General features: G+C 72.0%; 55 protein-coding genes and 1 tRNA gene (1 of these 56 only partly in view). 34 read left to right on the forward strand and 22 right to left on the reverse strand.

Annotation, left to right across the window (positions count from 1 at the left end; all coding sequences use genetic code 11):
• The first annotated feature begins 249 nt into the window (after positions 1–249).
• The 18 genes from ACFXDE_RS23055 (at position 250) to ACFXDE_RS23140 (ending at position 20,238) form a co-directional block, all read left to right on the forward strand.
• Positions 250–1,461, forward strand: a complete 1,212-nt coding sequence (locus ACFXDE_RS23055) for a DNA polymerase III subunit delta' (RefSeq protein WP_380496686.1) — start codon at positions 250–252, stop codon at positions 1,459–1,461.
• Between the two features lie 223 nt (positions 1,462–1,684).
• The gene (locus ACFXDE_RS23060) at positions 1,685–2,830 is read left to right on the forward strand and encodes a hypothetical protein (RefSeq protein ID WP_380496687.1); all 1,146 of its coding nucleotides are present in this window, start codon (positions 1,685–1,687) and stop codon (positions 2,828–2,830) included.
• Positions 2,831–2,912: 82 nt separating this feature from the next.
• A complete protein-coding gene (locus ACFXDE_RS23065; protein WP_380496688.1) occupies positions 2,913–4,505 on the forward strand; it encodes an alpha/beta hydrolase in 1,593 nt (530 codons plus the stop codon).
• A 102-nt stretch (positions 4,506–4,607) separates the two neighbouring features.
• The gene (gene leuE / locus ACFXDE_RS23070) at positions 4,608–5,267 is read left to right on the forward strand and encodes a leucine efflux protein LeuE (RefSeq protein ID WP_380435570.1); all 660 of its coding nucleotides are present in this window, start codon (positions 4,608–4,610) and stop codon (positions 5,265–5,267) included.
• 80 nt (positions 5,268–5,347) lie between these two features.
• Positions 5,348–5,424, forward strand: a tRNA-Thr gene (locus ACFXDE_RS23075).
• A gap of 677 nt (positions 5,425–6,101) precedes the next feature.
• Positions 6,102–7,262 carry an acetyl-CoA carboxylase biotin carboxylase subunit family protein gene (locus ACFXDE_RS23080; RefSeq protein WP_380496690.1) on the forward strand — a complete coding sequence of 387 codons (1,161 nt, stop codon included), beginning with the start codon at positions 6,102–6,104 and terminating at the stop codon, positions 7,260–7,262.
• Positions 7,263–7,392: 130 nt separating this feature from the next.
• Positions 7,393–8,799 carry a diaminobutyrate--2-oxoglutarate transaminase family protein gene (locus ACFXDE_RS23085; protein ID WP_380496691.1) on the forward strand — a complete coding sequence of 469 codons (1,407 nt, stop codon included), beginning with the start codon at positions 7,393–7,395 and terminating at the stop codon, positions 8,797–8,799.
• Entirely contained in the window at positions 8,796–10,016 is a 1,221-nt protein-coding gene (locus ACFXDE_RS23090; protein WP_380435618.1) for a hypothetical protein, read from the forward strand. The genes ACFXDE_RS23085 and ACFXDE_RS23090 overlap by 4 nt, the downstream gene beginning before the upstream one ends.
• Positions 10,006–11,181: a hypothetical protein gene (locus tag ACFXDE_RS23095; protein ID WP_380435620.1), complete on the forward strand. Its 1,176-nt coding sequence runs from the start codon at positions 10,006–10,008 to the stop codon at positions 11,179–11,181. Before ACFXDE_RS23090 ends, ACFXDE_RS23095 begins: the two co-directional genes overlap by 11 nt.
• 11 nt (positions 11,182–11,192) lie before the next feature.
• Positions 11,193–12,263 (forward strand): LLM class flavin-dependent oxidoreductase, encoded by a 1,071-nt coding sequence (locus ACFXDE_RS23100; protein ID WP_380435622.1) that lies wholly within the window; start codon positions 11,193–11,195, stop codon positions 12,261–12,263.
• A gap of 48 nt (positions 12,264–12,311) precedes the next feature.
• Entirely contained in the window at positions 12,312–13,553 is a 1,242-nt protein-coding gene (locus tag ACFXDE_RS23105) for an acetyl-CoA carboxylase biotin carboxylase subunit family protein (RefSeq protein ID WP_380496692.1), read from the forward strand.
• Between the two features lie 13 nt (positions 13,554–13,566).
• Positions 13,567–14,817, forward strand: a complete 1,251-nt coding sequence (locus ACFXDE_RS23110) for an MFS transporter (protein WP_380496693.1) — start codon at positions 13,567–13,569, stop codon at positions 14,815–14,817.
• 135 nt (positions 14,818–14,952) lie between these two features.
• Positions 14,953–15,453: a cobalamin-dependent protein gene (locus ACFXDE_RS23115; protein WP_380496694.1), complete on the forward strand. Its 501-nt coding sequence runs from the start codon at positions 14,953–14,955 to the stop codon at positions 15,451–15,453.
• Between the two features lie 13 nt (positions 15,454–15,466).
• Positions 15,467–16,729, forward strand: a complete 1,263-nt coding sequence (locus ACFXDE_RS23120) for a methylaspartate mutase (protein ID WP_380496695.1) — start codon at positions 15,467–15,469, stop codon at positions 16,727–16,729.
• On the forward strand, positions 16,716–17,237 hold the full coding sequence (locus ACFXDE_RS23125) for a flavin reductase family protein (protein WP_380496748.1): 522 nt from the start codon (positions 16,716–16,718) through the stop codon (positions 17,235–17,237). Before ACFXDE_RS23120 ends, ACFXDE_RS23125 begins: the two co-directional genes overlap by 14 nt.
• Positions 17,234–18,451, forward strand: coding sequence for an ATP-grasp domain-containing protein (locus ACFXDE_RS23130; protein ID WP_380496696.1), 1,218 nt, complete (start codon positions 17,234–17,236; stop codon positions 18,449–18,451). The genes ACFXDE_RS23125 and ACFXDE_RS23130 overlap by 4 nt, the downstream gene beginning before the upstream one ends.
• Positions 18,452–18,616: 165 nt before the next feature.
• On the forward strand, positions 18,617–19,669 hold the full coding sequence (locus ACFXDE_RS23135) for an aspartate-semialdehyde dehydrogenase (RefSeq protein ID WP_380496697.1): 1,053 nt from the start codon (positions 18,617–18,619) through the stop codon (positions 19,667–19,669).
• A gap of 416 nt (positions 19,670–20,085) precedes the next feature.
• Entirely contained in the window at positions 20,086–20,238 is a 153-nt protein-coding gene (locus ACFXDE_RS23140; protein ID WP_380435638.1) for a hypothetical protein, read from the forward strand.
• Between the two features lie 17 nt (positions 20,239–20,255).
• On the opposite strand, the gene ACFXDE_RS23145 is transcribed toward ACFXDE_RS23140, so the two are convergent.
• Positions 20,256–23,189 carry a BTAD domain-containing putative transcriptional regulator gene (locus ACFXDE_RS23145; protein WP_380496698.1) on the reverse strand — a complete coding sequence of 978 codons (2,934 nt, stop codon included), beginning with the start codon at positions 23,187–23,189 and terminating at the stop codon, positions 20,256–20,258.
• Between the two features lie 386 nt (positions 23,190–23,575).
• Here ACFXDE_RS23145 and ACFXDE_RS23150 point away from each other — a divergent pair, with 386 nt between their 5' ends.
• Together ACFXDE_RS23150 and ACFXDE_RS23155 are read left to right on the forward strand one after the other, a co-directional pair.
• On the forward strand, positions 23,576–23,764 hold the full coding sequence (locus ACFXDE_RS23150) for a hypothetical protein (RefSeq protein WP_380496699.1): 189 nt from the start codon (positions 23,576–23,578) through the stop codon (positions 23,762–23,764).
• 394 nt (positions 23,765–24,158) lie between these two features.
• Complete coding sequence (locus ACFXDE_RS23155; protein WP_380496700.1) at positions 24,159–24,665, forward strand: hypothetical protein; 507 nt, start codon at positions 24,159–24,161, stop codon at positions 24,663–24,665.
• A 248-nt stretch (positions 24,666–24,913) separates the two neighbouring features.
• Here the strand turns inward: ACFXDE_RS23155 and ACFXDE_RS23160 are convergent, their stop codons facing one another.
• The 9 genes from ACFXDE_RS23160 to ACFXDE_RS23200 form a co-directional block, all read right to left on the reverse strand.
• Positions 24,914–25,582 carry a response regulator gene (locus ACFXDE_RS23160; RefSeq protein ID WP_380435648.1) on the reverse strand — a complete coding sequence of 223 codons (669 nt, stop codon included), beginning with the start codon at positions 25,580–25,582 and terminating at the stop codon, positions 24,914–24,916.
• The gene (locus ACFXDE_RS23165) at positions 25,534–26,823 is read right to left on the reverse strand and encodes a histidine kinase (RefSeq protein ID WP_380496701.1); all 1,290 of its coding nucleotides are present in this window, start codon (positions 26,821–26,823) and stop codon (positions 25,534–25,536) included. The genes ACFXDE_RS23160 and ACFXDE_RS23165 overlap by 49 nt, the downstream gene beginning before the upstream one ends.
• A 58-nt stretch (positions 26,824–26,881) precedes the next feature.
• Entirely contained in the window at positions 26,882–27,709 is an 828-nt protein-coding gene (locus tag ACFXDE_RS23170) for a CPBP family intramembrane glutamic endopeptidase (protein ID WP_380496702.1), read from the reverse strand.
• A gap of 165 nt (positions 27,710–27,874) precedes the next feature.
• Entirely contained in the window at positions 27,875–28,438 is a 564-nt protein-coding gene (locus ACFXDE_RS23175; protein ID WP_380496703.1) for a hypothetical protein, read from the reverse strand.
• Positions 28,439–28,568: 130 nt separating this feature from the next.
• Positions 28,569–30,197, reverse strand: coding sequence for a hypothetical protein (locus ACFXDE_RS23180; RefSeq protein WP_380496704.1), 1,629 nt, complete (start codon positions 30,195–30,197; stop codon positions 28,569–28,571).
• Positions 30,191–31,090, reverse strand: a complete 900-nt coding sequence (locus ACFXDE_RS23185) for an ABC transporter ATP-binding protein (protein WP_380496705.1) — start codon at positions 31,088–31,090, stop codon at positions 30,191–30,193. Before ACFXDE_RS23185 ends, ACFXDE_RS23180 begins: the two co-directional genes overlap by 7 nt.
• Before the next feature lie 245 nt (positions 31,091–31,335).
• Entirely contained in the window at positions 31,336–31,908 is a 573-nt protein-coding gene (locus tag ACFXDE_RS23190) for a TrmH family RNA methyltransferase (RefSeq protein WP_380435660.1), read from the reverse strand.
• The gene (locus tag ACFXDE_RS23195; protein ID WP_380435662.1) at positions 31,905–32,549 is read right to left on the reverse strand and encodes a class I SAM-dependent methyltransferase; all 645 of its coding nucleotides are present in this window, start codon (positions 32,547–32,549) and stop codon (positions 31,905–31,907) included. Before ACFXDE_RS23195 ends, ACFXDE_RS23190 begins: the two co-directional genes overlap by 4 nt.
• Before the next feature lie 163 nt (positions 32,550–32,712).
• Positions 32,713–33,180, reverse strand: coding sequence for a carboxymuconolactone decarboxylase family protein (locus tag ACFXDE_RS23200; RefSeq protein WP_380496706.1), 468 nt, complete (start codon positions 33,178–33,180; stop codon positions 32,713–32,715).
• Positions 33,181–33,402: 222 nt separating this feature from the next.
• Here ACFXDE_RS23200 and ACFXDE_RS23205 point away from each other — a divergent pair, with 222 nt between their 5' ends.
• On the forward strand, positions 33,403–33,600 hold the full coding sequence (locus tag ACFXDE_RS23205; RefSeq protein WP_363650026.1) for a hypothetical protein: 198 nt from the start codon (positions 33,403–33,405) through the stop codon (positions 33,598–33,600).
• A 28-nt stretch (positions 33,601–33,628) separates the two neighbouring features.
• On the opposite strand, the gene ACFXDE_RS23210 is transcribed toward ACFXDE_RS23205, so the two are convergent.
• Both ACFXDE_RS23210 and ACFXDE_RS23215 read right to left on the reverse strand, forming a co-directional pair.
• Positions 33,629–36,502 (reverse strand): lysylphosphatidylglycerol synthase domain-containing protein, encoded by a 2,874-nt coding sequence (locus ACFXDE_RS23210; RefSeq protein ID WP_380496707.1) that lies wholly within the window; start codon positions 36,500–36,502, stop codon positions 33,629–33,631.
• 63 nt (positions 36,503–36,565) lie between these two features.
• A complete protein-coding gene (locus ACFXDE_RS23215; protein WP_380496709.1) occupies positions 36,566–37,327 on the reverse strand; it encodes an SDR family oxidoreductase in 762 nt (253 codons plus the stop codon).
• Between the two features lie 183 nt (positions 37,328–37,510).
• On the opposite strand from ACFXDE_RS23215, the gene ACFXDE_RS23220 reads away from it, so the two are divergent.
• The 4 genes from ACFXDE_RS23220 (at position 37,511) to ACFXDE_RS23235 (ending at position 40,273) form a co-directional block, all read left to right on the forward strand.
• Complete coding sequence (locus ACFXDE_RS23220) at positions 37,511–38,359, forward strand: helix-turn-helix transcriptional regulator (protein WP_380435670.1); 849 nt, start codon at positions 37,511–37,513, stop codon at positions 38,357–38,359.
• Positions 38,360–38,431: 72 nt separating this feature from the next.
• On the forward strand, positions 38,432–38,701 hold the full coding sequence (locus tag ACFXDE_RS23225) for a UBP-type zinc finger domain-containing protein (protein ID WP_380435672.1): 270 nt from the start codon (positions 38,432–38,434) through the stop codon (positions 38,699–38,701).
• Between the two features lie 154 nt (positions 38,702–38,855).
• Positions 38,856–39,128, forward strand: a complete 273-nt coding sequence (locus ACFXDE_RS23230; RefSeq protein WP_380435674.1) for a hypothetical protein — start codon at positions 38,856–38,858, stop codon at positions 39,126–39,128.
• Positions 39,129–39,295: 167 nt separating this feature from the next.
• Entirely contained in the window at positions 39,296–40,273 is a 978-nt protein-coding gene (locus tag ACFXDE_RS23235) for a sigma-70 family RNA polymerase sigma factor (protein ID WP_380435676.1), read from the forward strand.
• Here ACFXDE_RS23235 and ACFXDE_RS23240 read toward each other — a convergent pair.
• Positions 40,181–40,489, reverse strand: a complete 309-nt coding sequence (locus tag ACFXDE_RS23240) for an STAS domain-containing protein (RefSeq protein ID WP_380496710.1) — start codon at positions 40,487–40,489, stop codon at positions 40,181–40,183. The two genes, ACFXDE_RS23235 and ACFXDE_RS23240, sit on opposite strands and share 93 nt — an antisense overlap.
• Positions 40,490–40,689: 200 nt before the next feature.
• On the opposite strand from ACFXDE_RS23240, the gene ACFXDE_RS23245 reads away from it, so the two are divergent.
• On the forward strand, positions 40,690–41,181 hold the full coding sequence (locus ACFXDE_RS23245) for an NUDIX domain-containing protein (RefSeq protein WP_380435680.1): 492 nt from the start codon (positions 40,690–40,692) through the stop codon (positions 41,179–41,181).
• Between the two features lie 63 nt (positions 41,182–41,244).
• Here ACFXDE_RS23245 and ACFXDE_RS23250 read toward each other — a convergent pair whose 3' ends face one another.
• The gene (locus ACFXDE_RS23250; RefSeq protein WP_380496711.1) at positions 41,245–42,000 is read right to left on the reverse strand and encodes a Clp protease N-terminal domain-containing protein; all 756 of its coding nucleotides are present in this window, start codon (positions 41,998–42,000) and stop codon (positions 41,245–41,247) included.
• A gap of 105 nt (positions 42,001–42,105) precedes the next feature.
• On the opposite strand from ACFXDE_RS23250, the gene ACFXDE_RS23255 reads away from it, so the two are divergent.
• Positions 42,106–42,690, forward strand: a complete 585-nt coding sequence (locus tag ACFXDE_RS23255) for a GNAT family N-acetyltransferase (protein WP_380496713.1) — start codon at positions 42,106–42,108, stop codon at positions 42,688–42,690.
• Positions 42,691–42,771: 81 nt separating this feature from the next.
• Here the strand turns inward: ACFXDE_RS23255 and ACFXDE_RS23260 are convergent, their stop codons facing one another.
• The 3 genes from ACFXDE_RS23260 to ACFXDE_RS23270 all read right to left on the reverse strand — a co-directional run bounded on the left by ACFXDE_RS23260 (position 42,772) and on the right by ACFXDE_RS23270 (position 45,320).
• Positions 42,772–43,512 carry a tyrosine-protein phosphatase gene (locus ACFXDE_RS23260; protein WP_380435686.1) on the reverse strand — a complete coding sequence of 247 codons (741 nt, stop codon included), beginning with the start codon at positions 43,510–43,512 and terminating at the stop codon, positions 42,772–42,774.
• 210 nt (positions 43,513–43,722) lie between these two features.
• Positions 43,723–44,445 (reverse strand): VC0807 family protein, encoded by a 723-nt coding sequence (locus ACFXDE_RS23265; protein ID WP_380496714.1) that lies wholly within the window; start codon positions 44,443–44,445, stop codon positions 43,723–43,725.
• A gap of 179 nt (positions 44,446–44,624) precedes the next feature.
• Positions 44,625–45,320, reverse strand: coding sequence for a hypothetical protein (locus tag ACFXDE_RS23270; protein ID WP_380496715.1), 696 nt, complete (start codon positions 45,318–45,320; stop codon positions 44,625–44,627).
• A gap of 285 nt (positions 45,321–45,605) precedes the next feature.
• Between ACFXDE_RS23270 and ACFXDE_RS23275 the strand changes: the two genes are divergently transcribed.
• The 3 genes from ACFXDE_RS23275 (at position 45,606) to ACFXDE_RS23285 (ending at position 49,630) form a co-directional block, all read left to right on the forward strand.
• On the forward strand, positions 45,606–46,445 hold the full coding sequence (locus tag ACFXDE_RS23275) for an RNA polymerase sigma factor (RefSeq protein WP_380496749.1): 840 nt from the start codon (positions 45,606–45,608) through the stop codon (positions 46,443–46,445).
• Positions 46,442–47,515 (forward strand): hypothetical protein, encoded by a 1,074-nt coding sequence (locus tag ACFXDE_RS23280; protein WP_380496717.1) that lies wholly within the window; start codon positions 46,442–46,444, stop codon positions 47,513–47,515. The genes ACFXDE_RS23275 and ACFXDE_RS23280 overlap by 4 nt, the downstream gene beginning before the upstream one ends.
• Positions 47,516–48,112: 597 nt before the next feature.
• On the forward strand, positions 48,113–49,630 hold the full coding sequence (locus tag ACFXDE_RS23285) for a protein kinase (protein WP_380435694.1): 1,518 nt from the start codon (positions 48,113–48,115) through the stop codon (positions 49,628–49,630).
• Positions 49,631–49,711: 81 nt separating this feature from the next.
• Here ACFXDE_RS23285 and ACFXDE_RS23290 read toward each other — a convergent pair whose 3' ends face one another.
• Positions 49,712–50,455 (reverse strand): MBL fold metallo-hydrolase, encoded by a 744-nt coding sequence (locus tag ACFXDE_RS23290; RefSeq protein WP_380496718.1) that lies wholly within the window; start codon positions 50,453–50,455, stop codon positions 49,712–49,714.
• A 99-nt stretch (positions 50,456–50,554) separates the two neighbouring features.
• Here ACFXDE_RS23290 and ACFXDE_RS23295 point away from each other — a divergent pair, with 99 nt between their 5' ends.
• Both ACFXDE_RS23295 and ACFXDE_RS23300 read left to right on the forward strand, forming a co-directional pair.
• The gene (locus ACFXDE_RS23295) at positions 50,555–51,160 is read left to right on the forward strand and encodes a CGNR zinc finger domain-containing protein (protein WP_380496750.1); all 606 of its coding nucleotides are present in this window, start codon (positions 50,555–50,557) and stop codon (positions 51,158–51,160) included.
• Positions 51,161–51,198: 38 nt separating this feature from the next.
• Positions 51,199–51,570: a VOC family protein gene (locus ACFXDE_RS23300; protein ID WP_380435698.1), complete on the forward strand. Its 372-nt coding sequence runs from the start codon at positions 51,199–51,201 to the stop codon at positions 51,568–51,570.
• A gap of 53 nt (positions 51,571–51,623) precedes the next feature.
• Here ACFXDE_RS23300 and ACFXDE_RS23305 read toward each other — a convergent pair whose 3' ends face one another.
• From ACFXDE_RS23305 to ACFXDE_RS23315, 3 genes are all read right to left on the reverse strand, one after another.
• A complete protein-coding gene (locus ACFXDE_RS23305; protein WP_380496720.1) occupies positions 51,624–53,366 on the reverse strand; it encodes an RICIN domain-containing protein in 1,743 nt (580 codons plus the stop codon).
• 278 nt (positions 53,367–53,644) lie between these two features.
• A complete protein-coding gene (locus ACFXDE_RS23310) occupies positions 53,645–53,830 on the reverse strand; it encodes a DUF397 domain-containing protein (protein ID WP_380496721.1) in 186 nt (61 codons plus the stop codon).
• Positions 53,823–54,686: a helix-turn-helix domain-containing protein gene (locus ACFXDE_RS23315; RefSeq protein ID WP_380496722.1), complete on the reverse strand. Its 864-nt coding sequence runs from the start codon at positions 54,684–54,686 to the stop codon at positions 53,823–53,825. The genes ACFXDE_RS23310 and ACFXDE_RS23315 overlap by 8 nt, the downstream gene beginning before the upstream one ends.
• 246 nt (positions 54,687–54,932) lie before the next feature.
• Between ACFXDE_RS23315 and ACFXDE_RS23320 the strand changes: the two genes are divergently transcribed.
• Together ACFXDE_RS23320 and ACFXDE_RS23325 are read left to right on the forward strand one after the other, a co-directional pair.
• Entirely contained in the window at positions 54,933–55,298 is a 366-nt protein-coding gene (locus tag ACFXDE_RS23320; RefSeq protein WP_380496723.1) for an ATP-binding protein, read from the forward strand.
• Positions 55,298–55,561, forward strand: coding sequence for a hypothetical protein (locus ACFXDE_RS23325; protein ID WP_380496724.1), 264 nt, complete (start codon positions 55,298–55,300; stop codon positions 55,559–55,561). The genes ACFXDE_RS23320 and ACFXDE_RS23325 overlap by 1 nt, the downstream gene beginning before the upstream one ends.
• Positions 55,562–55,728: 167 nt before the next feature.
• Here ACFXDE_RS23325 and ACFXDE_RS23330 read toward each other — a convergent pair whose 3' ends face one another.
• Positions 55,729–55,812, reverse strand: partial view of a potassium channel family protein gene (locus ACFXDE_RS23330; protein ID WP_380496725.1) — the 3' end only. 438 nt of this gene lie beyond the right edge of the window; the window shows 84 of its 522 coding nt (coding positions 439–522); its start codon lies beyond the right edge, outside the window — the gene reads right to left on this strand; it ends in the stop codon at positions 55,729–55,731.

Below are 55,812 nucleotides of genomic sequence, written 5' to 3' on the forward strand. Positions count from 1 at the left end.
ACTCTGTGGGTGGGGTGTTCTCGCCGTTGGCAGTCTGAAAATCACCCGTCACGCCCCTCTCCGCGGCCACCCCCTCCGCCACCCCCTCCCGCAGCTCGACCCTCTCGCCTTGGGTGGGGTCGGGGGGAGAGGGGGGTTAGGTGGGTGCGGTGGTGCTGGGTGGGGTGTCGCTCGGACGGCGCAGTGGGTGTCCGGGCGGGCACGTATGCTCGACGGCGGAGCGCAGCCGTACGGAGCTTGGGAGCAGCAGTGGCCGTCTGGGACGACCTGGTGGGCCAGGAGCGGGTGGTCGAGCAGCTGACCGCCGCCGCCAAGGCGGCCGGGGCGATGGTGACGGCCGGCCGTGGCGCCGGGCCGGCGGAGGGGGCCAACGCCTCCCTGATGACGCACGCCTGGCTGTTCACCGGGCCGCCCGGGGCCGGGCAGGTCACGGCCGCGCGGTCGTTCGCCGCGGCGCTCCAGTGCACGAGTCCGGACCTCGCGCTCGGCGGCACGCCCGGGTGCGGGTTCTGCGACGGCTGCCACACCGTGCTGGCCGGCAGCCACGCGGACGTGAAGTACGTCCGGACCGACGGGCTGTCGATCGGTGTCGGCGACATGCGCGACCTCGTGCTGCGCGCCTCCAGCTACCCGACCGGCGGGCGCTGGTCCGTGATCCTCGTGGACGCCGCGCACCGGCTCACCGAGGCCGCCGCGAACGCGCTGCTCAAGGGCGTCGAGGAGCCCTCCCCCCGTACGGTCTGGCTGCTCTGCGCGCCCTCCGTCCAGGACGTGCTGCCGACCATCCGCTCGCGCTGCCGCCTGCTCGTCCTGCGCACCCCGGCCGCCGAGGCGGTCGCCGACATGCTGGTCCGCCGCGACGGCGTCGACCCGGACACGGCGCGCCTGGCCGCGCTCGCCGGGCAGGGCGACGTCGAGCGCTCGCGCCGCCTGGCCGTCGACGACCAGGCCAGGACCCGGCGCACCGAGGTGCTGCGGATCCCCCTGGAGGTCTCCGACATCGGCGGCTGCCTCGCCGCGGCCCAGCGCCTGGTGGACACGGCCAAGGCCGACGCCGAGGCGCTCGCCGAGACGCAGGACGCCAAGGAGACCGACGACCTGAAGGCCGTCTACGGCGCCGCCGAGGGCGGCAAGGCGCCGCGCGGCATGGCCGGTGCGGTCAAGGAACTGGAGAAGCGGCAGAAGAGCCGGGCCACCCGCACCCGCCGCGAGACCCTCGGCGTCGCGCTGCTCGACCTGCTCGGCTTCTACCGCGACGTCCTCGCGCTCCAACTCGGCTCCACCGGCGCGCTGGCCAACGAGGACCAGCGGCAGGCGCTGAACCGGGTCGCCCAGGCGGGCCCCGCGGAGGGCACGCTGCGCCGCATCGAGGCGGTGCTCGCCTGCCGGCGGGCGCTGGACCGCAACGTCGACCCGCTGCTCGCGGTCGAGGCGATGACGGTGGCGCTGCGCGCGGGCTGAGGCGCGCGGGGCGGTCCAGGGGCGGGCGCGTTCCGCTTCCCGCCCTACCCCGGTGTCCCACCTTCGAGTGAACGGTCGGTACGCGCCGGGCACACCCGCGTGTGACCGCCGGGTCGTCCCGCACGCTGGGGGCCGACTGCGCCCCGGTGCCGGGGCCGTCGCGTCCCGTACGGCGCCGGGTCCGCCCCGGTCGTCCGGTCCTCCGCCCTAGGTGGTGCGTTCCGTGGTCCGTTCGCTCCTCGTCATCCCCCTGTTGGCGGCCGCCCTCGGCGGCCTCTGGCTGGCCCGCGGGGCCCACCTGCGCTGGCGCGACCTGCGGGCCGCCCAGGCGTACGAGCTGGCCGGCGACCGGTGGCCGATGCTGCTGCGGGCGGCCGGGGCGATGGTCTGCGGGGTGTGCGTCACGGCGCTGACGCTGCTCACCGCCTTCGGCGCGTTCGGCGGCATGACCCGGACCGCTGAGGAGCCGGCGGAGCGCGCGGAGCCCGCCGTGGACGCGGCCGCCCCGGGCGGTGCGCAGGGCGCCGGCCCCCGGCAGCAGGCGGTGCCGCCCACGGCCGAGGCCGCCGTGGCCCAGGCCGCGGCGGCGACATCGCCGGCCGCCGTGCCGAGCCGGTTCGACAGCGTCGGCCACCCGGGCGGCGGGGAGCTGTTGCAGTCCGCCGTGCTCGGTCCCGACGGCAAGCCGCGCAACGTCCGGGTCTGGCTGCCGCCGCAGTACGCCAAGGAGCCGAACGCCCGCTTCCCGGTCGTCGTGATGCAGGCCGCGACCCCGCGCAAGACCGCCGACGCCGAGGTCCCGGACGTCTTCGAGGGCATCGGCGCGGCCCTGCAGACCGGCAAGGCGCGGCCGTTCATCCTGGTCGCCCCCGAGGCGCCGAACGGCACCGCGCACCCCTGCGACCTCGTCGCCGCCGCCCCGCAGGCCGTCGCCGACGACGCGTCGCTGCGCACCACCATCGCCGCCACCTTCCGGGCCCTGCCGCCCGGCCCGGCCTCCTGGGGCACCCTCGGGGTCGAGGGCGGCGCGCCGTGCGCCGCGGCGGCCGGGCTGGCCCGCCCGGACCTGTACGGCGCCGCGGCGGCCGTCTCCGGGCGGTACGACGCCGCCGCGCTAACCCAGGCCGGCGCGGAGGCGCCCACGGGGACGGCGGCGAAGCTGATGCTCGCCGCCGCGAAGGCGGACGCCGCCGGGCTGGACGCGGCGCGCAAGCTCCAGGCCGCGCTGCACGGCGGGGCCGGTCCCGCGGCCAAGGCGGACGTGCGGATCTCGGACAACGTGCAGGACTTCACGCCCGACCGGGAGCGGCTGCGGCTCGTGCGGCAGGCGGCGCAGTACCTGGCCGACACGCTGGGGAAGGCCTCCTGAGCCGCGCTTTCGGCGGGCAGCCGCCGATGGTCGGACGGTCCGGGTGAAGTCGAGCGGATCGAATCGAATCGAAGGGATCCGGATGAAGGCCACCGGGCGGGTACTGGCCGCAGCGCTCGCCGCGGCCGGGCTCCTGGCGGGCGGGTGCAGTGCGGGCGTGCCCGCTTCGGGCGGTGGGGCGGAGGCGGCGTCTTCGCCGGGTTCGCCGCCTGCCGAGGTCACGGCGCTGGAGCCGCTGCCCGCCGAGGTGCCCGCCGAGCTCGGTGCGTACTACGCGCAGCGGCTCGCGTGGCGGCCGTGCGACGACGGGTTCGAGTGCACCACCTTCAAGGTGCCGGTCGACTACGGTCGGCCCGCTGACGGCGACCTCGCCCTGACGGCCGTCCGCGCCCCCGCGATCCCCGGCGCGGCGGCCTCGCAGGCCGGGGGCCGGATCGGCTCGTTGCTGCTCAACCCGGGCGGGCCCGGCGGGTCGGCGGTCGAGTACGTGGAGGCCGCCGCCCGGACGTACGACGGCGGGGTCCGCGCCCGGTACGACCTCGTCGGGCTCGACCCGCGCGGCGTCGGCCGCAGCAGCCCCGTCACCTGTCTGAGCGGTGACCGGATGGACGCCTTCACGTCCGTCGGCTTCACCCCCGCCGACCAGCGCGAGGTCGACGCCCTGGTGGCCGCCGACAAGGAGTTCGCCGAGGGCTGCCGGGAGCGCGCCGGCGCGGCGCTCGGCCACGTGAGCACCGTCGAGGCCGCCCGCGACATGGACGTGCTGCGCGCGCTCCTCGGCGACGAGCGGCTCAGCTACGTCGGCAAGTCCTACGGCACGTTCCTGGGTGCCACGTACGCCGGGCTCTTCCCCGGGCGGGTCGGGCGGCTCGTCCTGGACGGTGCGATGGACCCGTCCCTCGACTCCGTGGCCGGCAACCGGACCCAGGCCGGCGGTTTCGAGACCGCTTGGGCGGCCTTCGCCAAGGACTGCGCCCGGCGCGACGACTGCCCGCTCGGCCGCACCGAGCAGGAGGCCGGCGACCGGCTCGCGGCCCTGCTGGCGGCCGTCCGCGCGCAGCCGCTGGCCACCACCGACGGCGGCCGCCGCCTCAGCCACGCCCAGGCCACCACGGGCGTCCTCGAAGCGATGTACGCCGACTTCCTGTGGCCCAAGCTGCGCGGCGCGCTCACCGACGCCGCGGCCGGGGACGGCACCGGCCTGCTGAAGCTCTCGGACTCGTACTACGGGCGCGAGCCGGACGGCTCCTACCCCAACCTGATGTTCGCCAACACGGCCGTGAACTGCCTCGACCTGCCCGCGCCCTTCGCCGGCCCGGAGGACGTCCGGCGGGCGGTGCCGGACTTCGAGCACGCCTCGCCGCACTTCGGGCGCGACATGGCGTGGATGGCGCTGACCTGCGCCTACTGGCCGGTCAAGGCCACCGGCTCGGCGCACACCGTCCGGGCCGCGGGCGCCGCCCCGATCGTCGTCGTCGGCACCACCCGCGACCCCGCCACGCCGTACGCGTGGGCCCAGGCGCTGGCGGGCCAGCTGGAGTCCGGGCGGCTGCTCACCTACGACGGGGACGGACACACCGCGTACGGGCGGCACAACGCGTGCGTGGACGGCGCGGTCAACCGTTACCTGCTGACCGGTGAACCGCCGGAGCAGGGCAAGCGCTGCGGCCGGTAGACGATCAAGGGCCGTCCCACCAGGTAGTTTCAGCTTCAATCGATCACCGGTACGACGTTACGATGAGCGCTTCCCCGCCCCCTCCTCTCCCCGGAGCGCACCGTGCTCGGTGTCAACAACCTGGCGACGTACGTCATCGGCGCCCTCGTCATCGTCCTGCTGCCCGGCCCCAACTCCCTGTACGTGCTGTCCGTCGCCGCCCGCAAGGGCGTCCGGACCGGCTACCGGGCCGCCGCCGGCGTCTTCGTCGGCGACTTCACCCTCATCAGCCTCACCTCGCTGGGCGCCGCCTCGCTGCTGAAGGCCAACCCGGCCGTCTTCGCGGTGGTCAAGTTCGGCGGCGCGGCCTACCTGCTCTGGATCGGCTTCGGCATGCTCCGCGCGGCCCGCCAGCTGTGGCGCGAACACCGCGCCGCCGCCGACGCCGGCACGACGGCGGACGAGCAGACGACCGGGACCGTCGAGCGGCCGTTCCGGCGCGCGCTCGTGATCAGCCTGCTGAACCCGAAGGCGATCCTGTTCCTCTTGTCATTTTTCACGCAGTTCGTCGACCCGTCCTACGGCCAGCCGGCGTTCTCCTTCGCCCTGCTCGGCGGGATCCTGCAGACCTTCAGCTTCCTCTACCTCACCCTGCTGATCTTCGCCGGCACCACCCTCGCCACCGCCTTCCGCCGCCGCAAGCGGCTCTCCGCCACCCTCACCAGCGGGGTCGCCGTCCTCTTCGCCGGCTTCGCCGCCAAGCTCGCCGTCTCCTCCGCCTGACCCCCGCCGCGATATCCCGTTACGGATCACCCGCGAACCTGTGTAGACTGGCCCGCGTTGCCAGCGCGTAGGGCAGCGACGCCGCCTTAGCTCAGTTGGCCAGAGCAACGCACTCGTAATGCGTAGGTCGCGGGTTCGAATCCCGCAGGCGGCTCCACGGAAGGCCCAGGGCAGACATCGTCTGACCTGGGCCTTCGTGGTTTCCAGTCCTGGCTGGTCCTGCGGTCCACGCCCACGATCCGGTACGCCTCGGTGTTGCTCACGCCTGCTGCACGAGCCGCGAGTACGCCTCCCGTTCCCGCACCGGCTTCACCCGGCCCTGCGGCCGTCGATCCACCCGAATCCCGAAGTCCATCGCACTCCCCGAACAGGAGTGTTGCGACAACCACTGGAAAAGTCCACGTGGCCTGCGACGCCCAGGGCCTGCCCCTGGCGGTCGCCGCCTCCGGGGCGAACGTGCACGCGGCCGGGCGTGGAGTCCAAGGAGCGCGTGGGCAGGCACCCGCCGTCCGACCGTCCGCTACGAACAGCAGGGCGGACACTTCCTGGCCTTCCTCGGATCCGGCCCCTCGTCCTCCTCGGCCTCGCGTGATCACAAAACGGACGTCACGCGACTGCGCCGAAGCCCTGAGTACCAGAGGGGGAACGTTTCGGGAACCAGCGCTGAGACCCTCGCCACGTCATGGTGACGAAGCGCTAAGGAAGTCCATGTTCAGTTTGCAGCGTGCCCACGCTAACGGGGACCGGTACCTTCTGCTGCTCGGTGCCGATCTGATGTTGCGTGAGCGAGCCATCGTCTCCGCCCTGCGTGCCTATCCCGGCCCGGTGATTGGTATGACGGAGGATCCCGTTTCCGGTGCGAACCGGTATTTCGACCACGTCCTCCCGGCCAGTCCCTACCACGCCAAGTCCGCGCTGAAGGCAGTGGAGGAATTCGAGCGGCAGACCGGCCTGAAGCCGGACGCGGTGGTCCCCATCTACGAGATGACCCTGCAGGCCTCGGTGACGATCGCCCACCACTACGGGTTGCCGGCGCTCTCCGACGAAGCGCTCCGGCTCTCGCGGGACAAGCACACGATGAAGGTGGCGTTTGAGGAAGCCGGTGTTCCCTGCGCCCGGCACCGGTTGTTCTCCACCGCCGAGGAGCTGCGAGCAATAGCCGCGGAGCTGGAGTTCCCCCTGGTGCTGAAGCCGAGGGACTTCGCCGGGAGCGTCGGGATCATCAGGGTCAACGCGGCTGACGAACTCGACGACGCCTATGCGCACTGCCGTTCCTCGCTCATGGAGGTCGCCGGGACCTTCGACCTCACTGACGGACGCTTCCAGGTGGAGGAGTACTTCGTCTCGACGCACGAGGTCTCCGTCGAGGTCATCAACTACGAGGGCAACCGCGCGGTGCTGGCCGTCACCGACAAGAGCAAGAGCGCACCCCCGTACTTCGCCGAGACCGGCCAGCTGGTGCCGAGCCGGGAGACCGGCAACGCCGCACTGCGCGAGCTCGCGCTCAAGGCCTGCGAGGCGCTCCACATCGACCGCGGCATCGCCCACGTCGAGATCCTGGTCAACGGGGACGAGTTGAGCGTGGTCGAGGTCGGGGCCCGCCCCGGCGGCGACGGCATCATGGACCTCATCGACCGGGTCTACGGGTTCAGCCCGTACGACCTGCACATCGCGGCGTACCGCCGGACGATCGAAGAGCTGCCGCGGATCCCCGACACGCCGCAAGGGATCGCGGCGATCAGCTTCCTCAAGGCCGCCGGCGGCACGATCACCGGTGTACACCGGCCGCAGGGGTTCGATCCGGTCGAGCGCGCGCTCTATGTGACGGCGAAGCCCGGCGACCACTCCCGCCCGCCGACCGACTACCTGGGGCGCGAGGGCCTCATCGAGTGCTTCGAGCACGGGCGCGGTCCTGGTGACTCCCAGGAATTCCAGGCGCGGGTGGCGGAGCTGGCGGCGGCACACAGCGAGAACCTCTTCAGCGTCGAACCGTGACAGCGGAAAGCAGAGCGGAACGGCTCATCGAGATTGCGCGCGACGCGCTCCACTTCGCATTCGTCGCCCCTCTCGACCAGGGCACCAAGCAGTCAAACCCGGCTCCTGAGTGGGGCGAAAGGAATTCGTCGTGAGTGCGTCCGTTGTCACCAGTCTCCCGGGGCCCGCTTCGCGGCGGTTGCTGGAGCAGCAGGAGCGGGATGAGTCCTCGGCCCGTACCTATCCGCGACACACGCCGATCGCGGTCGCCGGCGGACAGGGTTCCTATCTGCACGACGTCGACGGAAACCGGTTCCTCGACTTTCTGAGCGGGGCCGGCGTGCTGGCTCTCGGCCACGGCAATCCCGAACTGATCGCCGCAGCACAGGCTCAGCTAAATGTCGCCACCCACATGCTCGACTTCCCCACCGAGGCGAAGTCGGAGTTCTCCACCCGGCTCCTCGGGATGCTGCCCGAGGCAATGCGGGACCGAATGAAGATCCACTTCTGCGGGCCGACCGGTGCGGACGGAATCGATGCCGCGCTGAAGCTCTGCAAGACCGCGACCGGGCGGGCGGATGTGATCTCGTTCCACGGCGGCTTTCACGGCAGCACGCAGAGCACGCTTGCGATCACCGGGCTGCGTGGCTCGAAGGAGCACCTGCACAACCTGCTGCCCGGTACGACGTTCTTCCCGTACTCGTACTGCTTCAAGTGCCCGCTGGCTCTGAACCCGGACAGCTGCCAGGTCAACTGCGTGCGCTACCTGGAGAATCTGCTGGCTGATCCGAACGGTGGCGTGCGTCTCCCGGCCGCTGTGGTGCTTGAGATGGTCCAGGGCGAAGGCGGGGTGGTCCCGGCCCGGGCCGAGTTCGTCACCGAGCTCCGTCGGATCACGCGCGAGCGGAACATCCCGCTGGTGGTCGACGAAGTGCAGACCGGCTGCGGGCGGACGGGTACGTGGTACGCCTTCGAGCAGTACGGGATCGAACCCGACGTCATCGTCTCGTCCAAGGCCCTGGGCGGCGGCCACCCGGCCTCGGTCATCATCTACGACGAGCGGCTGGACGGTTGGGCGCCCGGCGCGCACACCGGAACCTTCCGCGGCAACCAGCTCGCCTTCGCCGCGGGTGCCGCCCTCATGCGGATCGTCGAGCGCGATGACGTGCTGGCGCATGTGCGCGAGATCGGGGAGTTCCTCCGGGCGGGACTGGACGCGCTGCAGCTGAACCACGCCATCGGCCCCATGATCGGCGAGGTCCGGGGGCGCGGGCTGATGCTCGGTGTCGAGCTGAACCCGCTCGGCAGCTGGACCGCGAGCGAGGTCGCCGGCCGGGTCCGGATGGCTGCGCTCCGCCGGGGGCTGCTCTTCGAGCTCGCAGGACGGGACGACTGTGTCGCCCGGTTCCTGCCGCCCCTGAACCTCAGCCGCGGGGAAGCCCAGGAGGCCCTGGACATCCTTGGCGCGGCCTTCGCCGAAGTGAGCGCCGAAGCGCTCGGCGGTGCCCACGTCGGCCGCCAAGACGGTAGTCACGAGAAGGAAGGGATCCACGTATGACGGCGACATCCGCAGCACGTTCGGAAGAGATCAGGGCTTCCTATCAGCGCTTCCCCCGGTGGACGCAACACGGCTGGACCTGGATCACCGGTAAGGCGCTCCCCGGCCAGCAGCCACTGGTCCGCCTGAACCCCGTCACGTACCTGATCTGCGACCTCGTCGCACTCGCGGCCGGTATCGGCAGTGCCTGGTGGATCGTCGCACGGGGTCCGCTCTGGACGCTCGCACTGCTGCCCTTGGCCTGGTGCCTCACTGCGTCCGCGGCGCGCGTGTGCTCGACGGTGATCGCGCACCACGCCATCCACACCCGTTTCACCGGTCGGATACGGCAGGACCGACTGATCCACCAAGTGCTGTCCACGCTCGTGTGCACCGATGACGCGGATCAGTACTACGAGGACCACGTCAATCTCCACCATCGCAAGGAAACCTTCGCGACCCTCGCCGATCCCACCATCCAGCACCTGCTCATGCTCGGTTTCCGGCCCGGGATGACCACCCGGGCGTTGCGGCGCCGGCTGGCTCTGATGATCGTGTCCCCGCGGTTCCACGCCGAGTTCCTGTACACCCGGCTGGCCCAGAACCTCGTCCGCTGTGCGCCGTACCGACGGGTCATGGGGTTCGCCTACCTGGCCGTCATTCTCGGCCTGGTGACCTGGCAGGGGGTGTGGTGGGAGTTCACCGTCGCCGTGCTGGTCCCGATGCTCCCGATCTACCACGTCGTCGCGCTGCTGGAGTTCCTCAGCGAGCACGCCTGGTTCAAGGCCAAGGACGGCAGCCTGAGCGGCCGGGCCTTCCACGTGTCGCATTCCTGGGGACGGTTCTGCGGTGACCCGCTGCCGCCGGTGGGCCTTGGCGGGGCCGCCGCGTTCCGCGCCTGGTTCCGATGGGGCGCCCGCCTCGTCTGCTACCACATCCCGGCTCGAGTCCTCGTCGTACCCGGCGATCTGGCTCAGCACGACTTCCACCACCGGCGGCCCTCGACCAAGGAGTGGGTCCGCGCGGCATACGCCCGTCAGCACGACATCGACGCCGGACACCCCAAGTGGCCCGCGTACACCGACGTCTGGGGGATGGGCGATGCCATCGGCCGGGTGTTCACGATTCTGAGCCAGGAGAAGCCCACCGAATGGGGGCTCGGCGGCGAGAAGAGGCGCACGTCCGAGGGCGCGCAGGCAGCGAACTCGTCGTCGAGGATGGTGAACGATGCCGCGTGACCCCCAGCACCTGCGTGTCGTCAAGTTCGGTGGATCATCCTTCGTGGAGCTGGCGGACTACGCCCGGGTCGCTGCTCATCTGATCGAGCTGACCGGCGATGGCCGCACCGGGGTGATCGCCGTGGTGAGCGGGATGTCCGGCTCCACCGGACGTCTGCTCGAGGCGGCGTTGGCGGTTGATCCGGACCTGAAGCCGGAGGTGCAGGACCAGGCGCTGGCCACCGCCGAAATGCTGAGCGCCACTCTGCTCCGGGCCGCCCTGCACGCACAGGGGAGTACGGCGATCGATCTCTGGGCGCACCAGCTGGGCATCGTCGGTGATGACACCGCCACCCGATCGAGGATCGTCACGATCGACCCCGCGCCCGTGCTCAAGGCGCTGACCGAGCATCAGGTCGTCGTGCTGGCCGGTGGCCAGGCGGTACGGCCCGATGGCCGCATCACCATGCTCGGCCGCAACAGCTCGGACCTCACCGCGGTCGCCATCGCCGGGGCACTCGGCGTCACCGAGTGTGAGATCTACTCCGATGTCCCCGGTGTGTACACCACCGACCCCTACACCGAACCCGCGGCTCGGCTGATGCCGGAGCTGTCCTACGCGCAGTGCGAAGCGATGTCGGACAGCGGGGCCAAGGTCCTGTTCGGCGGCTCGGTGGCGGCGGCCAGGCGGTACGGCGTCGCCATCGCGTGCCGGTCCCTGGGCGACGACCGAGGAACCGTCGTGGGTCCGGGGGCGGGCACGACCGCGGTGGTCGGTGACCGGAAGGCCCAGGTCTTCCGGCTCGCGACCGGTGTCGATCCCGACCGGGTCGCCACGCTGATGCGGGAGACGGGACTCGTCGCCGTGGCAGTGCCCTCCGCCGAGCCCGTCCTGGCGTTCACAGGTGACCAGCGTGGCGTGGCCGAAGCCCTGGCCGGCGCCGGGGTCATGGCCGAGGCCGTGCACGGAACCGGGTTGATGTCGGTCGTCGAACCGGACGGCACCGCCCGGCGGTGGTTGGCCCCACTGGACGAGGTGGACGCCCAGGTCCGGCGCGAACACGCCCGGCTGTATCAGCAGCCCGGTTCCACGGATCCGGCGCGCCTCGCCCCGAAGGCCCGCTCGGCCAACAGCGGGCTGCTCATCGGCTCCGCCGGACACCGACCCGTAAACCTTCCGGAGTGAGGAGAACAACAGTGGAACCGCTGCGCATTCATTGGGACGTACCGACGGACGGGGGCGGCCAGGCCAAGCCCACGGAGAAGTACAAGCTGGGCGCCCTGGACATGGGCGAGATCACCGACTTCGTCAAGGAGGCCGAGGAACTCGGCGTCGACAGCCTCCTGTTCGGGATCGGGCACTACCTGCCGGATCCCGTGCCGATCATCGCGGCCCTCACCCAGCAGACGGAGCGGGTGAAGTTCATGCTCGCGTACCGCCCGGGGCTCCTTTCGCCGACGCTCTTCACGCAGATCGTCAACACCCTTTCCTGGATGTCCGACGACCGCCTCTCCCTCAACGTGGTCGCCGGGATCTCGGTGGCCGAGCAGGCCGGCTACGGTGATTTCCTGGACCACGACCAGCGGTACGCCAGGGCGGGTGAGTTCCTCCACATCCTCCGGGAATTCTGGGAGGGCGAGGTCCCGCAGACCTTCGACGGGCAGCACTACTCGATCAAGGACGCGGAACTGCACCTCGGCTACAAGGGTGGCAAGCGTCCCCAGATCTACATCAGCGGCGCCTCGGAGGTGGCGCAGCAGACCGCCCTCAGCTACGGCGACTGCTGGATGCGCTACGCCGACACCCCGGAAGGGATGCGGCAGGCGAGCCTGCCGTTGATCGAGGGGGGCTGCCGGGTCGGCACCCGGATGCATGTGCTCGCCCGGGAGACCCGGGAGGAGGCGCTGGCCGAACTCGCCGAGCTGATGGGCGATCCCGACCTCGAACACGAGGCGTGGATCCGCGAATTCGTCAAGAACGTCGACTCCGAAGCGGTGAAGTCCTCCTTCCGGCTCGCCGATCAGGCGAACGGAAACTGGCTCTCGCCCTACATCTACACCGGCGCCGTCCCCTACCGCGGAGGCCCGGCGCTGTGCTTGGTCGGCAGCTACCAGGAGGTGGCCGACTACCTCTTCCAGTACAAGCTCGCCGGCATCAGCGAGTTCATCTTCTCCGGCTGGCCGACCCGGCCGGAAATGAGGACCTTCTTCACCCACGTGGTGCCCCTCATCCGTGAGCTGGAGCGTGACGCGCAGCCGCAGTCATGACTGCTCGCTCAAGCCCGCTGAACCCAACTCACTGAAAGAGGGATCCCCATGCACATCGTGGTTCTCAACCGCTGGCCCAGGTTCTCCGACGAACGGCGCTGGGACAACGAACTTGAGCGATTCGAGGATCTCGACCATGACCGGCACCGGATCAGCTATGTGGTCGACGCGGAAGGGGCTACCGGAGTCCTTGCCGATCGTTCGCAGATCGCGGATTTCGTCATGCTCGAAGATCTGACGGATCTCGCCGCGGTGTGTGCCGCCGTACGGGGAATAGCCGACCGCGTCGGACCCGTCGATCAGCTGGTGGCGTTGTCGGAGTATCTGCTGGACGTGGCCGCCCAGGTCCGCGAGGAACTGGAGATCCCCGGTCCGCGCCCGGCGGAGGTCAGTACTTATCGGAACAAGCTGACCATGAAGCAGCTCCTCGCCGACGCGGGTGTACGGGTGCCTCGGTTCGCCCCTTGCTCGGATGTGGAGACGACCACCCGGATCGCCCGGGACATCGGCTATCCCCTGATCCTCAAGCCGGTCGCCGGGGCGGCCAGCAAGGGCGTACACCGCGTGGCGGACGAAGCGTCGCTCCGGTCGTGGCTGGCGAGCGTCGACAGTGCCGACTACCAGATCGAGGAATTGATCGACGGGACCGTCTACCACGTGGACGGATTCGCCGACCACGAGGCGCGGGTGCCCTTCCAGGTGGTGTCCCGCTACATCAACGACTGCCTTGCTTTCGAGACGTCGGGAGCACCACTCGGTTCCGTGGTCGTGCAGGAATCCGCGCTGAGGGAAAGGGTCGAAGAGTTCGTCCGGGCCTGTGTCGCCGCGCTCGACATGAGGTCGATGGCGATTCACCTGGAACTCTTCGTGACCAAGGACGAGGAGATCGTCTTCCTGGAGATCGCCGGGCGGGTCGGCGGTGCCGAGGTGCCGCATCTCATCAACCGGCTCTTCGGCGTCAACTTGAGCTGGGTCTGGCTGAAGGCGATCTGCGGAGAGCCCGTTTCCCTCCCGGCCAAGACGTCGGACCCGTCCGGTGGCTGGCTGATCATTCCCAAGCGTGACCAGCTCCCTGCCAAGGTGCTCCATCGGACCTCGATGCGGTCCTCGGTCCCGACGGTCTGGCGCGAACTCGTGCCCAGCCCGGGGGAGGTGCTGGACCCGGACGGCAGTTATGACGCCATCCACAGCGGGCGGTACATCCTCGTCGGGGACGAAGCACAGGTCGAAGCGGACATTCAGTACATCATTGAGAACTTCCGTATCGAGACCAGTCTGCTTCCGGCGTGAAGGGGGGAGAGAGATGTCGTCGCCAGTAAAGACCGTCACGCCGATTCCGGCAGTGGCGAAGCGCGCCGGCCGGCAACGCCCCCTCTTCCTGACCGGGGTCCTGCTGGTCGCCGTGGCAGAACAGGTCGTGGCCTTCGCCATTCCCCTGCTCGTCTTCCAGAAGACGAACGATGTCGGCTTCCTGGGCCTCGCCTATGCCATCGAATGGCTTCCGGCGTTGCTGGCCTATCCGTTCGCGGGGTTGATAGCCGACCGGGACGGGGGTCCCCGGCTGTTCTCCGTCGTCACCGCCGGCCGGTCGGTCGTTCTCGTCCTCGCCCTGGCCGGCTGCCTGCTGCTGTCGGACTGGCAGACCCCGATCCTGATGTCCTGCGGAGCGCTCCTCACCCTGCTCATGGCGCCGGTTCAGATGGCGATCGAGAAGGTCGTGCCACAGGTGGCCACGGGCGAGGACCTGCCGAAAACGCAGGGGCTGGTCCAGAGCATGGAGGTTTCGGCGATGGCCGTCGGCCCCGCGCTCGCGCTGCTGGGCGTGATGTTCTTCGACAAGACCATGCTCCTCGGCGTCGCCGGAGCGGTGTTCATGGCCGCTGCCTGCTGCTGGCTGCCGATACCCCGCGGACCGCGGGCCGCAAAGCCCGGCACCGCGAGGGAGACCATGGCCGAGCTCGGCCTGGGCTGGAAGCTTCTGGCCAGGAGCAGGCCGTTGGTCCTGCTGGCCGGTCTGAACTTCTCGATCAACCTGGTCTTCGGCACGGCACTCAGCGCCAATGCGGCGTTGGTGACCGACGTGTTCGCCGGTCCGGAATCGGCATTCGCTCTCCTGAACGTCTGTATCGGCGTGGTCGGGCTGGTCAACCTGCTGGCCATCCCGTTCCTGCTGCGCTTCTTCAGCGTCAGGGTGGTCGGGGTGGTCGGACTCGCCGTCCTGTGTGCCTGTCTGGTGGTGCTCGGCTTCGCGCCGTCGCTGCTGATCTACGGTCCGGCTCTCGTCATGGCGATGGTCGGGGTGACCTACTTCAACGTCTACAACCGCACCCAGCGGATCAGGGTGATCGCACCGGAGCACCTGGGCAAGGTCATGGGGCCGTTCTACATGATCAATCTCCTGGCGGCACCGCTCGGTGGACTGCTGCTGGCCGGCCTCGGCTCCAGTCTCGGGCCGCAGTCGCTGATCGCGGTTTCCGCGATCGCGCTGAGTGGAGTCGCCGCTGTCCTGTTCCCGCTGACGATGCGTTCCTTCCATCGCGCATTGAACAGCTAGGCGACGTCCAGCCGCCGGCTGCAGCCATCGATCGGGATCTCCGCGGTCGCGCTTGATGGGGTCGGCTCATTTCATTCGTTGCTGACGGCATGTTCGCTCAGTTTCGCACTTTCCACATAGGAGAAAGCCCGTACCATGAGCATTGGGGAAGGCGGAGTATTTCGCTGCCTGCTGACCACTGTCGAATCCGACTCGCATTTCTGGAACCTCATCTTTCTGGAGAAGTTCATTGCCGAGAACGGCGGGGAGGTTCGCAATCTGGGCGGCTGCACGCCCGCGGACCTGGTCGTCAAGGAGGTCAACGACTTTCAGCCGGATCTGCTCGTGGTTTCCAGCGTCAACGGTCATGGCTACTACGGCACCAGCGTCGTGCTGACGGAGCTCAAGCGAGCCGGCCTCGACGTTCCGTGTGTCGCGGGCGGAAAACTCACCACGGCACCGTCGGACAATGACCGGGTGCGCCGGGAATTGCTCTCCCAGGGCTGCGCCGACGTCTTCCTGGGCGAGAATGCCGTCGATCGTTTCCGGGAATTCCTGGCTTTCGGCGCCCGTTACGGGTTCGCTGCCTGGCAGCCCGGCATTCCGGTGGTCGCGCCGTGGGACGGGTACGCCGCCAGCCTGTCCGTGGCCCAGTAGCATGTCCGGCTACATGGATCGGTTCATCGCCGACGCTCGCCGACGTGAAACCCTGGTGGTGCAGCCCCGGATGGGGTTCGGCAATATCGCCACGATGCGCGCGGGCCTGCGCGACGTACATGACCTCGACATCCCGGTCGTCGGAACCATCACCGTCGACAGCTATACCCGCGTCGGCGACCATGTGAGCTCGATCGAGCGGCTGCGGGCGGGGGAGGAACTCAACGGGTACCCCATCGTCTCCCACCCGGTGGAAAAAACCCGAGAAATGCTCGCCGGACTGTACGGGCCCGGGTTCCCCATTCAAGTCCGGCACGGCACTGCCCTGCCGTTGCGGGTGATCGAGAGCTTGGTGCTCGCCGGCCTGGACACGACGGAGGGCGGGCCGGTCTCCTACTGCATGCCCTACAGCCGTCTCCCGCTCGAGCACGCGGTGTCGGCGTGGGCCGAGAGTTGCCGCTACCTCGTCGGCGAGGTGGAGCACGGGCACATCGAGAGCTTCGGAGGGTGCCTGCTGGGGCAGTTGTGCCCGCCGTCGCTGCTGATCGCCATGACGGTGCTCGAAGGACTGTTCTTCGCACAGCACGGCGTGCGGTCCATGTCGCTGAGCTACGCCCAGGGGACGCACGACGATCAGGACCGAGCGGCTGTGCGCGTGCTGCGGGCATTGGCGCAGGAATATCTTCCTTCGGTCACGTGGCATGTCGTCCTCTACACCTACATGGGGCTGTTCCCGAGTACTCCTGACGGTGCCACGGAGCTGATTCGCAGCAGTGCGCGGCTGGCCCGTGATACGCGCTGTGAACGCCTCATCGTGAAAACGGTGTCCGAGGCGTGGCAAATACCGAGCGTGGCGGAGAACCTGGACGCGCTGCGGGTGGCATCCGCTGCCGCCGGTGGGCCGCCGGCAGCTGCCGTCCCGCAGGAAAAGGAATACTTCGATGAAATAATGGAAGAAGCCCGGTGCTTGATCGAAGGAGTCCTCAATCTGGACGCCGACGTTGGCGCGGCGCTGACCCGCGCCTTCGCGTTGGGATTGCTCGACATTCCCTTTTGCCTGCACGCCGATAACCAGAACAGGACAACGTGCGTGCTGGACGATCAGGGTGCTCTCAAGTGGGGCGACATTGGGAATCTACCATTCCGGGGATCGGTGCGGCAGAATGCGAGGGGGCAGCTCCAGTCGAGCGAGCTCTATCGCATGTTGAATCATGTCGCCCATCGCTATGACCACGGTCAGCCAAACAGAGAGAAGGGCGATGATGGAAAGTTCTGACCGCTTCAGGGAACTCTTCGGTTCCTTTCCCTCCCCGGTCGCAATCGTGACTGCGATGGGTGCGGGCAACACCCCGTTCGGTTTCACCAGCAATGCGGTGTGCGCGGTGTCGGCAGCGACGCCATCGCTACTGATTTCGGTGGGTGCGGGCTCGCGGACGCTGCCGGCGATCGTCGCCTCGCAGGCGTTCGCGGTGAACTTCCTCTCGGTGGAAGGCCAGGCGGCATCGGAGCTGTTCGCGAGCAAGGCGACCGACAAGTTCGCGCACGTGGATTGGGAGCCCTCCGCCCTCGCGGCAGGGGCGCCGCTCCTGACGGACATCGCCCTGGGCTACGCCGAGTGCCGGATCGTCAGCACCACCCGTGCTGACGACCACTGGCTCTTCATCGCCCGGGTGGAAGGCACCGCTGTCGTCCCCCGCGTCCCGCTGATGTATCGCCGCGGCGAATACAGCGCCTGGTCGTCTCACCATGACGCGTCGCTGCCCGTGTTGGAGGGGGCCCTGTGAAGAAGCTCCTTCTCATCGGGGTCGGCCAGATGGGTCGGCCGTACGTCGCCGCCGCAGGTCGACTCGGGGTGAGCGTCCATGCTGTCGAGGCGGCCTCCCGTGCCGATCGGGTGACGGGAACGGCGAGTGTGGCGCAGGCCCGGGGCGAGCTCGACGAGCACTGGATGGAGGGTGCCTGCCTCGCCCTTCAGGACGGCCCGTTCGACGGCGTCATCGCCTTCAACGAGCCCCAGGTCATCGCCGCGGCCATGATCCAGGATCGGTTCGGTCTCCCCGGGCCGTCCTTGCACGCCGCGACGGCTTCTCGGAACAAGGCGCTGCAACGAGCGCTGTTCACCGCGGCCGGGATCACTCAGCCGGCGTACACCGTGACCGACTCCCTCGCCGAGGAGATGGCCTGGGCCGCCGAGCGCTGGCCGGTGATCGTCAAGCCGCTGTCCTCCGCCGGCAGCGCCGGTGTGGAACTGGTGACCGATGCCGAGAGCTTCCGTGCCGTGGCGCAGGCCCGCGCCGGTGAGCGGGTCATCGTGGAGGAGGCGATCGACGGCCCGGAGTACAGCTGGGAGGCACTGGTCCGCGACGGCGAGGTGTGGTTCGCCAACGTCACCGCCAAGGAGACCACCGGGCCGCCCCAGTTCGTCGAGGTGGGTCATCGCACCGGCGTACACCTGCCGGAACCGAGTGCCAGGCAGGTAGCCGATACCGGTGCCCGGGTGCTGCGCGCCATGGGGATACGGACCGGCTTGGTGCACATGGAGTTCCGCCTCTCCGCCGCTGGGCCGGTTCCCATCGAGGTTGCGGTCCGGACTCCAGGCGACTATCTGATGGATCTCCTCGGTGCCACGTACGGCATCGACTGGTACGAGATGGTGGTCCGGATGGCGGTGGGGATGCCGCTGCCCCAGCCGCCGGTCGGCCCGTTCCGGCATGCCGCCAGTATCTTCACGATCTCGGAACCGGGTGTGGTGCAGGACATCCGCGGTCTGGACGCGGTGCGAAGTCACCCGTCGGTGCTCCAGGCGGGCGTGGAGGTCGAGCCCGGGGACACGGTCCTGGCGGTGCGGAGTTCGGGTCATCGGACGGGCGAGGTCGTGCTGGCCGCTCCGTCTTCCCCCGAGCTCGAGAGTGCCATCGCGTTCGTCCAGCAGACACTGGTCGTTACCACCGTTTCGCCGCATTCCGCGCAGACCAACACCGCTGTAGACGACGCGTAACCCTGAATAGCCGAAAGGCTTTCCAGTGCTGCCATCAAGCCGTAGCTGTAACAGACGGTGCGGCTTGATGGCATGCTCCGTCGCGATCATGACCCACAGGACATCGACCCGCCGCTGTTCTTACGAGTGACCAGTTCGAACCCAAGACAAGAAAGTAGGGAAGTCATGACCACCCACGGTCTCCGAGTCGGCGTAGTGGGCGCGACCGGGCAAGTCGGAGTAGCGATCCGCAGCATCCTTCGACAGCGTGCTTTCCCGATCGGACAGCTGCGCTTCTTTGCCTCCGCGAAATCGGCGGGTCTGCGGCTTCCGTGGGGCGACGACAGCATCGTGGTGGAAAACGCCGAAACGGCAGACCCGTCCGGCCTGGACGTCGTCATCTTCTCCGCCGGAGGAGCGACAGCACTGCAACTGGCACCCCGGTTCGCGGCGGCCGGAGCCGTCGTCATCGACAACTCCTCGGCGTTTCGGATGGATCCCGATGTGCCGCTGGTGGTCAGTGAGGTCAACCCGGAAGCCGTGTCCGAGGCGCGGCGCGGCATCATAGCCAATCCCAACTGCACGACGATGGCCGCGATGCCGGTGATCAAGCCGTTGCATGACGAGGCTGGTCTGGTGCGGCTCACCGTGAGCACCTACCAAGCGGTGTCCGGCGGCGGGGTCGCCGGAGTGGAAGAGCTCAGGTCTCAGGTGAGCGGAGTGATCGACCGAGCAGCCGGCTTGGCGATCGACGGGGCGGCGGTGGACTTCCCGCCTCCGGTGAAATTCGCCAGGACCATCGCCTTCAACGCCGTGCCGATGGCCGGTTCGATTGTGACCGACGGATCCGCCGAGACCGACGAGGAGCAGAAGCTGCGCAATGAGAGCAGGAAGATTCTCGGCCTGCCGTCTCTGCGTGTCGCCGGGACCTGTGTCCGGGTCCCGGTCTTTACCGGCCATTCCCTCGCGGTGCATGCGGAGTTCGCCCGTCCTATCTCCGCTGAACGCGCATCCGTGTTGCTTGAGCACGCCCCTGGTGTCCAGCTGTCCGACATTCCGACCCCGCTCCAGGCCTGCGGCCAGGACGCTAGTTTCGTGGGCAGGATTCGCCAGGATCAGAGCGTCGAGGATGGGCGTGGCCTCATACTCTTCATCAGCAACGACAACCTGCGAAAGGGTGCGGCCCTCAACGCGGTCCAACTCGCCGAGCTGGTCGCGGCGAACTTGCTCAACGCGTAGTAGGGCGTAGAGCGCCACACCGCGCAGGGTCTGGCTCAGGGCTTCGGCGTAGTTCTGTGCCGTGCGGTTCGTGACGGTCTGCCGGCTTGAGGGGGCCGGGAGCGCAACAGGCACGGGCTTCCAAGATCATGGAGTTCTCGACGCCCCGTGATCCGACTGGAAGCCGTGCCTGCCGAGGCATCGTCTCCGATCCCTCCCCGATCCACTGCTGCCCCGGCGTCTCCCGCCGGCCGAGACCCACTCGTGAGCGGCCCCTCCGCATCCCGGGGAAGCCTCAACCAGGTGCTTCCCTCCAAGGTATGCAGGCGGGAACGTTCCGGGATCGGCCTGCGACACCATCACGGATGTCGAACACGGACACGGATACAATGCCACGCGGCGCCTTATCCGCCCGTATGCTCACAGGGGGACGGACCATGCACACCAAGCTGATCAGACTGACTGGAATCCTGGCGGCCGCCATCCTGGCGCTCGGGCTCGGTGCGACCGTGCAGGTCGCCGCAACCGGCCAGTCAGCCGGGCAGCAGATCCTCGCGGACAACAAGGGGCCGGCAACCTCCACGCCATGAGGTCCGCGCCACCTTCCTCAATGACTGCGGCCGGCCTCCGGAATCTCCATGAGGTCGAACAACTCGGCTGCTGCCAGATGGTTCTTGCCAGCCGTCGCGCCGTCGCCAAGTCCCTCGGCCGCTTGGGCCAGACCCAGGTAGGCGGACGCCTGCTCAGAGCGGAATTGGATGGCCGAGGCGACCTCAAGCGCGTGGGCGTGCAACGCCGTCGCCGATGTGTACCGCCCTTGTGCGGTATGCAGCCGACCGAGGATGTTCTCGGCCTTCGCCTGGCGGACCGGCGTACCACCGGACCGTGCGAGGATCTGGGCACGTTCCGCGAGCTCGGACACCGCATCACTGTCGCCGAGACGGTGCGCTACCTCGGCGGACAGAGCCAGCACCAGGGCGACATCGCCCTGGGGCGCGCTCTCGTCGCACAACTCGCGGGCCCGCCTCAGACTCGCCTCGGCATCCACGTACTGACCCATGCCCAGCTGGGCGAAAGCCAGATCGGCCAGAGCCATGGTCTCGTTGACCGGGTTCGCGGTGTCCCGCTCCAGCTCAAGGGCCCGGAGGGCGGACGCCGCAGCCTCCGGATAGCGGCCCCATCGTGCGTACAGCGAGCTGAGATTCGTCTGAGTCTCCGCTTCAGCGCGGGCGGTGCCAAGTTCCCTGGCCAGTTCGACCGCGTGCTCCAACAGAGGAAGGGCCTTGTTGTACCGCCCCAGCATCGACATGAGCAGCCCGAGAGTGGACTCACTGTTCGCCTCGGCGTCACGGTCGCCGAGGCGTACCGCGATCTCGCGTCCCTCGCGGGCGACGTTGATGCCCTCCTCGAAGTAGCCGAGCTTCCAGCAAGCGGCGCCAAGACTGGACAGGCTGATACTCAACAGGACCGGATCGTCGAGCCGGCGCGCGGCTTGGACCGCGAGGCGGCCGAGTGCTCGGAACTCTTCGAAATGACCACCCGCGTTCAGATGGAAGACCAGGTCGCGGACCAGCCAGCCGGTGTGCCGGTCGTAGCCGAGCCGATCGGCCAGGTCCACGACCGCCAGCAGCCGCTGATGTTCGCGGCGGAACCAGAGGCTGACGATCTTCTCTTCCGTCAGTTCCGGGAGCTCTCCCTGATACGGGGGGATCCCGGTCGAGCGGGCGGTACGGCCTGGGAACAGTACGTCGCAGGCCACGTTGGTGGCTGTCAGGTAGTAGCTGAGCAACCGCTGGACGGCGTCCGCGTCGGTCTGTTCCGTCATCGGTCCGTGCTGGCCCTGGGCGAAGCTGCGGACGAGGTCGTGGAAGGTGTACTCGCCCAATCCGGGCTGTTGGAGCAGATGTACGTCGAGCAGAAGCTCCAGAATGTCCTCGGCATCCCGGACATCGGTGTCGAGCAGCGCGGCCGCCGAGTGTGCGTCGATGCCATCACCAGGGTGCAACCCGAGGACGCGGAACGCGGCGCGGTGCCTGTTGTCCATGGCCAGATATGACAACTGAAGCGTCACTGCGACGCTGCGTTCGCCCGAGCTCAGCTCGTCCATCCGGCGGCTCTCGTCCTGCAGTCGCTCGACGAGATGCCGCACGGTCCACCGGGGCCGGTTGCGCAGCCGTGCGGTGGCGATACGCAGCGCAAGGGGGAGATGGCCGCACAGCTCGGCGAGCTCGGCGGCCGCCTCCGGTTCGGCTTGCACACGGGCCGGGCCCAGCGTCCGTGCCACCAGCGTGGCACTGTCCTCGGGGGGCATCAGCCCCAGGGAGATCCACTCGATGCCGTCGAGGTCGAGCAACCGCACCCGGCTGGTGATGAGCACGAGGCAGCCGGGGGGAGCCGCCAACAGCGGCTGGATTTGAGCGGCGTCGGAGGCGTTGTCGAGGAGGAGTAGCATCCGGCGCCCCGCCAGTGCGGACCCCCATGTGGCGGTGCGGCCAGGCAGGTCCTCGGGTATCTGCTCGCTCGGCGTACCGATCGCGCGCAGCAGGATGTCCAGTGCTGTCGATGCCGGTATGGGGAGCTGCTCACCAGGGGTGAACCCGCGCAGGTCCACATAGAGTTGCCCGTCGGGGAACTCCTCGGTCAGCTGGTGAGCGGCGCGTACGGCCAATGAGGTCTTGCCCGCGCCGCCCATCCCGTCGATGGCTACGACCCGGGCGCCGTGCTCATCCGGCAATCTCTCGGCCCGGACCCGGCTGAGCAGGATTGCCAGCTCCTTGGCCCGGCCCGTGAAGTCCGGCAGCGCATACGGCAGTGTGGAAACCGGACCGCGTTGCTCGGCCGGCATTCCGGAGGCAGTGGCGGGCGGCCCACCCTGCGGGGCTGTCAGCTCCGGACCCTCCCGCAGGATCCCCTCGTACAGCTTGACCAGTCGAGACCCCGGATCGATGCCGAGCTCGTCGGCGAGCAACTCGCGTACCTTCCCGTACTCCTCCAGGGCGTCCGCCTGTCGTCCCGAGCGGTACAGGGCGAGCATGAGTTGGCCGCGCAGCGTCTCACGCAAGGGGTGTGCATCGACGAGTGCCCGCAGACTCGCGACAAGCTCGCTGCTTGCGCCGAGCTCGAGGCGCAGTTCGTGGAGCTGTTCGGCTGCGGTGAGACGACGCTCCTCCAGCGCAGTTGCCGCGCGGCAGATCACCGGGCCGCCCTCACCCGCGAGGACGGGTCCCCGCCACAGATCGAGAGCACCCTGCAGCTCTGCGCAGGCGTCGGTCAGCCTCCCGACGCCCACGGCTTGTGCCGCTGTCTGGATCCGTGCGTTGAAGTCGAGAAGATCGAGTTGGCTGACCGACGTGATCACCCGGTAGCCAGGGCCGTCCGTGCTGATCATCTCTCGACCGGACGGCAGGCGTCGGCGGAGATCGGCGACGGCCTTGCGCACCTGGTGCGACGCAGTCGCAGGAGGGTCCTCCGCCCAGACGGCCTCGACCAGTCTGGCAATCGGTACTACCCGCCCGGGTTCGAGGAGCAGGGTGGCCAGCACTCGCTCTTGGATGGTTCCGCCGAGACGCACTCGTATGCCGCCGGCCCATACCTCAAGCGAGCCGAGTACATGGAACCGGAGTTCCTGTACGGACGGAAACCCATCCTTTCCCGAGTCTGCGACTGTCATCGATCCTCTATCGCCCATCAGAATACCCAAGGTCAAAGGCTTGGTTTGGGGATCATAAGCCATCTGCCGCGCTGGTCAACAGCACCTTAGGCCCAGGTGAGAGCGTCCGCCTTGGGACGGACAACGGCGGGCAGGAGGGTGGCAGAGGTGCTCACGGTTGGACGGATCCCTTCGTTGAGCTGCGGTCTTCCCGACATGCGTACTTTGGCATGTGACATGCCGAAGTGCGTAGTCGATTTTCGGCAAGGACGTCTGCCGTGGGCGACATCGCGATGGTCGCCGACGGCCAGTGGGGAGTCGGCGCACAGCCCGACCAGTGGCCGGACGAGGAGACGGTGGAGCGCCGGGTCGCCGAAGGCCGGCGCGTGGAGCTGACGATGGAGGAGCCGGCCCGCGCGGTGGGCCCCCGCGCCGAAGAGGGCCACCTCGACGAGAATCAGAGCTGACCGCTCAACGTCGGGCCCCGTTGTGGGTGCCGAGGTCGAGGGTGTGCAGCAGGCATCAGCCCGAAAGCCGACCGGAGCCGAGCCCGCTGCATTCCTCGAGCTACGTGATCTTGTCGCGGAAGCGCCGAGTGAGGACCTGAGTGAGGGTGGTTGGCGTCGCGTCTGGCAGGCCTGTCTCGCCAGGGCCGCGGGTCTCCGAGGTACTACGCCTGAAACGGCCGGACCGGAACTCACTGGCCTCGCACGGAGCCGGCGGGCGATTTTTGCCATCGATGGTCGTGAGGACCCGTTTCAACAGTTCAGTAACGATGCTGTTCGGCAGTGTGCTCTGAGGGCGCTCTTGACCGGTTGCCCCGAATGGCTTTGCTCGATTCGGGGGCGCCCGCTGGGCCTGGTGGCGTTCGTCCGGCGCGACCTTGTGCTCAACTCCGTTCAGCAGAACGCCCAGCAGTTCCTGGCCCGTCATCGCGCGTACGAGCTGCGGATTCAGGCTCGCGGCATCGTCGTCTTCCCAGGTGAGGCGGCCGAGGACTCTGTGGGCGACCCGAAGCGCTGGTCGGATCGACTGCTGACGCCGCCGGCGATGTGCCGAGCCCTTCCGACCTGCAGCGCGCACAAGATCGCCGCCATGGAGCTGGAGAACGCTCCGGTCGGCAAGCTGTTCCGCGATCGGCGAGACCTGCCGGATGAAGTTCGCAAAGTCCCCTTCGCGCTGGAGTCCGTTCAGCTGGAGCGGGCGGATACTCGACTGCTCGAAGCCAGTGGCGCGCTCTTCCGCGAGAACGATCGGTATTGGATTCCCGAGATCTATTGCCACGGGCTCAAATTCGGGGTCAGCGGTGGGGGTCGGCCAAGAGTGGTGCCGATTACCAAGCTTATTCGCGATCGCGATGGCGCCTGAACGCTTCCGGGCTGTAAGAGAGAGGGCACCCGGCGTTTCGTGGGGCCCTCTCTCGGGTGGCCTTTCCGGCGGTTGGCTTCCATCGGCCGATTGGCGCATTGTGGGAATCGGACAAGACGTTCTGCCAATCGGGGCCCCTTTCGGTTGGTTGAGTGATCGTGAGGGCTTCAGGGTGAAAGCGGGGAGGGGGAGGGCCCGGCGCCGGTTGGTGGCTGGGGCGGCTTCCGCGCGGTCGGACGGGCGGAGGGTCAGGACGGTTGGGTGATCCGTTCGGCGTTCTTCAGGTAGGCGAGGACCGCGAGGACGCGGCGGTTGTCGTCGGCGGAGGCCTCGATGCCGAGCTTGGCGAAGATGTTGGCCGTGTGCTTGGCCACCGCGCTCTCGCTGATGTGCAGGGTGTGCATGATGGCGGCGTTGGAGCGGCCCTCGGCCATGAGTTCGAGGACGTCGTGTTCGCGCGGGGTGAGGGCGGCGGTGGTGCCGCGGGCGTCGCTGCGGGCGAGGAGCTTGGCGATGACCTGGGGGTCCATGACGGTGCCGCCGGCGGCGACCGTGCGGACGGCGGCGACGAACTGGGCGGTGTGGGTGACGCGGTCCTTGAGGAGGTAGCCGATGGCGCCCCGGCCGCCGGCGAGCAGCTCGTGGGCGTAGAGCTGGTCGACGTACTGGGACAGGATCAGCACCGGCAGGCCGGGGCGGGCGCGGCGGGCTTCGAGGGTGGCCTTGAGGCCCTCGTCGGTGAACGTCGGGGGCAGGCGGATGTCGACGACCGCGACGTCGGGTTCGTGTTCGCGGAGGGCGCGCAGGAGTTCGGGGCTGTTGTCGACGGCGGCGACGACCTCGAACCCGTGGTCCTGGAGGGTCCGGATCAGGCCGTCCCGGAGGAGGAAGAGGTCTTCGGCGATGACGACGCGCACGGTATCTCCAGGGTGGCGGTGGTCGGCCCGCCGGGCGGGCTCTGCAGGGCGAGGGTTCCGTCGAAGCTGCCGATCCTGCGCCGGATGCCGTGCAGGCCGCCGCCGCGGGCGGGGTCGGCGCCGCCGTGGCCGTCGTCGGTGACGGTGACGCGTAGGACGCCGTCGGTGTGGACGAGGCGGATGCGGACCTCGTGGGCGTCCGCGTGTTTGCCGGCGTTGGCGAGCAGTTCGGCGACGGCGAAGTAGGCGGCGGACTCGACGGGGGTCGGGAGGCGCCCGGGCAGGCCGTTCTCGACGAGGACGTCGAGGTGGCTGTCGAGGGCGAGGGAGCGGACGGCGTCGCCGAGACCTCGGTCGGTGAGGATCGGCGGGTGGATGCCGTGAACGAGGTCGCGGAGGTCCTGCAGGGCGCGGGCGGAGGCGGCCCGGACGTCGAGGAGGAGCTCGCGGCCGGCCCGCGGGTCGGTGTCGAGGAGGCGGGTGGCCCGGTCGAGGGTGAGGCCGAGGGCGACCAGCCGGGCCTGGGCACCGTCGTGCAGGTCCCGCTCGATGCGCTGGAGTTCGGCGGCCTGGGTGTCGAGGGCGTCGGCCCGGGTGCCGGTGAGGTGTTCGATGCGGCGGACGAGTTCTGCGGTGCGCGGTGCGGAGAGCATGCGCCGGCTCCAGGTGGCGTGGAGGTCGAGGGTGGCGGGGGCGAGGAGGAGTCCGGCCGCGATCGACCCGAGGCCGAGGCCGGCGGCGGCCAGCATCGTGGCGGTGGACTCGACGGGGACGAAGGCGTACCAGTTGTCGGGGCCGAGGCGGCGCCAGACGAACGGCTGGACGAGTACGCCGAACAGCCCGAAGTCGACGAGCGCGAGCGGGCCGGCCACGAGCAGCCCGCCGACCAGCGGCTCCAGCCAGGCCCACCGGAGGTCGTGCCAGAAGCCGTCGTCGCCGAGGACACGGGCCGCCCCGGTCCGGCGGCCGGTGCCGTGGCCGCCGAGCGGTCCGGGCGGGCTGATGGGTGTGCCGCTCCACCGGGTGGTCCAGGACCGGTACCGGTCGGAGAGCGTGCGCAGGGCCGCCGCGGCGCGCGGCAGCAGCGGGAGGCCCGCGCCGACGGGGAGCAGCAGGAGCGCGCCCACGACGAGCGAGCCGGTCGCGGAGACGAGGAGGCCGTTCAGCGAGAGCAGTTGGCAGCGGCCGAGGGCGGTCGCGCGGTCGACGAGCGGGCGTACCGCCCCCCGAGCCGTCAGCACGTGCTCTCCCCCGGATCGTCGGTCGGCGCCGATGTCGGACCGCATGTCGGCGCGCATGTCAGCGGGCCCCGTCCGCGATCGGCAGGATATCGGCCGTCAGTTCACGGATGACCCACGGGACGGCCGTGACCAGGGCGGCCAGGCCGAACAGCACCATGGACAGGTCGGCGTCGGCGGCCGGAGCGCTGCCGGAGCCGTCGTCCATGAACAGCAGCATGCCCAGGTTGACCAGGGTGTGGAAGCCGCCCGCGAGCAGGAGGCGGTTGGCTCCGGCGCGCTCCAGGCCGAGCCCGAGGACGACCGACATCGCCACGGTGGCCAGCAGGAACCCGGCCGCGTAGGCCGGGTCCTGGCCGAAGACCTGCACGTGCCACGCGCCCCAGAGCAGCCCGACCGCGACCGAGGACGTGAACGGGCCGAACCTCGTCCGCAGGAGCGGCTGGAGCAGGCAGCGCCACCCGATCTCCTCCCCGCACGCGCCGACCAGCTGCGCCGCCACGATGAGCGCGAACGGGCTGCCCAGCGTGCCCGGATCGGTGACCCGGAGGACGCCCTCCACCCACGCGTACGCGCCGGCGCCCAGCGCGATGATCAGCACGGCGCTGAGCAGCAGCCCGGCGCCGCGGGCGTGGCGCCGGGCCGTCGACCCCGCCGGGTCGACGGCCCGGCGGGCGGGCAGGGCACCGGAGAGCCGGCGCCGGATCCGGGACGGCCACAGCAGGGCCACCGCCGCCACCCCGAGGGCTGGGCCGAACTGCGTCAGCTGGATGACCACCGTCGGTATGCCGGTGGCGGGTTGGGCCGCACCGAGGGCCCCCGCCGCGAGGAACGCGACGGCGAGGAACACGCCCGCCTCCGCCTTCCACGCCACCTTGCCCGCTGTCACTGTCTTCTCCGTCCGCATGTCGTACGCCCCCTAGGTGATCGTCGTCCTCTGTGCCGTACGGGCCTCCGAGCGGCTCGTACCTCTCGGAGACGACGATTCCGGTGCGTGGACCCGAGGCCATTGCGTGCAGCTGTCCGGCCGGGGTGCAGCCAGCTGCACCCCCGCTCAGACGCGGAGGGTGTAGCCGCCCCGGAACACCCACGAGTCGGGTGCGGTGGCCCGGCACTTGGCGCCCCGGGCCGGGGCGCTGTAGTCGAGCGCGTCGGCGCCCGCCCAGCCGACCCGCTGCTCCCCGCTCGCGTCGGCGGGGTAGAAGGTGAGGCCGGTCTCGGGGTGCCAGGTGCTCGGGGCGGGCTTCGGCTCCTCCTGGCCCGCGGGGACGGTGAAGTGGAGCGACTCGATCGGGCCGGTCACGGTGACGGCGCCGTCGGCGCCGGTGACGAGGCAGTCGACGGCGATCTCGGCCCGCACGGCCGACTTGTCGGGGAAGACGTGCTGGACGGTGGCGTGGCCGCGCGCGTCGTGGCCGGTGGTGGTGCGGGCGTCGACCTGTGCGGTGAACCGTTCGTTCGGGAGGGGCCCGGGGCCGCGGTAGTTGAGGAGCGTCCAGGCGTGCAGGTGCTGGTGGCGCGGGTGGGCGGCCTCGGCGGCCTGGGCCGGGGCGGTGGTCACCGCGGCGACGGCGGCTGCGGCGGTGGTGAGCGCGAGGCCGGCGATGAGCTTGCGCATGGTCGTTCCTCCGGATCGGTGAGGGGAGCGGGACTCGCTCCCCTCGGCACGTCAAAGATCCCTGGAAGGACTGGACTTGGGCCTCCACCCCGAGGACGGACCGCCTCCCCCGCGCGGGGGAACCGCCCGCTCACCGGGTGGACTCCCGTATCGCCTCCAGAGCGAGCGCGCCCAGGGCGAGGGCGGCCGCCGTGGCGGCGACGGCGGCCGGGGCCGGGCCGCGATCGGGGTCGACGCCGAGGAAGTCGAGCCCGGCGAGGTGGTTGACCATGCCGTACCAGAGCATCGGGTAGAGCGACTGGAACAGCCGCGGGCCGCGGGTGACGGCGCCGCAGAGCAGCGCCAGGGCGGGCACCAGCAGCACCCCGGCGAGCGCGGCCGCGGTGGCCCGGAGCTGCCCGGCGGCGAGCAGCCGGGCGATCGGGGCGGCCGCGACGGCGAGTGCCAGGACGACCCCGGCGAGCAGGCCGGCCAGCAGCCGACGGGCGGGGGCCGGGCAGGCGGCGAGCAGCTCGCCGACGCTGCCGCCGTCCGTCCGGTGGCCCATCCGGGACCAGAGCAGCACCGGCCAGAGCATCGCGAACGGCAGCACCGCGTGGGTCGGGCCGTCGGGCCGGGTGACGGCTGCGAGCAGGGCGAGTCCGAGCGTGCCGGCCCACCACAGGCGCCGGCCCTGGACGAGCACGCGCAACTCGCCGGCGGTGGCGGCGAGCAGGGTGCCGCCGGCCCGGGAGGGCGCCGTTTCCGCCGGGGTCATCCGGGCCGGGGCGAGGTCGAATGCGGCCGGTCCGGAGGCAGTAGGACCGGACGCGGGCGCGCCGGGGGAGGCAGGGGAGCCGGGTGAGGCGGGGGAGCCCGGGGACCCGGCCTGCCGGGCGGGCCGCCGGACGGGCGACGCGGCCCGGTCGAAGCGGTGGAACCAGGCCGCCCCGGCCAGCGCGAGCGCCACCGCGACGGCCGCCGTCAGCCCGGCGTGGCCGAGCAGCCCGCCCGCCTCGCCCGGACCGAGTCCGGGCCAGTCGAAGCTGCCGCGCACCCGGTTGTCCGCCGTGAGCCCGACCCCGAACTCGACCGTCTCCGCGGGGTAGCCGCTCGCCGCGATGACGCTGCGGATCGAGGTCGTGATCAGGCGCATGCCCAGCAGGTCGTACCCGCGGCTCGCCTGCGCGCCGAGGACGCCGGTCAGCCAGAGCACGGACCAGAGGAGCATGCCGGGGCCGTCGCGCAGCCCCGGCACGGTGTCGAAGAGCACCGCGCACCCGGCGACCGCCGCCAGCAGCGGCAGGGTGATCAGCACGTACGGCAGCAGCAGCCGCACGACGTCCACGTCGTCGCAGTCGCCCTTGAGCAGCTGCACGGCGAGCGCCGTCCCGGCGAGGGCGAGCAGCATCGAGCCGAGGACCAGCAGGTTGCTGAGGAACTTGCCCGCCAGGTAGGCGAGTCGGCTGAGCGGGGTGGCGGCGAGGACCTGGCCGACGCCGGTGCGCTCGTCCCGCGCGACCGTGCCGCGGGTGATGCCGAAGCCCGCCAGCGAGAGCCAGACGGCCCCGCCGAGCGCCGTCACGGTGCCGACGTAGCCGCTGGTGTAGCGGCCGAGGTGGTCGCTGACCTGGAAGACCTGCCAGCGGGAGTCGCCGACCGGCGCGGCGAGCAGCCCGAGGCCGAGCGTGCCGAGCAGGACGGCCAGGTAGCCCGGCCGGCGCCGCCGCTCGCGGAAGTCGGCGAGCGCGAGGGCGCGGACGGCGCCGGCCGTCACCATGCCGCCACCCCCTCGGCGACCGGCGTGGCGGGGCCGGCGGTGAGCAGCAGGTACGCGTCGTCGAGCCGGGGCTCGGCGGGCTCGGCCTGCGGGGCCGGCCGCTCGGGGGCGAGGACCCTGACCCGGACGCCCTGCGGGGTGCGTGTGGTGCCGCCGAGGAGGAACCGCGAACGCAGCACAGGGAGTCGGGCCGGATCGACGGTCAGCTCCCAGACCCGGCCCGCGGCCGTCCGGAGCAGCCCCTCCGGGGTGTCGTGGTGCAGCAGCCGGCCGCCGCCCATGACGGCGATCCGGTCGGCGGTGGCGGCCACGTCGGAGACGATGTGGGTGGACAGGACGACGATCCGCTCGGCGCCGAGCCCGGTGAGCAGGCCGCCGAAGCGCAGCCGCTCCTCCGGGTCGAGGCCGACGGTGGGCTCGTCGACGATCAGCAGCTTCGGGTCGTTGAGCAGCGCCTGGGCGATGCCGACCCGCTGGCGCATCCCGCCGGACATCGCGCCGAGCCGCTGCCCGGCGGCGCCGGACAGGTTGACCAGGGCGAGCAGTTCGTCGATCCGGGCCCGGGCCGAGCGCCGCCGCAGGCCCTTGGCGGCGGCCAGGTAGCCGAGGAACTCCCGGGCCGTCAGCTGCGGGTAGACGCCGAAGTCCTGCGGCAGGTACCCGACCGTGCGGCGCAGCGGGCCGGGCCGCCGGGCGGTGTCGACGCCCTCCCAGAGCACCTGCCCGGAGGTGGGCCGGGTGACGGTGGCGAGGATCCGCATCAGGCTGGACTTCCCGGCGCCGTTGGCGCCCAGCAGGCCGAGGACGCCGGGCCGCAAGGTCAGCGAGAAGGAGTCGACGGCGCGCCTGCCGCCGCCGTAGTCCTTGGTCAGGTCGTGGATCCTGAGCTCCAACGCTCGGCCCCCCGGTGCGTGCGGCCGGGCGTCGCACGCTTGGTCGTTGCACGCCGGCCCGGCAGTCGGCGTCTTCCTGACCGCCATGCTTCCGCCGCGCCGCGCACCCGCACATCTGCCGTTCGGGAGATATCGGAGGGCTTTCCTGCGCCGCAACCCCCCGAAAACGCCTGGTGGGTGTGCCGATCGGCACACCCACCAGGCGTTCGAGCGGAACCCCCGAGTGGAGCGCGGGGTCCGCGGAGCTACTCGTCGTCGAGCCCGCCGACGTCCTCGCTGCCGTCCGGGGTGCCGCTGATCGCGTACCCCTGCCGGCGCGCCTCGTAGCAGGCCACCGTCGCGGCGGCCGAGACGTTCAGCGAGCCGACCCGGCCCAGCTGCGGCACGAACACGACCTGGTCGCAGATCGCCAGCGCCTCCGGCGTGATCCCGCGGTCCTCGTGGCCGAGGACGAAGGCCACCGCCGGCGTCAGCTCGGCCGCGAACATCGGCACCGCGTCGTCCGCCAGCTCCAGGCCGACCACCTTGAAGCCGTCCGCCTTCGCCGCCGCGACCGCCTCGGCGACGGTCGGGAAGTGCTCGACCTTCAGGTACTTGTCGGTCCCCATCGCGGCCTTCTGCGCGCCGGACGAGCGCACCGACGGGGTGTCCCCGGTCAGGTACAGCTTCTCGGCGCCCATCGCCGCGCCGGTCCGCACGACCGAGCCGACGTTGAACGGGGACTGCAGGTTCTCCAGGATCAGCGCGAGCCGGAACTCGTTGCTGCGCCGCCACGAGCGGTGCAGGCGCTTCAGTTCGGTCCCGCGGAGCTGCTTCACGACGTCGTACCTCGTCCACTCTCGGAGCCCTCGCCCGTCTCCGGGCGGGGCCGCGCTTCCAGAATCCGGAACCCGTTGACCGACGCGATCCGGGAGGTCGGGTAGCCCTGCTCGGTCAGCCACTTCTGCAGCGAGTCCGAGCCCAGGTGCTTCTGCACGACCAGGAACGCCGAACCGTCGGGGGTCAGCCGGCCGAGCCAGTGCGTCAGCAGCCGGCGCAGCGCGGCCTTGCCGATCCGGATCGGCGGGTTCGAGTAGATGGTGGCGAACCGGAGGTCCTCGGGGACGTCGTCCGGCAGCGCGGCCTGGACGTTGCCCAGCCCCAGCGCCCCGGCGTTCAGCCGGACCAGCTCCAGCGCGCGCTCGTTGACGTCCACCGCCCAGACCGGGAGGCGCTTGCGCCGGGTCGCCCAGGTGAGCGCGATCGGGCCGTAGCCGCAGCCGACGTCCAGGATCGGGCCGCGCACGCGCGGCTGCGGGGCGTGCTCCAGCAGGATCCGGGTGCCGGGGTCGAGCCGGCCGCGCGAGAACACCCCCGCGTCGGTGGTCAGTTCGAGGGTGAGGTCCGGCAGGGAGACCGTGATCGGCCGGCGCTCGCTGGCGACCTCGGGCGCACCCGTGAAGTAGTGCGAGCCGGACATGTGCTTCCCCGTCGTTCGTGTGGGCCTCGGGGCCACCGGGTGGGTGCGGGTAAGCCCTGGTACGGCACCGATCGTACCCCCGGCGGCCCTGGCCGCGTTCTGTCCGGCCGGGGCGCGGTCGCGGGCGCGGGCGCGGGCGCGGGCCGGGGCCGGTGCCGTGGCCCTAGAGGGTGCCGGGGGTCTTGCGGGTGGTCACGTTGATCCGGTTCCAGGTGTTGATCGTGAAGCAGACCGACATCAGGTGGGCCAGCTCCTCCTCCTCGAAGAGCGCGGCGGCCCGCGCGTACACGGCGTCCGAGACGCCGCCGCCGATCGCGGTGACCTCCTCGGCCAGCGCGAGGGCGGCGCGCTCGCGCTCGGTGTAGACGCCGGCCGGGGCGTCGTGCCACACCGGGAGGAGGTGGATCCGCTCGTCGGTCTCGCCGGCCTTGCGGGCGTCCTTGACGTGCATGTCCAGGCAGTAGGCGCAGCCGTTCAGCTGCGAGGTGCGCAGCTGCACCAGCTCGACCAGGGCCGGGTCCAGGCCCTCGCGGGCGGCGGCGTCCAGGGCGATCATCGCGCGGAACACCTTGGGGACGGTGCGGGCGTAGTCGAGGCGGGCCGGGGCTGCGGTGATCTCGTTCGTCGTCATGACTACGACTCTAGGGATGGAATGCACCACGGGAATGGGTCATTCGATCACTGGATTCGTGGGTCAATCGCGGGTTGCGGGCCGGTCCGGGCAACACGCCGGAACCGGGCCGGCACTTCGCGTCCGGGGGCCCGGCGGCGGATACTGCCAGTACTGCCCAGCACCGCCCGCGCACCGCCACCCGGCGCTCGTGGGAGCCTCCGAACAGCGAGGACGGACGCCATGCCGCAGAACCACGAGGACTACCTCATCGACGAGGCCGTCGAGACCGTCGAACCCGACGACGAGGCGCCCGAGGGCGACGAGTACGACGAGGTCGCCGAACGCCGGGCCCTCGGCGCCGACCCCGCCACCGACCTCGCGGACGCCGCCGAGCAGAGCCGAGTGGTCCAGCTCGACGAGGACGAGTACCGGGAGTAGCGGCCGTGGCACGCCGGCCGCCGCGGGCTCACAGGGCGCGGCGCCGCTGCAGCCAGGCGAACGCCGCCCAGCCCGGCAGGACGGGCAGGATCAGCGTCAGGCACCGGTAGAGCACGACGGCCGCCACCGCGCCGCCCTGCTCCATCGACGCGGCCGACTGCAGCAGGGCCCCCAGGGCCCCGTCCATCACACCCGCCCCGCCCGGGGTCGGCGCCGCGTTGCCGATCGGGCTGCCGATGAGGAACACCACCGCGACCGCCGCGAACGACGGCTCCTGGCCCACCGCGCGGGCCGAGCAGTACAGGCAGGCGGTCAGGCACATCGAGACCATCAGCTGCCCGGTCACCCCGACCGCCAGCCGTCCCGGGTTGCGCAGCAGCTCCAGCAGCCGCGGCAGCACCTCCGCCGTCAGCGGCCGCAGCCGCGCCGCCAGCCACCGCCTGGCCGGCGGCACCGCCGACACCGCGGCCAGCAGCACCGCCGCCCCCGCGAGGCCGCCGGCGACGGCGGGCAGCGCGTCCAGCTCCGAGCCGCCGGGCTCCTGGCCGAGCAGGTAGACGAACGCGCCCAGCTGGAGCAGGTGCAGCACCAGTCCGATCAACTGACCGACGCCGACGCTGGACAGCGCCTGCGCGGTCGGGATCCCGGCCTGCTGCAGCAGCCGGGTGTTCAGTGCGACGCCGCCGACGCCGCCCGGCGACACCAGCTTCGCGAAGGACCCGGCCACCTGCGCGAGCACGGCGTTGCGGAAGTCCAGCCGCTCCGGCACGAAGCCGACGAACCCCATCGCCGCGGTGACGTGGCTCGTCGCGGCGGCGAGGACGGCCAGCAGCAGCCAGAGCGGATCGGCGTCGGCCACGGCGGCGATCGGGTTCCGCTCCGCCGAGAACAGCTGCGGGATCAGCAGCCACCCGGCCACCACCCCGCCCGCCACCGCGAGCAGCGTCCGCGGCCGCAACCGCTCCAGCTTCACCGGCCGCACGGCCGCCTGCGGCCGCAACCGCAGGACCTCGGCCCGGATTCCGTCCAGGAGGTCCGGCGCCCTGGCCTCGGCGGCCGGCCCGTCGGCGGCGGGGGCGGTGGCCGTCGGGGCGACGGCGGGCCCGCTGGAGGCCGGCTGGGCGGTCCCGGGGCTGCTCCCGGCGGCAGCCTCGGTGGGGGAGGCGGCCGTCTGTGAGGTGGGCGGCCCGTCGGCGTCGGGGCGGGTGGTGGTCCGGGGCGTGCCGGTGGCGGTTGGCCCGTCGGCGTCCGGGCGCGTGGTGATCAGGGGCGTGCCGGTGGTGGCTTCCCCGCTGTTGCCGGAGGACGCGGCTGCCTGAGAGGCGGCCTGCCCGTCGGTGCCGGGGCGCGTGGTGATCAGGGGCGTGCCGGTGGTGGCCCCGGCCGTTCCCGTGGCCGCAGGCCGGCGCTTCAGGGAGTGGCGGGTCGTGGGGGCCAGGGCTATCGGCTGGAGCAGGGGGAGGGCGGCGGCGACGGGGTCGGGGCCCAGGGCGGCGATGGCGGTGCGGACGGAGCGGGCCGGGCCGGCGCGCAGGGCGAGGGTGGTGAGGAGCTGGGCGATGTCGCTGCGCAGGACGAGTTCGCTGGCGGCGATGTCGCCGTCCGCGAAGTCGACCAGGTGCACCGCGCCCGCCGGGTCGACCAGGAGGGCGGACGGGGCGAGGGCCCGGTGGGCGATCTCGCGGCGCTGGAGGAGGGCGAGCTGGTGCCAGGCGTCGGTGAGGAGGTCGTCGGTGATCTCGTCGTCGGCGAGTTCGTCGAGGGTGCGGCCGGCGAGGTGCTCGTACGCGATGAGGGCGGTGTCCTGGCCGAGTCCGGCGGTGGCGGCGATGCGGCGGGTGCGGACGCCGGCGGCGACGGCCGCGTACGAGACCAGGGCCTCGTGCTCCAGGCCGGTGCGGGGGGAGCGCAGGGCGCGCGGGTGGGGCGCGGTGCGCAGCCGCAGGCGGCGCCAGGCGCGGTGCAGGGCGGCGGCGGTGACGGCCTGGCGGTCGAGGACCTGGACGTCGAGGTCGGGGCGGCCGTCGGCCTGCCGGACGAGGTGGCGGTAGGGCCCGGCCGGATGGACGGCGGTGGGCCGCAGGCCGCTCTCGCGCAGGCCGCGGAGGATCTCGGCGGGCCGGGGCCGCGGGTCCGGGGTGCCGACGGCGTAGAGGACGCCGTGGGCGGCGGTCCAGCCGATGAGCAGCCCGAGGAGGAGCGCGGTGGGGGTGGCGTAGCCGGCGGCGAGTCCGGCGAGGCCGGAGAGGGCGAGGACGGTCCAGGGCAGGCGCCGTTCGCGGCTGCCGGAGGCGGTCAGGAAGGCGAGGGCGGGCGCGAGGTACCCGTACACGGGCTCGGTGTGCCCGGTGGGCCCGCCGGGCAGGGCCTTGGTGAGGGAGGCGAGCAGGGAGGCCGGGGCGAGCCCGTCGGCCCACATGCCGACGGCGAGGGTGAGGCCGTACGCGAGGACGGCCGCGAGCAGGCCGTCCGAGACCTGCTGGAGGGCGCGCCGCCGGTCGGGGCCGAGGAGGCGGCGGACGGCGAGGCCGACGGGCAGGAGCAGGACGGCGGCGGTGGTGAGGCCGCCGGCGAGGCCCGCCAGGGGGCGGGGCACCAGTTCGGTGGCCCCGGAGATGTCGGCGGCCAGGCCGCTGGTGGTGGCGCGGGCGTAGTCGGCGAGCAGGAGCGTGAGGGCGGTTGCGAGGAGGCCGGTGAGCAGCCGGACGAGGGCGACCGGCTGCCGTATTCGGCCGGTGTCGAGCACCCGGGCAGGGACGCCCCCGCCCGGCCCGGACGCGGGAGCGCGCTCCGTCTGCCGGGGCCGTTGCCCCGGCAGGTGCCCGGGCGCAGCGCCCGTCCCGGCACCGTCGGCCCCCGCGCCGCCGGTGCCGCCGTCCGTTCTCCCCGTCACGATTGCCACGGGGGGCATGCTCCCATGCCCCCCTGAGGGCGCGCCGTGAGCCGAGAGGCCCGCGGCGGCCCCTCACGCCTGCCGGGTGGGCAGCGCGACGACGTGGCGCAGGTTGACGTGCCGGGGGCGAGTGACGGTGTAGGCGATGAGGTCGGCGATGTCGTCCGCGCCCAGGGCCGGGATCGCCTCGAACATGCCGCCGAGCTGCTCGCGCAGGGCCGGGTTGTCGATGTGCTCGCCGAGTTCGGTCTCGGTGAGGCCGGGCTCGACGGCGCTGACCCGGACGTCGCGGGGGCCGAGCTCGGTGCGCAGCGCCGCGGACAGCTGGGTGAGGCCGGCCTTGGTGGCGCCGTAGACCGCGTAGTTGGGGAAGACGACGTGCGAGGCGATGGACGAGACGTTGACGAGGTCGGCGGCGCGGCCCTCGGCGGCGGCCTCGACGAGGTCGGGGGTGAAGGCGCGGACGATCCGCAGGGCGCCGGTCAGGTTGGTGTCGATCATGCGGGCCCACTCGTCGATGCGGCCGTCGTCGAGCGGGTTGGGCAGCATCACGCCGGCGTTGTTGACCACCAGGTCGACCGGTCCGAAGGCGGCGTGGACGGCCTCGGCGGCGGCGTCGACGGAGGCCTGGTCGGTGATGTCCGCGGTGACGGCGACGGCCTGGCCGCCGGCCCCGGCGATCTCGGCGGCCAGGTCCGCCAGCCGGTCGGCGCGGCGGGCGAGCAGGGCGACGCGGGCACCGCCGGCGGCGAGCAGCCGGGCGGTGGCGGCGCCCATGCCGCTGGCGGCTCCGGTGACGACGGCGGTGCGGGTGGCGAGGGCGGGGTAGCTCATCGGGAGGCTCCGGGGCTGGGGCGGTCGGGCTGACGACGACCACTCTGCTGCGGCGGTGGACGGCTACCCAGGGCCGAGCTCTTCCCGGGAACCACGGACCCGGGAACCACGGACCCGGGAACTCCTTTCCTGGGAACGGCAGTACCACCCTCCCGCGCCGTCCCCCGGACTACGCTGCCGGGCATGGAGAACAGCCTGGGGGACTTCCTCCGTTCGCGCCGGTCCCGGATCCAGCCCGAGGAGGTGGGCCTGCCCTCGCACGGCCGCCGCCGGGTGCCGGGGCTGCGCCGGGAGGAGGTGGCGCAGCTCGCGGGCGTGAGCGTGGACTACTACGTCCGGCTGGAGCAGGGCCGGGGCGGCAGTGCCTCGGACACGGTGCTGGACGCGGTGGCGCGGGTGCTGCGCCTGGACGACGTGGAGGCGGAGCACCTGCGGTCGCTGGCCCGCCCGCCGAAGCCCTCCGCCGTCTCCGCCGCGCGCGGGAGGCAGCAGGTGCGCGAGGGCACCAGGCTGCTGCTGGACATGATGGCGGGGGTCCCGGCGTTCGTGCTGGGGCGCCGGATGGACGTCCTCGCGTGGAACGGGCTGGCGGACGCGGTGCACGGCTACTCGTCCCGTCCGGGGAGCGACACCAACGCCGCCCGGCAGGTGTTCCTCGACCCGGCGGCCCGCGAGTTCTACGTGCAGTGGGAGGCGGTGGCCGCGGAGACGGTCGCGTACCTGCGGCGGGACGCCGGGCTGCACCCGGAGGACGCCAAACTGGGCGCGCTGGTGGGCGAACTGTCCGTGCGCAGCGAGGAGTTCCGCCGCCTGTGGGCCGATCACCAGGTCCGCGAGAAGACCCACGGGGTGAAGCTGGTCCGGCACCCGCTGGTCGGCGAACTCGACTTCGGCTACGAGACCCTGGGCGTGCACGGATCGCCGGAGCAGCTGCTGGTCGCGTTCACGGCGCCGGCCGGCTCGCCGACCGCGCAGAAACTCGCGCTGCTGGCGAGCTGGACGGCGGACGGGAGCCCGGCCCGGGTGGAGTGAGCCGCTGCTCCGCGGCCCTTCTCGGGCGTGTCTTCGCGCCCCGCCCCGGGCGGGCGTCACTACCCTGCGGGCATGACCGCCGCCTGCGAAGACCTCGCCATGGCCCCCGAGACCATCCGGCCCGCCCCGCCCGGCGACGGCTGCGCCGACTGCCTGGCCGAGGGCCGGCGGGACTGGGTGCACCTGCGGATCTGCCTGGACTGCGGCCACGTCGGCTGCTGCGACTTCTCACCGGGGCGGCACGCCACCGCGCACTTCCACGCCTCCTCGCACCCGGTGATCCGCTCGTACGAGCCGGGGGAGGACTGGCGCTGGTGCTTCGTCCACGAGGCCATGGGCTGAGCGGCGCCGCCGCCGGGTGCGGATTCCCGGTGGCACCCGGCCCCAAGCCGGATAAAATCCGGACATAGCGCTCGTCCGATTTTCGAAGCGCAGCGCCCGAGCGGCCACCGGCCGACGTCCGTCGCCGTCGGTGACCGCCGAAGGGAGGCCGACGATGACCAAGCGAACACCCGCCAGCACCGCCAAGCTCCGCCAGGGCACCCAGGACCTGCTGGAGCGCCGCGGCATGGCCAGCAGCCCCAAGCAGCTCGCTCCACGCGTCCGCACCGGCGGCACCTCCGGCGCGGCGGCCGGGTACGCCGCGGGCGACGCGTTCCGCCACGGCGGGCGCGACACCGGGACGGCGGTGGCGCACGCCGCTCCGGCGATGCACGCCGAGCTCAAGGGCCACCGGCACCGCGGCGCCGAGAAGCACTCCGCGCACTGAGCGGCGCCACTGCCGCCGGGGGTGGGCGTCCGCGCCGGGCGCCCGCCCCTGACGCGTGCTCAGGTCCGGTCGGGGCGGCCGCCGGAACGCGCCGGGTCGACGTGTCGGACCCCTGCGGTACGGTCGTTGCGTCGGCCGAAGGGCGGCCAGGGCGACGGGGGCGCACGATGACGGACGTGATCACCGAGGAGCCGGTCGAGGTCCAGCTGGAGCGGTACCGGACGGAACTCACCGGCTACTGCTACCGGATGCTCGGTTCGGTCTTCGAGGCCGAGGACGCGGTGCAGGAGACGATGGTCCGCGCCTGGCGCGGCCACAAGAACTTCGAGGGCCGGGCCGCCCTGCGCTCCTGGCTGTACCGGATCGCCACCAACGTCTGCCTGGACGCGCTGAACGGCCGCAACAACCGGGCCCGCCCGATGGACCTGGCCGGCCCGGTGACGGTCGCCACCGCGAGCGACGCGCAGCTGCCCGAGATGACGTGGATCGGCCCCGCGCCGGACGGCCGGGTGCTGCCCGAGACGGGCGACCCGGCCGACGTGGCGGCGCAGCGCGAGTCGGTGAAGCTGGCCTTCGTGGCGGTGCTCCAGCGCCTCGCGCCGCGCCAGCGCGCGGTGCTGATCCTGCGTGAGGTGCTCGGCTGGCGGGCCGCCGAGGTGGCCGAGCTGCTCGGCGTCACGGTGGCCTCGGTCAACAGCGCGCTCCAGCGCGCCCGCGCGGTGCTCGCCGGCGACGGCGCGGCCGCCCGCCCGGCGCCCGCCCTGGACGACGACCACCGCGCGCTGCTGGACCGCTACGTCAGCGCCTTCGAGGCCTACGACATGGCGGGCCTGGCCGCGCTGCTGCACGAGGACGTCACGCTCAACATGCCGCCGTTCGCGATGTGGCTGCGCGGCAAGGACGAGATCCGGGCCTGGATGCTCGGCCCCGGCTGCGGTTGCCGCGGCTCGCGCCTGCTCCCGGTGACGGCCAACGGCGGTCCGGCCTTCGCGCAGTACCGGCCGAGTCCGGCGGGCGGGCACGAGCCGTGGGCGCTGATCGTGCCCGAGGTGTCAGACGGCCGGATCACCGGGCTCACCAACTTCCTCGACACCGACGTGCTCTTCCCGCTGTTCGGCCTCCCGGCCCGGTTGGAGGCCGAGTAGCGGCGGGGGAGCCACGGGCAGGACGTCGGCCAGCCCGCTGAACGCGAGCAGCTCCCGCAGCGGGCCGCTCGCGTTCAGCAGCAGCACGCCCACGCCGTGCCGGGCGGCGGCGATCCGCAGCCGGGCGAGGGCGTCGACGACCGCCAGGTCGGGGGCGGTGAGCGCGCGGAGGTCGCAGGTGAGCGTCCGGCCGGTGGTGGTTCGCTTGGTCTCCATGCGGGTTGGACCGCTCCGGCGGTCGCGAATCATCGGTCCGGTGCAGGTTCGCAGGTCCGGTTCGGGTACGCGGGTCCGGGTGGTCCGCCCGGGGGCCCGCCGCGTCCGTCCGCCCGGCGGCCGCGGTGGCAGAGTAGGGGCCGCAGGGACCACCGTTGCCGCAGCCACCGGCTGTGGGCACCGTGCCGAGGAGGAACGCCGTGTCTGCTGAGCCTTTGAAGTCCCGTGAGGAGTGGCTGGCGTCCCTGCCGCGGATCTACGCGGCGGCCGGCTGCCTGCTGCGGGACGAGTCCGGGCGGATGCTGATCGTGAAGGCCGGGTACCGCGAGCACTGGCAGTTCCCGGGCGGCACGATCGACCTCGGCGAGGGGCCCGCCGAGTGCGCCGCGCGGGAGCTGGAGGAGGAGACCGGGATCGTCAAGGCCGCCGGCGACCTGCTGGCGATCTCCTGGACCCACCCCTCGAACGAACTCGACCACCCGGCCGAGCACTTGCTCTTCGACTTCGGCACCGTCCCGGACGGCACCCCCGTGACCGTCCCGGCCGGTGAGCTCGACGACTACCGCTGGGTCCCCGACGAGGAGGCGCTCGTCCTGCTCGGCCCGTCCCGTTCGGCGCGGCTGCGGGCCGCGCTGGAGGCGGCCGTCGACGGCCGGGTGCGGATCGTCACCACGAGCGTGTCGGGATTCTGACGGGGCGCCGGGAGAGCGGCGCGGGCCCCGGGGCGGTCGACCGTCGCGGGGCCCGTCCGTGGTTCAGGGCTGCCTCGGGTCCTCGCTCCGGGCGGCGACGATGGCGGTGAGGGCCTCCGAGACGAACGTCTCCGTCTCGGCCTTGTCGACGTTCAGGTCGGCGAGCACGCCGGTGCCGTTCGCCTGCTCCAGCAGGGCGAGCAGGATGTGCTCGGTGCCGACGTAGTTGTGGCCCAGCTTGAGGGCCTCGCGGAAGGTCAGCTCCAGCACCTTCTTGGCCTGCGCGTCGAACGGGATCAGCGCGGGCAGTTCGGCGGCGGGGGCCGGCAGGGCGGCGCCGGCGGCGGCGCGGACCGCCTCCGCGCCGACGCCCTGGGCGGCGAGCGCCTTGGCGCCGATGCCCTCGGGTTCGGCGATCAGGCCGAGCAGCAGGTGCTCGGCGGTGATCTCGGCGTTGCCGGCGTTCCTGGCCTCCTCCTGCGAGACCACGACGACGTGCCGGGCGCGGTCGGTGAAGCGGGCGAAGCCCTGGCTGGGGTCGAGGTCGTCGGGGGTGGCGGGGTCCTTGGGGACGAAGCGCTTCTGGGCGGCCTGCTTGCTCACGCCCATGCTCCGGCCGATGTCGGTCCAGGACGCGCCGGAGCGGCGGGCCTGGTCCACGAAGTGGCCGATCAGGTGATCGGCGAGTTCGCCCAGGTGGTCGGCGGCGATCACCGCGTCGGACAGTTGGTCGAGCGCGTCGGTGTGGACCTTCTTGATCGCGGTGATCAGGTCGTCGAGGCGCAGCGGAGTCGTGCTGGGAACAACGGGATTCTCCATGCGTCAACCGTAGGTTGTCGATCCTGTATCGTCAACCGATAGTTGACGATACTGCCGGGTAGGCTTCGGGCGGTCGGGTGACGGAGTGGAGCGAAGGAGTCGGACATGGCGGCTGACCTGCGGATCATCACCCTGCCCGAGGCCGAGGTGCCCGCCGGACTCAAGCTGCGGGTGGCCGAGTTGCAGGAGCTGGCGTGGCCGGGCCCGCCCGGTCCGTCCGCCGCGCCCGTGCACGATCCGGCCCTGCGCCCGCTCTCCATGCTGCTGCTGGACGGCGCCCGCGTGGTGGCCGCGCTGGACGTGCTCTCCAAGGAGATCGTCCACGCCGGGCGGACGTACGCGGCGAGCGGCTTGTCCACCGTCGTCACCGACCCGGCCTGCCGGGGCCTCGGGCACGGCCGGCGGCTGGTGGCGGCGGCCCGCGCCACCGCCCGGGAGCGTGGCGCGGACCTCGGGCTGTTCACCTGCGACCGCGAGTTGCGGGGCTTCTACGAGAGCGCGGGCTGGGAGTGCCTGCCGGGCGCGGTCCTGGTCGGGGGCACGGCGGAGGATCCGTTCCCCAGCGACCGGGAGGGCTTCGACAAGGTGACGATGGCGGCCTTCTTCACCGCGCGCGCCGAGCGCCACCGGGCGGACTTCCCGCACCGTCGGATCGCCCTCCACCCCGGGACGGTCGACCGGCTCTGGTGAACGACCGGCTCTGGTGAACGACCGGCTCCGGCGGCGGTCGGGCAGCGGTCGGACGGCGGTCGGACGGCGGTCGGACGGCGGTCAGGCCGCGGGCACCAGCCGGGCCCGGACGGCGGCGACGTCGGCCGGCGTGACCCCGGCGGCGAGCAGGTAGCCGGCCGGGTCGAAGCCGTCGAGCGTGTCGGCCAGGGCGGCCTCGGCGGTGGTGCCGGCCTCGGCGAGCACCGCGTCGATCCGGCGGTACTGGTCCGGCAGGCCCAGCATTCCGTACAGCGGACGGACGTTGGGGCCGCTGAGCAGGTAGTCCTCGGCTATCGCGGCCGGGCGGACCCCGGCCAGGGCGAGCAGGAGGAGGGCGGCGAGGCCGGTGCGGTCGCGGCCGGCGCCGCAGTGGACGACCACGCCGCCGGGCCGGGCGCCGGCCACCGTGGTGACCAGTTCGGCGGCGGCGTGCGGGCAGTGGTCCAGGTAGGGGCGGAGCGCGAGCGGGGTGCCGTCCAGCCGTCCGTACGTCTCCCACCAGGCGGGGCCGGCGAGTTCGTCCAGCGGGACGCGGACCAGTTCGACGCCCTCGGGGCGGGGGAGGAGCGGCTTGTGCTCCTCGGCGTTGCGCAGGTCGACGACGGTGCGGACGCCGTGGTCGAGGAGGGCGTCCCAGCCCTCGGCGGTGAGGCGGTCGAGGTTGTCGGCCCGGACGATCGCGCCGCGGGCGGTCGGGCGGCCGGAGACGGTGGGCAGTCCGCCCAGCTCGCGGACGTTCAGGCAGCCGTCCCAGACGAGGGTGCGGTCCTCGGTGGTGGTCTGCGCGTGCGTCCGGTTCATGCTCCCACCTCGCTGCGCTCGGCAGGGGCATTCACCCACGTGCACCTCTTCATGGCTCGCTCGCTCCGCTCGCTCACAGGGTTCCCCGTTTCGTCGTCCGGGGGCCCGTTACCCCCTCGTTATGAAGGACTATCGGGAGATCCGGATGGTTCCTCGCCGTTCGACCGGCGGAAACCCGCTGTTCGGACGTTCGGGAGGAAGAGGCACAGGTCAGGCGGCGGTCGGGGCCTCGGTCTCGGCGGTGAGCAGCTTCTCCATCGGCTCGGCGGCGATCTGGCCGAGCATCGAGCCGGCCACGATGGCGCCGATCAGGAAGACGGTGGACAGCCAGGCCATGGTCGGGACGGGGAGGGTGAAGGCGCCGACCACGCGGGCGGTGCACTCGGCCAGCAGCGCGGTGCCCCAGATGCCCGAGAAGACGCGCTCGTGGCGGTGGAAGGAGCGCGAGGCGGCCGCCCGGCCCCCGGCCAGCCGCTGCCAGGCGGCGGCGCGGGCGTGGTTGCCCTTGGTCAGGAAGGGCATCAGCACCGGGGTCATCACCGGCTTGCCGACGAGGGCGGAGACCAGGACGGCCACCGCGACGCTGCCGCTGAGCAGGCCGTCCTTGGCGAGCATCATCCGGGCGTCGCCGGTGAGGAAGGTGAGCGCCAGGCCGGCCAGGTTGACCGCCAGCATCAGCGCGGCCCACAGGTTGAGGGTGCGCTCGCGCAGCAGGCCGAAGACCGTCCGGCCGGCCGGGACGGCGCTGCTCCAGGCGAGGGCGGCGAACTCGCTCATCCCGAAGGCCGAGTGGAGCAGGTAGTAGCCGGCCAGCGGGGCGGCGACGTCCAGGAGGAGCGGGCGGAACGCGGAGCCCACCGGGTTCGGCTGCTTCTCCGCGCCGGCCGGGGTGGTGGCGGCCTCGGTGGCGACGGCGCTCAGGGTCTGGCTCATGGTGGGTTCCTCCCCGCTGGTGGCCGCGGGGCCGGTGCCCGCGTCGTGCCTCCAGTCTTCCGGCGCGACCCTCCGTCAGATCAGTGCCGTCCGTTGCCTGATCCGCATGACAGACGTCATGGTGCGCGTCATGACACCGCCTTCGCCGGGGTGCCGGGAAGGGCCGGTGACCTGTGCTTTCACCCCTCGGCCGCGGTGAACGTCCACAGCTCGCGGCCCAGCGTGTCCGCACACCGCACGCCGTGGAAGCGCTCGTCCCCGGCCGAGAGGAAGCCGAGCGCGGTGCCCTCCAGCACGGCCCGGGCGGTGGCGTCGGCCCTCGTCCAGGCGCCGGTCAGGACGAGCACCCCGGCGACGAGCTCGGCGCGCCGGATCCGCGGCACCGCGGCGGTCAGCAGCGCGGCGTTGACGTCGTCCAGGTCGGCGGGGGAGAGGTACGCCTCGCCCGCGCCGGTGCGGTCCCGCTCGGCCCGGCGGCGCAGCTCGGGGAGGGCGTAGTGGCGGACGGCGGCCGCCGCGTCGTCCAGCGCCACCTGCCAGCGCGGTCCGGGCAGCACCTCCCACCACACGTCGTCGCCGACCGGCAGCACCTCGCCGATCCGGGCCCGCCAGGTCTCGATGCCGTGGACGGTCCGCGGGTCGGGCCGGTGCCCGGGCAGGCCGGCGGCGGCCCAGTCGGCGCGGCGGACGACGCTGAGGCCGAAGGTGAAGCGGACCCGGTCGGCGGCGGGCGCCTCGACCAGGCCGAGCAGCAGCCAGTGCGTCTCGTCCGGGAGGCTGAAGGTGCGGCGCCACCCGGTGAGGCCCAGGGCGCGCAGGGCGGGCGCGAGGTGGTCGCGCAGCCCCGCCGCGTGGAGCTCGCGGGCGGCGGTCATGGAGGTCCTTCCGGGTGGCTGCGGGTGGCTGCGGGCGGGCCGGGCGCGGGGTCGGCGCAGGCCGGTGGGGCGGGGGCGCACGGAGGCGCGGGCGTGACGGACGGCACGCCCCGGACGGGGGCTGCGGTCACGAGGCGGCGGCGGGCCCGGTCGATTCGCCCACGGACAACGTAGGCCTGGCGGCCCCGCCGCGGCCGTGGGCGAAGGGCGGTCGTCCGCGGGACCTTGGGCCCCGGGCGGGCCGGTCCAAGGTCGGGCCCGCCCGCGCCGCGCGGATGGCGCATGATGTGGCGGGTGCAGAGTGCAGAGCGCCCCGGAGCGGGCACCGGCAGCCCCGAAGGCCGGTCCGGACCAGTACCACCCGCCGCCCCGCCACCGGGCCCGGCCCCCGCTCCCGCGGACCTGACCGAGGCGGTGCGGGCCGCGCAGGACGGTGACGAGGAGGCGTTCCGGCTCCTCTTCCGGACCGTCCAGCCCGGCCTGCTGCGCTACCTGCGGGTCCTCGTCGGGGGCCGGCCCGAGGACGTGCAGGACGCCGAGGACATCGCCTCCGAGACGTGGCTGCAGGTCGCCCGCGACCTGCGGGGCTTCTCCGGCGACGGCGACGGCTTCCGCGGCTGGGCGGCCACCATCGCCCGCAACCGCGCCCTGGACCACCTGCGGGCCCGGCGCCGCCGCCCGGTGGCCGACCTGCCGTTCGAGTACCTCGCCGAGCTGTCCGCCGGGGACGACACCGCGGGCGCCGCGCTCGCCCGGGTCGGCACCGGCGACGCGCTCGCGCTGATCTCCCGGCTGCCGCGCGACCAGGCCGAGGCGGTGCTGCTGCGCGTGGTGATGGAGCTGGACGCGGAGAGCGCCGCGCAGGTGCTCGGCAAGCGGGCCGGCACCGTCCGGATGGCCGCCCACCGGGGGCTGCGGCGGCTCGCCAAGCTGCTGGAGCAGTCGTTCGGGCCGGGCGAGGGGCCGGGCGCAGGGCCGGGATCCGACCGCGGGATCCCGGCCGCGCGGGCGGCCGGACAGGAGCCGGGGACACCCTCCGGGAGGGCCGCCGGGAAGGCCGCGAAAAAAGTTTCTCCGCAGGGTGTGACAGAACGCCGGGCCGCGACGCTGAAGGACATGAGATGAGCACCAACCGATCCCGTCGGATCGACCGTGACGCCGCCGAGCAGCTGCTCGGCGGTGCCGTGGGCGGCCCGTCGGCCGGGCAGGACGCCTCGCTCACCGGACCGGACGGCGACGCCGCCGGGCAGGTCGCCCGGGTACTCGCCGCGGCAGCCGCCCCGGCGACGGCCGCCGAGCTGACCGGGGAGCAGGCCGCCCTGACCGCGTTCCGGGAGGCCCGTCTCGCGTCCGACCCCGTAGCAACGACCGCAACGACCGCACCCGTCCGGAGACGACCGATGGCAACCGCCGCCCTCGCCAGGGCCTTCAGCACGAAGGCCGTTGCCGCCGTGCTGAGCGCCACGGCGCTGTGCGGGGTCGCGGTCGCCGCCGGCACCGGGAACCTGTCCATCGGCAGCGGCACCGAGCCCGAGCGCACCCTCGCGAGCGGCGGCGCCACGGGCGCGCTGCCCACGTCCGGGCACGGGCCGGGCACCACCACGCCGGGCGGCCAGTCCGCCCGGCCGTACAACGGCCCCTCCGCCGGCGGCTCCGGCGGAGGCGCTCAGGGTCTCGGGCCGTCGGCCTCGCCGACGCCCGGGACCCCCTCCCCGACGGGGCGGGCCACGCAGCCCGCGTCCGCCGCGATGGTCGCCCTCTGCCACACGTTCACCGACCGGAAGGGCAAGGGCGAGCACCCGAGCCAGCTGGTCCTGGACCCGGTGTTCACCCTGCTGGTCGAGGAGGCGGGCGGCCCGGACAAGGTGGAGGACTACTGCGGGGAGGCGCTCGGCCGGGCGGGCGACGACGCCCACCGCAGCGCCACCCCGCAGCCGACGCACGACGACCGCCAGGGCTTCGGCTCCGGTGGCGCGGCCGGCTCCGGCGGTGGCAACGCGAACGGCTCCGGAGCCGCGGGCGGCAGCGGCGTCGACGGCGGCAAGGGCAACGGCGGTTCCGGCGGCAACGGCGGCGGGAACACCACCAACGGTGGCGGGCCCAAACCCGGCCGGACCACGCCGACGCTCCCGGCGTCGCCCGCACTGCCCGACGTCCGCCCCAGCGGGCAGGACCGGCAGGCCGCCCAGGGGTGACCCACAGGACTCCGGGTGGGCGGTGGGCGAATCCCCCCGGGCCCGCCGCCCACCCGGATAGCAGGACCGCAGGACCGCAGTAACCAGCACCACCGCAGTAGCCAGCACCACCGCAGGACCTGCGGCACCGCGACACCCGCGGCGCCGCGGCGACCACCCGAGACCCCGGGTGGCCGGTCGGCTCCCCCGTGCCCACCGTCCACCCGGCCGGCCCCCGGCCGGACCGGCAGGCGCTCACCCCGGACGCGCCGCCGGCCCGGCCGGCCCGGAACGTGTGGCCCGCCCGCCCGCAGTCCGGGCGGGCCACACACACCCCGAACGGGCGGTCGGGGATCCGCTGCCCGGTTCCCCGGCCGCCTCCCCCTCCCGGGAGACGGGCCTCCCGGCAGGCAGGCTTCCCGGCAGGCGGGCTTCCGGCAGGCGAGCCTCGTGGCAGGCAGGCGGAACCGCCGCCACCACGGCGCGCGTGGAGTCCTCCGGCGGCCTCGGCCGGGACCGGCCCGGACACCGCGCCGGGCGGCACGGACGCCGGCGGCTATCGTGCACGGGTGCACGAGGCGGTCCGGGACCCCGGGCCCGGCGTGAGGGGAGTTCCAGGTGATCGGACGGGCGCTCAACGGGCGTTACGAACTCGTCGAGATACTCGGCGTCGGCGGCATGGCCACCGTCTGGCGCGGGGTGGACCGCGTGCTGGGACGCCAGGTGGCCGTCAAGGTCCTCAACGGGGGCCTCGCCGACGACCCGCGCTTCGCCGAGCGGTTCTCCCGGGAGGCGCAGCACGCCGCGATGCTGGTGCACCCGAAGGTCGTCATGGTTTTCGACTCGGGCATGGACCAGGGCTCGCCGTACATCGTCATGGAGCTGGTGAACGGGCGCTCGCTGGCGGCCGTCCTCGCCCAGCAGCCGCAGCTGCCGGTGGAGCGCGCGGTGGGCATCGCGGCGGCGGTGTGCGAGGCGCTCGCGGTCGCGCACGCGGCCGGGCTGGTGCACCGGGACATCAAGCCGGGCAACATCATGATCACCGACGACGGCGGGGTGAAGGTCGTCGACTTCGGCATCGCCCGGGCCGGCTCCTCCAACAACCTGACCCAGACCGCCACGGTGCTCGGGACGGCCGCGTACCTGTCGCCCGAGCAGGCCACCGCCTCCGCGCTGGACGGCCGCACCGACCTCTACGCGGTCGGCTGCGTGCTGACCGAGATGCTGACCGGCGGGACGCCGTTCACCGCCGAGACCCCGGTGGCGATCGCGTTCAAGCACGTCAGCGAGCAGCCGCTGCCGCCGTCCGCGCGCCGTCCCGGGCTGCCGCCCGCGCTGGACGCCGTGGTGCTGCGGCTGCTCGCCAAGAACCCGGCCGACCGCCCGGCGGACGCCACCGCGGCGCGGGCCGAGCTCCTCGCCACCGTCCCCGGGCTGGCCGTGGGCGACCCGACGGCGGAGCTGCTCGCCACCGCCGCGCCCACCCAGATGCTGCCGCCGCTCCCGTCGAACCAGCAGCACACCACCGTGCTCCCGCCCCAGGCTCCCGCTGCCACCTCCCTGATGGCGCCGGTCCCGATGGCGCCCCCGGCGCCCGCCAGGCCCGCGCGCAGCCGCAAGCCGCTCGTCCTGGGCGCCCTGGGCGTGGCCGGCCTGGCCGGGGTCACCGCCATCGCCCTCACGGCCTTCGACACGCCGCCGGGCAACGCGGCCGCCAAGAAGCCGGCCGCCGCCGCACCCGCGACCCAGGCGCCCGCGCCGGCCACGACCGCCCCGGGCCCGAGCGCCGCGCCCACCACCGTGCCCGGTCTGCCCGCCCCCACCCCGACCGTCCCGCGCAACCAGCCGCCTGCCGTGCAGTTGAACGCGCTGCGCCAGGCCGTCGCCCAGACCCAGGTGGGTGGAAAGGACCGCGGCGGTCAGGTGGAGCTCCTGCGCATCCTGGACGATGCCTCGGCGCGCCTCAACGAGGGCAGCCCCGACGACGCGGCCCAGGACCTGAAGGATGCCCAGAAGGTGGTCCGCGACATGAGCAAGCGGCACGCCATCGACGGCCCGACCACCAAGGACTGGAACGCCCGCCTCGGCGCGCTCTTCACCGCCCTCCACACGCAGGCGGACAACCAGAACGACTGAGGCGACGACTCTGCGGGCGGTGGTGCTGCTCGGCCTGGTGGTTTTGTTCGTTGGTCCTGCCGGTCCTGCCGGTCCTGCCGGTCAGGAGAGGTCCAGGCGGTCGCCGAGCCCCGCCGCCGCGAAAGCGGCCTCCAGTGCCTCGCGCCCCTCGGTGAAGTGCCCCCAGCTGTCGAAGTGCGCCGGCACGACGCGCCGTGCGCCCAGCAGGACGGCGGCCTCGGCGGCCTGCGCGCTGTCCAGGGTGAGCAGTGCGCCGTCGAAGCGCCGGGTGCGGGCGGCGCCGGCGAACAGGACCGCCGTGTCGACCGGGCCGAAGCGGTCGGCGATCTCCTTGACCAGCGGCAGCGAGGCGTTGTCGCCGCTGACGTAGACGGTCGGCAGGTCGGGGGCGGTCAGCACGAAGCCGATCACCTGGCCGATCACCGGTTCGCAGCCCTCGGGCCCGTGCAGGGCGGGCGCGGCGGTGACGGTGACGGTGCCGCCGTCCGGGCGGGTCAACTCCACCGAGTCCCAGGGGGCGAGGCCGCGTGCGGTGCCGCCGAGCCGCCCGGCGCCGCTGGTGGTGGTGAGCACGAGCGGGACGGTCGGCAGCAGGGCGCGGCCGGAGGCGTCCAGGTTGTCCGGGTGCTCGTCGTGGGAGAGCAGGACGGCGTCGACCGGGCCGAGGTCGGCGGGGGTGGTGGCGGAGGGCGCGGTCTTGGTGAGCGCGTAGCCGCTGCCGGTCGGGTAGTCGCCGGGCCCGTCGAAGGTCGGGTCGGTGAGGAAGCGCAGGCCGCCGAACTCGATGAGCGTGGTCGGGCCGCCGAAGGCGCGGATGGTCGCCATGCTGGGTTCACCTCACGGGTAACTGAGGAATTTGACGTGATGAAACCTAACTGGCCATCACGGAAGAGTGCAAGGTTTAGCATGAGAACCGTGAGCGTCATGAAAGCCCCGGGCGAGACCGCCACTGCCCCTCCACCACCTGCGGCGGGTGCGGACCGGTACGTCGCCCTCGACTTCGCCAACAGCGAGCTCGTGCTGCCCGCCGGCCGCCTCGACCTGCTGGCCACCCCGGCCGCCGCCACTCAGTGGCTGGTCGAACGGGGGCTGGCCGGCGCTGACGCGGTGCTCCACGAGCCCTGCGCAGGACGGCTGCGCGAACTGCGCACCCACCTGCGGACCCTCCTCGCGGCGCGCAGCGGGGGGACGGTGCCGCCGCCCGAGGCCGTCGACGCGGTCAACGCGGCGCTGACCGCCACCCCCGTGGCCGCACTGCTGCACTGGGACGGGGAGGGCGGGCCGTACCGTGCCGCGGTCCATCCGGCCGACCGGATCGCCGACCACGCCATGGCCGCGATCGCCGCCGACGCGGCGGACCTGCTCACCGGCCCGGACGCCGAACGCCTCGCCCCGTGCGGAGCGAGCCCGTGCACGCGCTTCCTGGTGCGCACCCACGCCGCCCGGCACTGGTGCTCGGTGCGCTGCGGCGACCGGGTGCGCGCGGCCCGGGCCTACGCCCGCCGCAGCCAGGCGAAGCAACCCGGATGACTGGAGCGCCAGTAAACGACCAGGGCCACAATGGGCCCATGCTGACCATCGGATCCCTCGTCCTCGGCGTCTCCGACATGGCCCGCGCCGTCGCGTTCTGGACGGCCGCCCTCGACTACGTGCCGCGCGGCGGCCTGGTCGAGGACGACTGGACGGTCCTCGAACCCGCGGCGGGTACGGGTGTCCAACTCGCCCTCGGGCTCAGCGAATCGCCCGTGCAGCGGCACCCGCGCGTGCACCTGGACCTCTATGCGCGCGACGCCGCCGACCAGGCCGCCGAGGTCGAGCGGCTGCTGGCACTGGGCGCCCGGGACGTCGACTGGGACCTGTACCCGGAGGACCCGGACTTCGTGGTGCTCGCCGACACCGAGGGCAACGTCTTCTGCGTCATCGACACCAGCCACGGCTGATGTGCGGAGCAGGAAGTCGGACGGGCCGACTTCCTGCTCCCGGCTGCGGACGGTTACTTGAGGGGCGTGCCGCCCGAGTTGCGGTACGCGGTCGTCTTGTTGATCAGGTTCCCGCCGTCGGACTCGACCGTGGTCTGTTCCTGCTGCCCCGGGCCGAACAGGAGGGCGGCGACGTGCGCGTTCGCCACCTGGTCCATGTGCGAGAGGAGCCAGTCGACCTTGTCGTCCTTGTAGTGGCCGAAGGTGTTGTTCTGCGCCATGTTGCCCAGGGGGATCTGCCACAGGACGACCGGCTTGCCCACCGACTCGGCCATCGTCTTGTACCACTCCAGTGCGGCGGTGGCCTTCTGGTCGTTCCAGAAGGTGTCACGGCCGCCGTTCGCCGGCAGCGCGTACCAGCCCGCGTCGCGGTCCACCACGTCGGCGACGAGGAAGTCGGCGTTCTTCGCCCCGAGGTCCGTGTAGTCGTTGACGCACTTCTGCATGTTGCTGGTCCAGTCCCAGCAGGTGAGGTGGAACCCGGCGCCGGTGTTCGGCGCGTACTTGTGCGCCATCGCTATCAGGCACTGGGCCAGGCCGACGGCGCTGTTCTCCTGCGATCCGCAGTCCGTCGGGTTCGCGGCCTTGACCTGCGCGGCGATCTGGTGCGGGTTGCCGAGCGACCGGACGTAGCCCCAGAAGTCGGGCTCGATGTCGATCGCGTCCTGCGAGTTGCCGATCTTCTGGAGGAAGAAGCGGTAGTCGTTCATGTAGCGGGTGAGCAGGTCGGCCCTGTTGATGGCGACGACCTCGCCCGGACCGTCGCCCTGGCCCGCCAGGTCTCCGAGGTCGCGCAGCGAGTACCAGGTCCAGAAGTTCTTCTGCGGGCGCGGCTTGCCCTGGTACGTCGCCTTGGTCACGTGGTCGTCGTTCCAGGTCACGTAGAAGCCGGGCGCGGTGGTCTCGCCGCTCCAGCAGCCCCACCAGCTCGACCACGCGGCCTTGCAGAGCGCTGCCGAGTAGTAGTCCGACGAGGGTGCGGGCTGGCTGTGCACGTAGGCGTAGCGCATGTCGAACGGCGCGGCGCTCGTCGAGGCCTCGTTCATCATGCCGCCGACGAGCACCGTGTTGCTGCCCATGAAGGTCTTCGTCGAGCCACCGCCGGCGGGGGCGGCCGGAGCTGCCGAGGTCGGGCGGGTACCGCTCGGAGCCTGGCTCGCGGGAACGCCGGCGCCGGGCTTGGCAGGCGCGGAAGGCTTGGCGGCCGTGGTGGGCGCAGCAGGCGTGGTGGGCGTGGCGCCGCTGCCGGAGCTCCCCGCGTTCCCGGCGCCGCTGACGCTGCCGGCCGGGACGAGCTGCCACTGCTGCTGGGGGCCGTTCCAGTCGTGGTACTGGGCGATGTGGCTCCCCTCTGTCTTGGAGCCGCCCGGGACCTCGACGGCCTTGCCGCTGAAGCGGTTGATCAGACGCACGTAGCCGTCCGACGAGTTCTCCATGTGGAACTGCTGGTTGGCGCCGTTCAGGTCGCTCCACTGCACCAGCTCGGAGCCCTCGGTCCTCGACCAGTTGTAGTCGTCCAGCACCTTGCCGGAGTTCCGGTTCTGCAGCCGGTAGTTCCCGTCACCCGAGTCGATGAACTTCCACTGCTGGTTGGTCCCGCCGTTGCGGTTCCACTGCGCCAGCGGAGCACCGTCGTTCGTGGCGTAGGCGGGGGCGTCCAGCGCCTCGCCGGTGCTGCGGTTGACCAGCACGTACCAGGCGTTCGTGTCCACGGTCCCCGCCGAGGCCGTGTTGACCACGACCACGGAACCGCCCACGACCGCCAGGCCGACGGCCGCCCAGAGACTCCGACGCTGGTACAACCGACGGCTGCGGTGCTTCTGCCTCCGGCCTGGCTCGGCAGAGCGGGACGACGCCTCCGGTGAGGTGGATGGGTGAGCGAACATGGCGATGCTCTCTTTCAGCCGGTGCCTTTGACCAGACCGCCTGTCCGGACACCACCCAGTTGTCACCGCCCTCGGAAAGGTTGCCGCGGCCCGCGAAGATTTTTTCGGGCACCGCGCGCCGGCCGGGAGCCCCGCTGCGGGCCGGGCCGCTACCGGGTGTGTTCGCCGGCCTTGATGGCGCGGAGGAGCGCGGCGAGGCGAGGAGGGGTGGTGCGGAGGATGGTTTCGCCGTCGTCGGACTCGCGGAGCTCGATCGCCCCACCGGCCGTACGGATCTCGACACACTCGTTGCTCGACGCGCTGTAGCTGGACTTCTGCCACTCCAGGCTAGGCATAAGCGGCTTTCACTTCTTTCATGATGGATCGGATGAAGTCGCGAGATTGTTCCTCGGTGAGGGCTGTGGAGTCCAAGCTGGAGAAGATGACTCGGTGCTTGGCCAGGTTCGCCGGCGAGTCGAAGAACAGAGCGCCCTGGGAGACGTCCATCTCGACTGTGTCCAGCTCGGGGACCGGTCCCTCGATGTAGGTGAGGTTCTCGCCGGCGCCAGGGAAGGTGTCAACGGCGAACGGGACCACGCGAACGGAGATGCCGGGGCGCTCAGAGTCATCGAGCAGGGCTGCGAGTTGATCCGCGAGCACTACCGGTCCACCGAACTGCATGCGCAGAGCGGCCTCGTGGATGAAGGCGCGGAGAGGAGTTGTCCCCGACCTGACCACTTCCTGGCGCCTGAGGCGGAAGTCCGTCCGGGTCTCGACTTCTTGTGGCGGCAGCGGAGGGACAAGTCGAGCGAACACTGCCGATGCATAGGTTCCGGTCTGGAGAAGACCAGGAATGTAGACGGTGTTGCAGAACGTGATCCGCTTGGCGTGACCCTCAAGCTCTGCCACCTCAAGGAAGTCGATGGTCAGGGTGCTGCGGTATTCCTCCCACCACCCCTTCGTGCGCTCCGAGGCCATGTCGGCCAACGCGTCGATCAGGGGCTGGTTGGTGCACATGCACACAGCGGCGATGGTCCGCAGCCGCTCGACGCCGATCCCACTCTTTCCGCTCTCCATCTGCGTGATCTGGGCAGGCTGGATGCCGAGTTCTCGCGCCAACTGGCTGCCGCCGAGGCCGGCCTGTTCCCGCATCCGCCGCAGCTCGGTGCCCAGGCGCCGCTGACGCAACGTCGGGTTCGGTCGAAGGGGCATGGCGTCCTCTCTGCGGGTTATGAGATCAGTGTGCCGCAGGGCTCAGGGGCCGGGCAGCCACGGAAGGTGGAACTTCCCGGCGAGAGTCTAAAATTTGTGTCCCCTTGCGCTATGGTCGATGTCACATCGATCCGACGGGTCGTCAGTAATGCACCCCTGTCGCACCGCAGAGCAGTCATGCCTCGATCCGACCTGGCTCACGGTGACGTATCCGTCCACGTTCACTCACGCCTCGGGAGTTCTCCCATGCGTCACCTCAACACGCCCTCCCTCACCATCTGTCGCCAGTCCCTCCGCGACGCCATGACCCGCGCCGGCTGGCCGCCCTCCGCCATCGCCGATGCCGAACTCGCCCTTGCCGAGCTCCTCGTGAACGCCTGGCGGCACGGCGAGACCCCCGCGCCGGTCGTCGAGATCATCGCGATCAACAACACCCTCCGGGTCTCCGTCGCGGACGAGAGCCCCACCCTCCCCCAGCAGCGCTCCCTCCCCGAACTGGCCGAGTCCGGCCGGGGCCTCCAGCTCGTCGCCGGGCTCTCCGACCGCTGGGGCGTCGACCCGCAGCAGCGTGGCAAGTCCGTGTGGTTCGAGTGCGAGCTGGACGCCGCCTGATGGCCGCCCGCCGCCGGCGCCCGATGCTGCCGACCGATCCCCGGATCCGGGGCTACAGCGACGACCACATCCGCACCCTGCTCGCCGAAGTCCAGGAGCGCGGCCGGGAGTTCGGCCTGATCTTCCCCTCCGCCTGCACCGACAAGACCATCGACGGCCGCGTCCTCGTCCGCTTCAACACGGCCCCCGCCTCGACCCTCCTCAACCTCCTCTCCCTCCTCCTCGACGTCGGCCGGGAGCGGGGCACCCCGTGCGGTTCCTGATCGCGGCGGCCTTCGCCGTCCTCCTCGCCCTCGCGATCGCCACCGTCGTCCTCGGCGTCGTCACCGCCCTGCGCGCGACCCCTCCCCACGAGGACGACTGACCCGACCGGACGCCCGGCGGGTCGCGTGCACAGGCCCGCCGCGCCCGATCAGCCCCATCCGCCCGATCAGCCCTGCCGTCGGATCCGGTTCTCGACGTTCGACCGGATCGCCCGCGACAGCGTGCCGGCCGCCGTCGCGAGGAACACGAA

The organism is Kitasatospora sp. NPDC059408 (assembly GCF_042751525.1).
Lineage (GTDB): Bacteria > Actinomycetota > Actinomycetes > Streptomycetales > Streptomycetaceae > Kitasatospora.

Coding starts and splice junctions, on each gene's coding strand:
- ACFXDE_RS23140 (WP_380435638.1), top strand. CDS start 20,086: ATGCACACCAAGCTGATCAGACTGACTGGAATCCTGGCGGCCGCCATC.
- ACFXDE_RS23300 (WP_380435698.1), top strand. CDS start 51,199: ATGCTGACCATCGGATCCCTCGTCCTCGGCGTCTCCGACATGGCCCGC.
- ACFXDE_RS23205 (WP_363650026.1), top strand. CDS start 33,403: ATGCCGCAGAACCACGAGGACTACCTCATCGACGAGGCCGTCGAGACC.
- ACFXDE_RS23220 (WP_380435670.1), top strand. CDS start 37,511: ATGGAGAACAGCCTGGGGGACTTCCTCCGTTCGCGCCGGTCCCGGATC.
- ACFXDE_RS23120 (WP_380496695.1), top strand. CDS start 15,467: ATGGATCGGTTCATCGCCGACGCTCGCCGACGTGAAACCCTGGTGGTG.
- ACFXDE_RS23135 (WP_380496697.1), top strand. CDS start 18,617: ATGACCACCCACGGTCTCCGAGTCGGCGTAGTGGGCGCGACCGGGCAA.
- ACFXDE_RS23195 (WP_380435662.1), bottom strand. CDS start 32,549: ATGTCCGGCTCGCACTACTTCACGGGTGCGCCCGAGGTCGCCAGCGAG.
- ACFXDE_RS23215 (WP_380496709.1), bottom strand. CDS start 37,327: ATGAGCTACCCCGCCCTCGCCACCCGCACCGCCGTCGTCACCGGAGCC.
- ACFXDE_RS23315 (WP_380496722.1), bottom strand. CDS start 54,686: ATGCCCCTTCGACCGAACCCGACGTTGCGTCAGCGGCGCCTGGGCACC.
- ACFXDE_RS23325 (WP_380496724.1), top strand. CDS start 55,298: ATGGCCGCCCGCCGCCGGCGCCCGATGCTGCCGACCGATCCCCGGATC.
- ACFXDE_RS23255 (WP_380496713.1), top strand. CDS start 42,106: ATGGCGGCTGACCTGCGGATCATCACCCTGCCCGAGGCCGAGGTGCCC.
- ACFXDE_RS23270 (WP_380496715.1), bottom strand. CDS start 45,320: ATGACCGCCGCCCGCGAGCTCCACGCGGCGGGGCTGCGCGACCACCTC.
- ACFXDE_RS23090 (WP_380435618.1), top strand. CDS start 8,796: ATGACGGCGACATCCGCAGCACGTTCGGAAGAGATCAGGGCTTCCTAT.
- ACFXDE_RS23065 (WP_380496688.1), top strand. CDS start 2,913: ATGAAGGCCACCGGGCGGGTACTGGCCGCAGCGCTCGCCGCGGCCGGG.
- ACFXDE_RS23250 (WP_380496711.1), bottom strand. CDS start 42,000: ATGGAGAATCCCGTTGTTCCCAGCACGACTCCGCTGCGCCTCGACGAC.
- ACFXDE_RS23180 (WP_380496704.1), bottom strand. CDS start 30,197: ATGGTGACGGCCGGCGCCGTCCGCGCCCTCGCGCTCGCCGACTTCCGC.
- ACFXDE_RS23110 (WP_380496693.1), top strand. CDS start 13,567: ATGTCGTCGCCAGTAAAGACCGTCACGCCGATTCCGGCAGTGGCGAAG.
- ACFXDE_RS23125 (WP_380496748.1), top strand. CDS start 16,716: ATGGAAAGTTCTGACCGCTTCAGGGAACTCTTCGGTTCCTTTCCCTCC.
- ACFXDE_RS23320 (WP_380496723.1), top strand. CDS start 54,933: ATGCGTCACCTCAACACGCCCTCCCTCACCATCTGTCGCCAGTCCCTC.
- ACFXDE_RS23200 (WP_380496706.1), bottom strand. CDS start 33,180: ATGACGACGAACGAGATCACCGCAGCCCCGGCCCGCCTCGACTACGCC.
- ACFXDE_RS23095 (WP_380435620.1), top strand. CDS start 10,006: ATGCCGCGTGACCCCCAGCACCTGCGTGTCGTCAAGTTCGGTGGATCA.
- ACFXDE_RS23115 (WP_380496694.1), top strand. CDS start 14,953: ATGAGCATTGGGGAAGGCGGAGTATTTCGCTGCCTGCTGACCACTGTC.
- ACFXDE_RS23240 (WP_380496710.1), bottom strand. CDS start 40,489: ATGGAGACCAAGCGAACCACCACCGGCCGGACGCTCACCTGCGACCTC.
- ACFXDE_RS23290 (WP_380496718.1), bottom strand. CDS start 50,455: ATGGCGACCATCCGCGCCTTCGGCGGCCCGACCACGCTCATCGAGTTC.
- ACFXDE_RS23175 (WP_380496703.1), bottom strand. CDS start 28,438: ATGCGCAAGCTCATCGCCGGCCTCGCGCTCACCACCGCCGCAGCCGCC.
- ACFXDE_RS23105 (WP_380496692.1), top strand. CDS start 12,312: ATGCACATCGTGGTTCTCAACCGCTGGCCCAGGTTCTCCGACGAACGG.
- ACFXDE_RS23260 (WP_380435686.1), bottom strand. CDS start 43,512: ATGAACCGGACGCACGCGCAGACCACCACCGAGGACCGCACCCTCGTC.
- ACFXDE_RS23265 (WP_380496714.1), bottom strand. CDS start 44,445: ATGAGCCAGACCCTGAGCGCCGTCGCCACCGAGGCCGCCACCACCCCG.
- ACFXDE_RS23310 (WP_380496721.1), bottom strand. CDS start 53,830: ATGCCTAGCCTGGAGTGGCAGAAGTCCAGCTACAGCGCGTCGAGCAAC.
- ACFXDE_RS23230 (WP_380435674.1), top strand. CDS start 38,856: ATGACCAAGCGAACACCCGCCAGCACCGCCAAGCTCCGCCAGGGCACC.
- ACFXDE_RS23225 (WP_380435672.1), top strand. CDS start 38,432: ATGACCGCCGCCTGCGAAGACCTCGCCATGGCCCCCGAGACCATCCGG.
- ACFXDE_RS23080 (WP_380496690.1), top strand. CDS start 6,102: ATGACGGAGGATCCCGTTTCCGGTGCGAACCGGTATTTCGACCACGTC.
- ACFXDE_RS23275 (WP_380496749.1), top strand. CDS start 45,606: ATGTGGCGGGTGCAGAGTGCAGAGCGCCCCGGAGCGGGCACCGGCAGC.
- ACFXDE_RS23295 (WP_380496750.1), top strand. CDS start 50,555: ATGAAAGCCCCGGGCGAGACCGCCACTGCCCCTCCACCACCTGCGGCG.
- ACFXDE_RS23280 (WP_380496717.1), top strand. CDS start 46,442: ATGAGCACCAACCGATCCCGTCGGATCGACCGTGACGCCGCCGAGCAG.
- ACFXDE_RS23235 (WP_380435676.1), top strand. CDS start 39,296: ATGACGGACGTGATCACCGAGGAGCCGGTCGAGGTCCAGCTGGAGCGG.